Source organism: Pseudoalteromonas pernae (genome assembly GCF_039831865.1).
GTDB lineage: Bacteria > Pseudomonadota > Gammaproteobacteria > Enterobacterales > Alteromonadaceae > Pseudoalteromonas > Pseudoalteromonas pernae.
Map to the genome: position 1 here is coordinate 173,015 of NZ_JBDODM010000006.1, position 57,671 is coordinate 230,685.

The following is a 57,671-nucleotide window of genomic DNA, read 5'->3' on the forward strand; positions in this document are numbered from 1 at the left end:
TGAAGTCTGTGCCATTAATTGTAACCACTTTGTCTTGAGCAACGCGAGGAGGAGTACTGCCACATCCTGATAGTACAGTTACGGCGATGGCACACATGCTGATAGTCAGCTTTTTCATAATAAAATCCTTTTAGTTCAATGTGTAATCCCGCGACTATGGTAGTCACATATCAACCAAAAGCCAAGTGCGTTTAACGATTTGGTTAGCCCTCAGTTTTAAGCTATCATCCCCACTCATTTTTTAACTTAACTAATCTGCATTAATGACCATTGACCAACTCTTTTCCCAAACTGGCCCGCTAGCATTAGCCATCAAAGGGTATCAGCCGCGCCAAGCTCAGATTGATATGGGGAAAGTGTGTGATGCAGCGTTGAAAAATCAGCAACAAATAGTGGTAGAAGCCGAAACCGGCACGGGAAAAACTTTTGCGTACTTAATTCCGGCATTAACCAACAAAGGCAAATACATCATTTCAACGGGGTCTAAAGCGCTGCAAGAGCAGCTCTATCACCGAGATTTACCCACGGTTTATAAAGCATTAGGCAGCGCCAAAAAAAAAGCTCTATTGAAAGGGCGAAGCAACTATGTGTGCCATTACCGCTTGAATCAACATGTGGCACATGTGCCCAGTGATGATGCTGATATTATGCACCAGTTGGCGATGGTCGCTAAGTTTGCAACGCAAACCCGTAGCGGTGACATAGCTGATTGCCATGGTATCGAAGATGATGCCAAAGTGCTGCCCTACGTGACTTCCACGGCAGATAATTGCTTGGGCAAAGAATGCCCTGATTTTGATGCCTGCTTTGTTCGCAAAGCGCGTTTAAAAGCTGCGGAAGCGGATATTGTGGTGATAAACCATCATCTGTTCTTTGTTGATATGGCGGTTAAACAAAGTGGTTTTGCTGAGCTACTGCCAGGTGCTGATGGCTATATCTTTGATGAAGCGCATCAATTAGCCGATATCGCCAGCGACTATTTCGGCGAGACCGTGTCTACCAAGAAGGTATTTTCCTTTATTACCGATGCGCGCATGCTTTATCGCACTGAATTAAGAGACATGCTGCAACTAGGAAAAACGCTCGATAAACTCGAGTCGGCGACCATGGATTTGCGGTTGCAACTGCCACATGATGGCGGGCGTGGCGATTGGCGCCAAGCACTGGGCTCCAAACCATTGTGTGATGCTGTGCATCGCGTTACAAAAGATTTGCAGTTCTTAAATCAAGTACTGAAATTGTGTATTGAGCGCAGTGAATTGGTTGAGCCTATGTTGGAGCGGCTAATGTCTCTCATTGGCCAATTTGACCGCGTCTTTGATATTTCAACCCAAGGCTACAGCTATTGGTATGAAGCAACAAAGCGGCACGTGAGTGTGCACATCACGCCATTGAACATTGCAGCGAAATTCAGAGAAATGTTAGCTGAGCGTGAGGCCGGTTTTATCTTCACCTCGGCAACGCTCTCAGTCAATGATAGCTTAGGGCATTTTAGCGATTCGCTGGGGTTGAACCCAGCGCATACTCTGATGCTTGCCAGCCCGTTTGACTATCATCAACAAGCCTTGTTCTGTCTACCGCGTTATTTGCCGCCAGCAAACTCAGATGAAATGCCAAGGGCGTTGGTGGGAATTTGCCAACAAGTGATTAAGTCTGCGCAAGGCCGATGTTTTTTATTGTTTACTTCCTATCGCGTGATGTACATGGTGGCCGAAATTCTATGCCAACAAATGGAATACCCGGTTTTTGTGCAAGGGCAAATGTCAAAAAGGCTATTGTTGGAGCGCTATACTCGCCACGGCAATGCGGTGTTGATGGGCACGGCTTCGTTTTGGGAAGGAGTAGACGTGCGCGGAAGCGCGCTAAGCTGCGTAGTCATCGATAAGCTTCCGTTTATTGCTCCCGATGATCCTTTATTGCAAGCGCGAATGCGCGAATGTGAGCAAGCAGGTGGTGACCCGTTTGCTCAAATTCAGTTACCTAGGGCCGTTATTGCACTAAAACAAGGGGTCGGACGCTTGATCCGTGATAGCCAAGATCGCGGTGTTTTAGTATTATGTGACAATCGTGTTGTGACTCGTGACTATGGTCAGGTATTTCTTAAAAGCCTACCCAATATGCGCCGTAGCCGCGACATGGACGAAGTAAATGCATTTTTATCAACGATAGAGTAATTATGAGCCAAACTATCCTAGCCTTAGACGCTTCAACCGAAGCGTTATCAATCGCTTTGCTGCACAATGACCAAGAATATCACTTCTTTGACGTATGCCCGCAACAGCATGCACAGCGTATTCTTGATGAAGTGGATGGCGTATTGAAACAGGCTGGTTGCGATATTAGCGATGTTGATGTGATCGGCTATTGTCAGGGGCCAGGAAGTTTCACCGGGGTGCGTATTAGTGTCTCTGTTGCGCAAGGTTTGGCGTTTTCTGCAAATATTCCCGTTGTCGGTGTGTCGTCACTAGCCATGATGGCGCAACAAGCCATTGAGCAAGGCGCTGAGCGCGTGGTTGCGGCAATTGATGCGCGTATGGGAGAGGTTTATCTAGGCGCATATGAGGCGGTAGATGGGCTCGCGCAACTAGGTGGTGAACAGCAAGTGTTAAAACCTGAAGACGTAACAAATCCGTTTGCAGATGCAGTTGCTGTAGGAACTGGTTGGAAGACTTACCCAGAGTTGCTTACATCGGTAAATGGTTTAGAAGACATGACCACAGTTACCTTACCTGATAGTCGGTACATGCTTAAACACGTAGCAAAGAGCGTGGAACTTGGGCAAACGACCTCTGCTGCCAATGCTCAGCCAGTGTACGTGCGTGACACTGTAACGTGGAAAAAACTGCCGGGGCGTGAATAAATTTACGCCCGCAATATTGCGCTTACTTTTTGTTTGTATCAAACTTAGTCAGTCTTAATCCTAAAATCATGCTATGACTATTCGCGCAATCAATAATGCCATTACAGTAAACCCTGCGGTTCAATCCAAAGGTGAAGGTGCGCGTGTAAAGGAGCGTGGTCAACAGGAGCAAGCCACCAGACAATCCGCAACGGTTAACGACTCGAAACAGGGTCGCCGACTTGCTGACGCGCTATATCGCCAAACCATTTATGACCAGCCCCGAGACACACGCACCAGCACCGCAATTGCAACCTACAAAGAATATGCATTTTTAGAACGTCGTGAAGAAGTTAAATCTATGCTTCACGTCAGCGTTTACGCCTAATTCTGTATTTAAAACATGGACAACAAAGCGTGTCCGAGGTACCTTATACGCAAACAAAAATAAGTATAAGTTAGTCTATTTTGCACCACCGCGTTCTTGAAGGTTTCACTCGTGGAGCAGCCAAACTAGCCGTTAATACAGTTGTATTGTCTTTACGTGAAGGGTATGTAGCGCTCATTCCGTTTTTTGTGCTGGCGGCGCTGTTATCTTTGGTTAGCCATTGGCTGGGGTATGGGGAGGCTTCGTCTTTCCTGCACTTTTTTACTTCACTCAATGCCATTGTTTGGGGCTTATTCCCCGTAGTTACCTTATTGTCTTTCACATACTACTTGGCAAAAAATCTGAAACTCAACACCATCGCCGTGCCGATACTGGTGTTGATTTGTTTTTGCACTGCGACACAGTACTTACTGTTTTTTGACGATGGTTCTGTGCGAGTGAATTACGGCGGTGGGTTGATTTTCACTATTGCCATGCCGATTTTCTGCTGTTACCTCATACACCGACTGTTAGATATTCGAAAGTTTAAATTAGGTCCTGCATCAAGCATTAGTTTATTCCTAAACAAACACCTTAATTTGATATTGCCATATATTATTGTACTTGTTGCGTGTTTAGCTGTTTTTCCTTTGATTGAAGCCACATTGAATAGTTTAAGTAACGCGTTCAATAGTTGGGTAGTCAACAAAAGCGATGGCGCGCAATTAGCATTAAATGTAATTGGTACTCATATAATGTGGTTTTTAGGTGTTCATGGCGATACAGCGCAGCACATCACTGGCTTATGGGAACAACGAGATATCTCCGATAGTTCCGTATACCTCAATAGTTTTGTAATGGTCGGTGGTGTCGGTGGAATGTGGGGGCTGGTGCTGGCCTGTTTTATTCATGGACGGGCATCTTACGAATCTTCGATTGCCAAGCTAGGTGCACCACTGGTTGTTTTTAACCTTAGCGAGGTGATGGTTTACGCGTTACCCATTGTGTTTAACCCGTATTTCTTGGTGCCATTTTTAACAGTGCCACTGACCAATGCATTGCTTAGTGAAATGGTTTTTTCTACCGGGGTGTTAAGTATTAACACCAACGCGACCAATGTGCCTTGGTTTATGCCTGTATTGTTTAATGGCTATTTGTCTACCGGAAGTTTTGGTGGCGCGTTATGGCAAGTAGTGCTGATTTGTGTCAATGCGCTAATGTATTTGCCATTTGTTCGTGCAAACAGTCGTCACAATATCTCAGGACGTGAACTTGACGTATTGATAAAACGCGTCAGTGCAGGGCGTCAGTTGGAGCGACAGGTAGAAGCGCAATTCGCACGTCGCGACAATGAAAAGATTGCACAGCAAAAGCAACTTAATAGAGCAATTAAAGAGCTTAAACACGGTATGTTGTGTTTGTACTACCAGCCTAAGGTATGTAACAAAAGCCACAAACTGATTGGGTATGAGGCGCTTTTGCGAGTTAAAAAGCAAGATGGCTCCATCATCGCTCCGTGGTTTATCGATATTCTGGATAAATTTGAAATGATGGATGTTGTTGATAGCTTCGTTATTGATCAATTGGAATTAGACTTGTTGGAGTTTAAACGCCACAGCTTCTACCCAAAGGTTAGTTTCAATATTTCCCCACAGAACCTAATTAACAGACGATACAAACGAGTCATCCGCGCCTTTAGCAAATTTCCAGAACAGGTCGAGGTAGAAATCTTGGAGTCGACCTATATCGACGATTTTATCCGTACCCAAGAGGTAGTCGCAGCGCTTAAAGAAAATGGGATCCGCTGCGCTATTGATGACTTTGGTACTGGGTATTCGTGTCTGAGTATAGTGAGTAAGCTCAATGTAGATACGATTAAGTTTGACCGCAGTTTATTGCCTGAAGATGAGCACGATAAAGCGATACACCTCTATAAAAGCTTATCTCAGATGTGCCACCAACTCGGCTTTGAAGTGATTGCTGAAGGTGTAGAGAGTGAGTTTCATATTGACTATATGCGTGATCTCCCGGTGGACCAGTTGCAAGGCTATTACTTTTCAAAGCCTTTAAACATAGAGCAAGCTATCAGAGAGTGCGCGACGCGACGTCGTATAGATACAAAAGCAGCGCGCCGATAACTCGCCCCAGGATGCAAAACGTAAAAAAGCCGCTCTTAGAGCGGCTTTTGAGTCTTCAGTTTTCAGTAGGGTTGTTAAACTATGTTAACAATCACTATGAACAGTAACTCAATATTGATGGAATATCAATAGTGTTATTTTTTGTTAATGAATGAGATGAGTTTGGTTGCAATTTCTGTGTTGTTTTGCGAACCAATAAATTGCTCATACCCAGCACCATGGGCGAAGACCTGCACATCAATAGCTGTGTGACCTGATGTTGTCCAACCGGTAAAGCTCGCTTCACTGATCAACTTTTTAACCGCCATTACTAAGGCTTCTTCGCCAACTTGTTTTGCTTGTGTTAACAAAACTTCACGTTCTTTGGTGTATTCCAGACCGCTGTCGGTTTCCCACTGTAATTTCATGTCCTCGCTGGCCATGAGTCGTTCAGCGAGTACACCAGCGGTCGCTTTCACGCCCTTAACAACATCAGCTTCCCATTTATATTGGCCCTGGGCACCAATTGTTAAGCCACCGGTTGAATGGTCAGCTGTCACTACCAAAATGGTGTCTGGATTTTTTGCGATAAATTCTTTTGCGACGCTAATTGCACCTGCAAAATCATCCATCTCTGCCATTGCGCAGGCGATATCGTTAGCGTGGCCACACCAATCGATTTGGCTGCCTTCGATCATGATGAAAAAAGGATTGTTGTTTTGCTCTAACAACGACAGTGCCTTTTTAGTCATCTTAGTAAGACGCGCTTTATCGCTATCAAGTGCAAAAGGTAAACCTTTAGCCGCATACAAGCCGATAGCTGGGACTTGCTCGATTTGGTCGAGTTGCGCGAAGTTATCACTGTATTGGTAACCCGCGGCAACGAACTCGTTAACTAAGTTACGGTCTTCACGGATAAAGTACTGCGTACCACCACCTAGCATAAGATCCACCGGTAATTTACCGTTTATCTTATTGTCGATGTAATCGTTGGCGATATCGTCATAGTTACCACGGGCTTCATTGTGCGCTGCGAAACTTGCTGGGGTAGCGTGGTTGATTTGTGACGTAGCAACGAGTGCCGTGGTCATGCCTTGCTCTTTTGCTATTTCTAGCATGGTTTTGAGGTCTTCTTTTTTGGTATCAACCGCGATTGCGCCATTGTAGCTCTTGGTCGCTGTAGAAAGCGCTGTAGCACCTGCCGCACTATCTGTCACAACGGTGTCATCGTCAGGGTAGGTGTGTGCCATACCTGTTAACATAGAATCGAACACGGTAGGGTCGACTACTTTGGTGTTTGGATCATCTTGATAATAGCGATAGGCTGAAGTGTAAGCTGGGCCCATACCATCGCCAATCATATAAATAATATTTTTCGGGGTGCTTTGTCCTGCGCTGACAAAAAAACTTGCTAGTGAAAGCGTTGCTAGTGTAAATGTGCGTTTCATGTCTATATCCTGTTGTGTGATGTCGTCATTCTAACCCGTCAAATGAATAATGAAACCGCAATGCGGTAAAAAACGGAGCTGTTTTGGAAACTTTTTCACTATCGACTAGAACGCTGACCTTAAAGGGAATATCCAATACTCAGTCTGCCTTTGGAGCCCCTCATGATAAGGTAGTCGTTGCGCTTCACGGTTGGCAAGATAATGCTGCAAGCTTCACCCCGCTGATGGAGGCTTTGGGCCCTGATGTGCCGATGTTTGCGTTGGATTGGCCCGGTCACGGATTGTCTGATTGGCGTTCACCAGACGCACATTATTATTTCATTGATTATGTGGACGACTTACAGCAAGTATTAGCTAAGTGCCGAGCAAAAGAGATTCATCTTGTTGGTCACTCGATGGGAGCTATGGTTGCGTCACTATATACCGCATGCTTTGCTGAGCAACTCAACAGCCTTACTTTAATCGAAGGGGTAGGGTTGGTCTGTGCGAGCCCAGAGGAGTCCACGGAGTTATTAAAGAGAGCCTTAGTTCAGCGCATGCGTGCACCTAAATTAAGGGTTTATGATTCGGCACAAGATTTAATAGCGAGACGCCTCGCCGTGAGTGATTTTGATGAAGCGATAGCGACCAAGTTAATGCAAAGGAACATCCAAACGACCGCAGCGGGTGTGACACTGCGCACAGACCCACGAATTAAACATTATTCAGCTTTTCGCTATAGCCCTGACCAAGCACATGCACTATTAGCAGACATCAATTTGCCAACACTATTGATAAAAGGGATCAGCGGTTATCAACTTGTGCGTGATAATGAAACTGATTTTTCTCGTCATTACAATAATTTAAGGGTAGAGTCGGTTGTCGGGGGGCATCACTGTCATATGGAAAACGCACAACTTTGTGCGCGCTTAATTGGTGCGCATCTGCATCAAAATGGCGCAATCTAATTGTAACTTTGACGTAAATGTGGGAATATCCCAAGAATTAGAGCTTTTGCTCAATTGTTATAAATTACAACTTAGATTAAGGTTAGTAGTGCTGTTGGTAGCATTATGGACCATTTAGCTACTTGGGCTGTAGTGTGGCGTCGTGCCTTGATAACGCCGTATCTTACGCCAAGATTCATGACTTCTAAGATAAACCATTATAAGAACAAATTTATAGGAGCCTAGTGTGGAGAAAATCTGGCTAAAGCGTTATCCGAAGGGTTGTCCAGAAACCATCGATCCCGCTCATTACGACTCTCTTCTGACACTTTTTGAAAAATGTTTCAGTGACTACGCACAACTACCTGCATTCCAGAATATGGGTGTTGTACTAACGTATCAGCAAATTGACGAAGCGACCAAAAAGGTTGCTTCTTACCTGAACAATGATTTAGGTCTAAAGCCAGGCTCCAAAGTAGCTGTCATGATGCCTAACTTACTGCAAACGCCAATCAGTATTCTAGGCGTTCTTCGTGCAGGTTGTGTTGTGGTTAACGTGAACCCGCTTTACACCGCTCGCGAGTTAGAACATCAACTTAACGACTCCGAAGCGGATGCGATTTTCATTTTGGCAAACTTCGCCCATACGCTAGAAAAAGCAATCAGCCACACTAAGGTGAAACACGTTATTGTTACTGAAGTCGGTGACATGGTTGGTGGCATCAAAAAGCATCTCGTTAACTTTGTGGTAAAATACATAAAGAAAATGGTTCCTGCATACAACTTAAAAGACACCATTTCTTTTGCTCAAGTAATGAAACAAGGAAACGCGGCAACCTATCAACGTCCTACTGTTACTTTAGACGACTTAGCGTTCTTGCAATACACGGGCGGTACAACCGGTGTGTCAAAAGGCGCCATGCTTACTCATGGCAATATGGTTGGAAACTTAGAGCAAGTATCTGGTTGTTTAGATAACATTCTAGAGCGTGGTAAAGAGGTCGTTGTTACAGCACTGCCGCTTTATCATATCTTTGCACTCACCGCTAACTGCCTTACCTTTATGAAATACGGCGGCCTGAACTTGTTGATCACCAACCCGCGTGACATGAAGGCTTTCGTTAAAGAATTAAAAGACAATAAATTCACAATAGTAACGGGCGTAAACACTTTATTTAATGGTTTATTAAATGCTGACGGCTTTGCAGACATTGATTTCTCTGGCCTGAAAATGTCACTCGGTGGTGGTATGGCTGTCCAACGTCCAGTGGCTGAGCGTTGGCAAAAGGTAACGGGTACACGCTTGGTTGAAGGTTATGGTCTTACTGAGTGTTCACCACTTGTAACAGTGAGCCCGTACGACCTTGACGGTTATAATGGCTCGATTGGTCTGCCCGCACCAAGTACTGACATTAAATTAGTACTCGATAACGGTGAAGAAGCGCCAAAAGGTGAACCAGGCGAGCTATGGGTTAAAGGCCCACAGGTAATGAAAGGCTACTATAATCGCCCAGATGCAACCGCAGAGTGCTTAAAAGATGGTTGGTTTGCGACGGGCGATATCGCCACGTATGACGATGAGGGCTTCTTTTACATTGTCGATCGTAAGAAGGACATGATCCTTGTTTCTGGCTTTAATGTATTCCCGAACGAGATTGAGGAAGTAATTGCCGATCACGAAGGTGTGCTTGAAGTGGCCGCTGTGGGCGTCCCACATGAAGTAAGTGGCGAACAAGTTAAAGTTTTTGTTGTGAAAAAGGACCCGTCTTTAACGGAAAAGGATATAATAAAGCATTGTCGCGACAATCTAACTAACTACAAAGTGCCTAAGTTAGTTGAATTTAGAGATGAATTACCCAAAACCAATGTGGGTAAAATTTTGCGACGAGCGCTTAAAGACGAACAAAAATAATGAATCACAAACCGGCATCAGCCGGTTTGTTTTTGAGGAGTAAAAGTGGAATATCAGTTAATCACTGAGCAGCACACATTGGATCAATTTGTAGAAGCTATCAGTAATGCGCAAGTACTCGCCATCGACACTGAGTTTATGCGCCGTCGTACACTTTACCCCGAAATTGCCTTACTCCAAGTATTCGACGGTAAGCATTTAGCTTTGATTGATCCGCTGACTGAGATGGACTTCTCTTCGCTCTGGCAATTATTAAAAAACCCAAATATTCTCAAAGTGTTGCATTCACCGTCGGAAGACATCGAAGTATTCCAGAACTTTGCCGGTTTTGTTCCACAGCCTTTATTCGATACTCAGTTTGCATTGCAGCTATTAGGCTCCGGCAATTGCGTCGGTTTTGCTGCCATGGTTAACATGCGTTTAGGAATTGAGATTGATAAAAGCGAGTCACGTACAAACTGGTTGCAACGCCCCCTAAGAGATAGCCAACTGGAATATGCAGCGGCTGATGTTGCTCATCTATTGCCATGTTTTATGCAGATTGTCGAAGAGATTAACGCCAAAGGCTGGTTTGATATCGTCATCGCTGAATCGCAATTAATCTCACAAAAAAGGGCGTACCAAACACCGGATGAGTTTCTGTATCGTGATGTTAAAGGTGCGTGGCAGTTAAATCCTCGAGATTTGGCTGCTTTGCGTGAGTTATCGGTTTGGCGCCGACAAAAAGCGCAGCGTAAAAATTTAGCCCTTAATTTTATCGTCAAAGAAGCCAATATGGTGGAAATCGCCAAGCGTCGACCAAGCTCATTGAACAGTATGCGCAACATTCCGGGCATTGACCCCATGGAAGTCAATCGCTCAGGCAAAGAAATGTTAGCGTGCATCGAGCGTGCAAAGGAAATCAGTGAAGAGCAATTACCTGAAAAGGTGCTGCGCTTAATGGATTTTCGTGGTTACAAGCAAGCAGCGAAAGAAATTAAACAGAAGATCACGGCAGTGAGCAAAGAAACCGGTATTCCGGTAGATGTGTTTGCCAGTAAAAAGCAGATAAACCAGCTCATAAGCTGGAATTGGAAGCTTACAGCCGAAGAAAGGCCAGCAATGTTTGCACCGGATATATTGCAACCGTGGCGAGCTGAGTACTTACAAAAGTCGTTAGAAAAATGGGTGCCATCACACGATGCCTAAATGCCCATAAGCAGTACAGTACAAATAAAAAAGGAAGCCATTGGCTTCCTTTTTTGCACCCGATCGTCAAAAAGTGATTACTTTTCTTCGTCTGGCAAGGTCACGTTGAGCTCTAATACTGCCAAATCATCTTCGTTTTGTTCTAGTTGCACTTGAACAGCATCAGCATCAATCGGAACGTATTTGCGGATCACTTCCAAAATATCTTGCTTTAATTGTGGCAAGTAATTGGGAGTTCCACGTTGTGAGCGCTCATGAGCAACGATAATTTGCAGACGCTCTTTTGCCATTGAGGCGCTGGTTTTTTTCTCTGAACGAAAGTAATCAAGTAATGACACATTATCCTCCGAAAATCCGTTTAAACAGGCCGCGTTTCTCTACGTCCAAGAAGCGGAATTCAACTTGTTCACCCAATAAGCGATTAATCGCATCGTGATACGCTTGACCCGCGTCAGACTCGCTATCAAGCACAACAGGTTGACCTTGGTTCGACGCGTTAAGCACCGCTTGCGATTCTGGGATTACACCCAGAAGATCAATGGCAAGAATGTCGTTCACATCTTCAACCGAAAGCATTTCACCGCGTTGAACTCGCTCAGGATTGTAGCGTGTCAGCAATAAGTGCTCTTTGACTGGCTCAAGACCTTCTTCTGCGCGGCGAGATTTGCTTTGCAAAATGCCAAGAATACGGTCTGAATCGCGTACTGATGACACCTCTGGGTTGGTTGTCACAATTGCTTCGTCAGCAAAGTACAATGCCATCATCGCACCTGCTTCAATGCCCGCTGGCGAGTCGCAAACGATGAAATCAAAATCGTTTTTAAGGTCATTGAGAACTTTCTCAACGCCTTCTTTGGTCAATGCATCCTTATCACGCGTTTGCGACGCTGGAAGAATGTAAAGCTTATCAACGCGCTTGTCTTTGATAAGCGCTTGGTTAAGGTTTGCTTCACCGTTGATAACATTCACAAAGTCATAAACTACACGACGCTCACAGCCCATGATCAAGTCAAGGTTACGCAGACCGATATCGAAGTCGATAATCGCTGTTTTAAACCCTTTCAGTGCAAGGCCAGTACCAATTGCAGCGCTAGAGGTTGTTTTACCTACACCGCCTTTACCAGAAGTTACGACAATAATTTTTGCCATGTGTTTTATCCTTTAACCAAAGCTGATATATGAAGTGAATCTTGGCGCTGGCGAATACAGGCTGGTTGGCCCCATAGCTCACCTTGCAGTGAATCACTGATCCAATAACTACCATTAACTGAAACGAGTTCCGCTTCGAGTTTTTGACAGAATATTGTGGCGTCTTTGTTACCTTGCGCACCAGCAATTGCTCGGCCACGCAGAGTACCGTAAATGTGAATATGGCCATCGGCGATGACTTCGGCGCCGTGACTGACTGAACCTAACACAATTAAATCGCGACCTTTGGCATACACTTGTTGCCCAGAGCGAACAGTGGCTTCAATAACCAAAGTAGGCTCTACTTGCTCTTCTTGTGCTGTAGGTTTTTGTGCTTGAGGTTTAGTTTGTTGAGAGTCTTTTGAATAGTTCAGTACTGAAAAGCCAGCTTCCTTGGCGGCCTTGTGTTGTTCTTCATCACCGCTACACACACCCACTGGATTAAAGTCCAATCCCTTTAACAGGGTTTTGAGGTGTGAAAAATCAAGATGAATACCGTCTAGCGCTTCGAGATTAACGACGATAGGAGCACCAGCAAAGAATTTTGGAGCTTGCGCAATTTTGGCGCCGAGCTGATTGCTCAATGCGTCAAAGTCCGACGTTAGTAAACGCAGTACTGAAAGTGTGAAGAGATTCCCTTTTAATTCGAATAATTGTTCCGACATAAGCGCTCATACTTGTGTGGCCGAATTATTAGTATCACCGAGTTGTGCGTGTGAACCTGAGTTTACGCAGATTTCGGTGTTGAGCTTGGCCACTAAACTTACCACATAAATAATGTCTCATGGTATAGTGTCAAAGTATGTTTCGCAACAACTTAAAGGCCTTAAAAACATGCTGTGTGCAGTATATAAGAGCAAGAAAAAACCAGATACCTACCTTTACTTGCCAAAACGTGATTTTTTTGATGATGTACCTAAGCCACTTATGGATATGTTTGGTACCCCGAAATTCGTAATGTTGATTAATCTTGCAACAAAAACACAGCTTGCATTAGCCGATATTAACAAGGTTAAGGAAGAATTAAGCGACAAGGGGTTTTATTTACAACTTCCCCCTCCGACAGAAAACTTGTTGGACGAATTCAAAAAGCAAAATGGAGTAGAGCGTGATTAAAAAAATCAGCAAGTATTTAGCCAGCGCATTCAAGCCTGCAACTAAGTCCACACTAGGTGTGGTAGTAGCAGCAACGTTATCGTTTCCTTCTCTGGCGGACTCGCAGATAAAAAGTGTTGAACAGCAACAAGCAGCTTTCGACGCTTATGTAGCTAAATTGAAAGTGGAAGCGCTGGACAAAGGCTACAGTGAGCAGCTCCTCAATGAGGCATTTGCCACTATTCAATTTAAACCTAAGGTGATTAGCGCAGATAAGAACCAGCCGGAAGTTAAAGAAACGCTGGAAACCTATCTGCCAAAGCGCGTACCTGATTGGAAAGTTCAGCAGGCCCGTGAACTGTATAAAAAGCATCAAGATATACTCGAAAAAGTGGCTGCTGAATATGGCGTGCAAGCACGCTTTATTGTCGCATTGTGGGGCCTGGAGAGTAATTTTGGGCGCATCCAGGGCGGATACCCTGTGATCTCGAGCTTAGTTACGCTGGCCTATGATGGTCGTCGTGAGGCTATGTACAAGAACCAACTTTGGGCGGCGCTGGACATTCTTAAAGACGGCCATATCGACCTAGAAAACTTTAAAGGTTCTTGGGCAGGCGCAATGGGGCAAACGCAGTTCATGCCAACATCGTTCAACTCTTATGCTGTGGATTACAATGGTGACGGGCGCAAAGATATTTGGACAACGCAAGAAGACGCTTTTGCATCGATTGCTAATTACCTCAAAAGTGTGGGCTGGAATGATGACCTGACTTGGGGGCGTCAAGTAAAACTACCGTCTGATTTTGATACCAGTGCTATTTTAAAGCGCGGCACTCGCACTCACAAACAATGGCTTGAAGAGTGGGCGAAATCGGAGCGTTCATTAACGCAGTGGAATGAGCTTGGCCTCAAGCGTATGGATGGTTCAGACTTACCCCAGCGCGACATTACCGCTGCATTGGTGATGCCGGATGACACTAACGGACGTATGTATTTGGCATATGACAATTACAAAGCGCTAATGAACTGGAATCGCTCTTATTATTTTGTCACGAGTGTTGGTTACCTTTCGGATCGCATCGGTTACCCGGCTATCCAATAAGTGTTCAATAGCATGTCGCCCCAATAGTTTGATATACTACGCCCCGAATTAATGGGGCGTATTTATGTTAGAAAACAAGTTCTGGGAAACAAAAACTCTTGCACAAATGAATGAGCAAGAGTGGGAAGCTGTGTGTGATGGCTGCGGTAAATGTTGTTTAAACAAATTTATCGACAGCGATGAAGAAGACGATGAGTCTGACTTCGCAAATGAGTTACGCCCTGGCGAAGAGCTCCTGTTTACCAATATTGCTTGTCACTACCTAGACAATAAAACCTGCAGTTGCAGCGCGTACGACCAGCGTCAAAAGCTGGTCCCTTCATGCGTAAAACTGACAAAAGAGAACATGGAGCAGGTTTACTATCTTCCTCTAAGTTGCAGTTATCGTCGTCTCCATGAAGGGCGCGGCTTAGCTAGCTGGCACCCGCTGCTCAACAAGGGCAAAAAATCAAAAATGCATGCTGCCGGTATAAGCGTGCGCAACAAGATAGTTAAAGACTCAGACGTATACATGGAAGACATCGAGGAACACATCGCTGATTGGCCTAATTTCGATTGCGACTGAGCCAGCTTAGCGTCATGTGTTTAGCGCATTTTACCTGTCTATAAATAGTCATCAACATTGGCTTTACACTTGCCAAAAAGCTGATAGCATCGGCGCAAAGAACAATGGCTAATTCCTTGTTGATGGCGGAGCAGTTGTAGCTAGATGAATAGATTAAGTCAGGGCACCACAGACGTTAAATTAAATGGCCAAGTGATTGAAGCGATATTTAGCGGCAGTTTTAATGAAAATGCCATCAATGAGTACGCTCGAAAAATCAAAGCCATTATCGACACCCTTCACAGCGCAAAGTTTGCGATGCTGGTTGACGACCGTGCCGTTGAAGGTGGTACGCCAGAAGCTTATGCAGCACTTAATAAATACAACGAATGGTTAAATTCCCAAGCGCTCGTAGCCAAAGCGTTTGTCATTGATAGTTCAATGACAAGGAGCATTTTGAAGCAACGGACCCCAGCATTGGGAAAACAAAATGTGGCGTACTTCGAAGACGTCGCGCAGGCGAGGGAATGGCTGCAAAACCAACTTGCGGCTGCTTGAATCAACACCTTAGCGGCCGTTAGACACAGCAACAACTATCATACTTGTGTCAAAACAGCCCAGTTCTGTCGATAGTATCCCCAGTTAGGCATTAAACGCGGTACCGGTGATATAAAGGGCCGTTAACCCTTGCGAATTTGAGGGAAAAACTCATTGAGTGTTGTCAGCAGTTGCTCAAATTCTACCGGTTTGGCTAGGTAGCCATCGAACCCCTCTTGTTGATATTTGTAAATATCTTCTTTCATCACGTTTGCGGTCAAGGCAACAATTGGTGTCGCTATTCTGGCCGCCTTAATTTGTTTGCAAGATTCAATGCCATCCATGTTAGGCATTTGAATATCCATAAATATTAGGTCGAGGCTCAAGTTGGTCGCTTGCTCTAGTGCTTCGATACCATCGCAGGCGAAATGCAATTGGGCACCCGTTTTGGATAACAGGGCTTCGATAACAATACGATTTATATGATTGTCCTCAGCTATTAAGATACTGTATGGCGTCAAATCGGGTAGCTTCTGTTCAGGAGTACTTTGATTAACCTCCACGGCTTTATCTGACTCTTCAAACGGCAAGGACACTGAAAAGTGAGTACCTTCATTTTCAGTACTTGAAACATCGATTTTACCGCCCATCAAATCAACCAAGGAATTGGTAATGGCCATGCCTAATCCAGTGCCACCATATTTGCGTGTTGTTGATGCATCGGCTTGTTCGAATCTATCGAACAAACGTGCCAAGGCACTTTGCGACATACCGATACCCGTATCGCTGACGTCAATTACAAAGCCCTTTGAGCGACCTCTGGCAATGTGTAACGCTACTTTACCTTGCTCTGTAAATTTTATGGCGTTGCTGCAAATATTAAGCAGTATTTGTCTTAGTCTCACGGAATCACCCAGCCATTGGTCGTGTTCTAACGTATTGGTAACTGTAAATACAATATCTTTATCAGCTAACAACATACGTAGATCAGACTCAAGGGAGTTTAAAAGTGCAGACAACGAAAATGGATGTGGATCTATATCTAGCTTACCCGCTTCAATCTTCGAAAAGTCGAGTATATCGTTGATCAGCGTATTGAGAGCGCGGGTCGAATACAATGCTTTGTCTATCAAATCCAACTCACGGTCGCTGGTGATGGATTTACTTAATAGTTGCAATGTGCCGTAGATACCATTCATGGGGGTACGTACTTCGTGGCTCATGTTAGCCAGAAAGGCACTTTTAGCGTCGCTCGCGTGCTCGGCTTCAGCTTTGGCCTTGAGTAGTTGTTGTTCATGTCTTTTGCGTTCAGAAATATCGCGCAAAATACCAATATATAGTTTTTCACCTTCGCCATCATGCACATTAACGGCCAGCTCAATTGGAAATTCTTGTTGCTCACTATCAATCGCCAGTAGCTCTCGATTAACGCCGATAATGGTTGTTTCATCTGTACCATTGTGATTAAGCATGTAATCCTTGTGCAAATGAGCGATATGGTCGGGCATCAGTTTTTCTACGTGCTCGCCAATCAAGTCATCCGCAGAGTATTTAAACAGCTTTTCACCGGCGGGATTAATCGAGCAAATGATGCCGTCAACATCTGTCATGATTACGGTATCACTTAAGTTAAATAAAATGGTCTTATGCTGCTTGTTGGCTTGGTCGTATCGGCGTTTAATCACAGCTAGCATGTTCTTTTTTATTTTTATTTCTTCATCAAGAGTTTTATTTTGCTCTTCGGTTCGAAGCTGCGCCATCAAGTCGCTTGAAAGCGCAAACCACAGGGCAACACCATAAGCGAGCAGTCTTAATATATGCCACCCCCACCATGGCAAGTCCCACAGTTGTGATTGTTGGAACATAATCGCGGCAAAACCGAACATAGAGCAATGTAAGACGAAGAGCAGGTCATCAGAGAGATTATGTGATTTGTAGGCCCAAAACAGCTTAATCGCGCTTAGTAGCAATAAAATGCCACCGCAGGTATTTAGAAATTGCGCGATTGGTGTAAATCCGTTGGAGTCTGTCATCAGTGGAAGAAAATCGTTTAATAGTGCAGACAAAAATGAAAATACAACGGCAAAGATAAGCACCAGCTTTGGCCAACTAAAAGTGAACTTTACGCGCATTCTTTTAGGTAACAACACCACAGCAAACAGCAGGCCGCCAAAGAAAGTGGCACAAGAGTGTAGCCATACAAATAATTGACCGGGAGATACAAGAGCGTGTGCGCCATCAATGATGCCCATGCCTACCATCGCGCCGGCGATAGGCATGTTAAAACTGGTGCCAATTCCTTTTCGCTCTAACGCCAGCAACAAGTAGGCAACGAACAGCGCTATGAAGGACCCTGCAATTTCAACGGCGGTATGAATAGGTATGTTAACCCAACGCCAATCAGACAGCTGGTTCAGACCCAAATACAAAGAAAATATGTGGACAAGGGCACTGATTATGATAATCGCAACAATTGTACGAGGTTTTATGTGATGCTTGACTGTGCTCACCTATTAGCACCCACAAACGAGCGAAAGCTTAATTCTCAAAGCGTAGCATATTAGTGTGGTTATAGCTGTAAATTGCAAAAATTGTCTCTATTTTTCAATCTATTATTACAACAAAAATGGCAAAGATTTGAAAAGCAATAATAACTGCTTTTTGCGCCTGCTATTGATAGCCCGTGATGAGTTGGCCCAATACAGCTGGGCCAGATAAATACAATGGATTGCGTCGTTATTTCATAATGACTTCACGCATCCTGTATTGACCGGTGAGTGACCTCACTTTTGGATATTCTTTGGAAATTTTTCGGGCATTTTCGCGATTTGCTTCACCCCACTTCTCCATGAAGGCGAGGTATTTTTCTTTGTTCGGCTCAAGATCGGATGCTTTTTCAAAAACAACGACTAACACCATGTTGAAATCGCCGCTTTGCGGTAGGTCGCTGGCATATATTTTCCAGTCTTTTATGTAGCCAAGCTCCTTTTGCATTTTCACTGCTTTGACCCAAGAGTCCCTGAGTCCTTCTAAATAGACATCGCCCATGTTGGGATCGATTTTAACTGTGGTGATTTCCAGGATGGTCGTGCCTAAATCATAGTCTTTATAAACTTCTAATTGAGCCGATACGTTGGTGGACAACAAAATCAACAACGCGCTAAGTAACAATGCGAACTTGTTCATCGCGTGTCTCCTTTTTCGTGCTGAGCGGCAACATTGCCACAGGCGAGGTAATTATAGGCGGTTGATGAAAATTCACGGCGCTTAGGCGAGGGGATAGCACACAAATAGAGGGATTAAATCTAGATTTAGGAAAGTGAATAAGCGTTGTTATTGCAACTAAAGAGGAACATTTATCTTGATTTGCTCAGCCTTAGCTGAGCTTTGCATGAACTAAGTTATTTTTCTCGATACACAAAAGTTACTGAGTTTAATGGAACGTTCCGATTTATTCTTTGTGATTTTGTTAATTTGATGTGTAGAATCAAAATCAACAAGTATAAGGAGAACAACACGTGAGTGAGATAAATACCAATCAGGCTTACGTTGCTGCGGCAGATAATCAAAGAAACTATACCTTGCCGCTCGCAGCGATGACGACCCTATTCTTTTTATGGGGCTTCATCACGGTAATGAACGATCTTTTGATCCCGCGATTAAAAGCCGTTTTTGATTTGACCTACACCGAAGCAATGTTAATTCAGTTTTGTTTCTTCGGTGCCTACTTCATTATGTCTTTACCGGCGGGTTATCTAGTTAAACGCTTTGGCTACAAAAAAGGTGTGGTGAGCGGCTTGATCATCGCTTCAACCGGCTGCTTACTGTTTTACCCAGCTGTAGCCGTTCATGAATATTGGCTGTTCTTAGGTGCGTTATTTGTTCTGGCTTCGGGTGTAACGATTTTGCAAGTGTCTGCGAATCCTTATGTAGCGGCACTTGGTCCGGCTAAGACCGCACCAAGTCGACTAAATCTAGCGCAGGCTTTGAATTCTCTGGGTACAACAGTAGGGCCTATCGTTGGTAAGTTTCTACTTTTCGGTGGCAGCGCAGCGCTAGCCGTAGAAGCTGCAACCGCGGATTCCGTCAAAGTGCCGTATCTCTTCTTAGCAGCCGCTCTGCTAACCATTGCCGTGGTTTTTGCGGTGTTAAAGCTACCCGAAATCAAAGAGCACTCAGAGGAACATGATTGCCAAGCCAAAGGCCATTCGTTAACTGAAGCACCACACCTAGTTTTCGGTGTACTTGCTATTTTTTGTTATGTGGGCGGTGAAGTAGCTATTGGTAGTTTCTTCGTTAACTTCTTAGGCGAAGCTGATATCGCTGGATTAGCAGAGCACGAAGCTGCAAATTATCTAGCTTATTATTGGGGCGGCGCGATGGTTGGACGCTTTATTGGCTCGGCAGCACTGCAAAAAGTTGCGGCGCACAAGGCGCTATTATTTAACGCGTGTATGACGATCACCCTACTACTGGTGACCATCAACACATCTGGCTTAGTGGCGATGTATGCCGTCATTGCCATCGGTCTATTTAACTCAATTATGTTCCCAACAATCTTTACGTTGGCAATTCAGTCACTGAGCTCACTAACAAGCCGTGGTTCGGGTTGGTTGTGTTTGGCAATTGTTGGTGGTGCGCTGGTACCTTTATTACAAGGGTACGCCGCAGATACGATTGGCCTACAAACCAGTTTCTACATCCCTATGGTGTGCTACATATTCATTGCGTGGTATGCGATGAGTTTACCTAAGCTACTCGGTAAGTGGCAGGCTAAGTTAGGCAATTAATCAATAACATCACCCCGGATGTTTCAAGCCAGCTCAATTGATAGCTGGCTTTTTTGTTTATTGCTTTGAATACGTATTCATAGGTGTAATTTACGCATGCCAATTGGAACGTTCCATATCAAGGTAGATATTAGGTCCTCCTATCAATTGTTCATTTTATAGCGACCCGTTATGGTCGAGGTTGTGGCTCTCTTTGTAAGTCAAAATTGTTACAGCTGTAACCAAACTGTATTAATAGCGCAACACGCCTGTCACTTTTCATCTCTACACTTTCGAGCATCTTAAATCACGTCGGTATTCCGACTAGGCATCAAGCTAACGAAAAGGTGTATGCGATGAAAGGCGTTAAACCACTCATTTTGGCTTCAATTGTAGCTGCGTGTAGCACACAGTTGATGGCAAATGAACTAGACACAGTGAAAGATAAGAGCGGTGAAATCAATAAACTGGCCACTGCGTCTCAAACAAAAATCGATAACATTGCGGACAACATGCAAACGCGTTTGCAAAAGTTCAAAGCATTAAACAAAGAGATCGATGGCTTAAGCGTTTATAACGCGCAGTTGAATAAACAAATCAGCAACCAAGTTGAAGAAATGGCTAACTTGAATGCGTCAATGGATCAAGTGTCGGTCATCGAGCGTCAAATCACGCCTTTGATGCTGCGCATGATTGAAGGTCTGGAGCAATTTGTCTCTTTAGACGTTCCTTTTCTAGAGCAAGAGCGTGCCCAGCGCGTTGCTCACCTTCGTAAATTGATGGACCGCGCAGATGTGGCATCAAGTGAAAAATTCCGCCGTGTACTGGAAGCTTACCAAGTAGAGGTTGATTATGGTCGCACAATCGAAGCGTACACCAGCCTACTAAGCGTTGATGGCGTTGAGCGAGAAGTTGATTTCTTACGCATCGGTCGCCTTGAGCTTATCTACCTTACTCGCGATGGCAAACAAGCGGGGGCATGGGATAAAGACACCAAGCAGTTTGTGAAGTTGGATGATTCAACTATCAACCAAATCAACAAGGGCCTACGCATTGCCCGTAAGCAGCTAGCCCCAGATATGTTAACCCTGCCAATCCAAGCTGCGGAATAAGAGGTCCCGACCATGAAACTAGTTAAGAAATTTACTCAAGGTGCCGCATTCGTAGCATTGACGGCAATGTCTAGCGCAACACTTGCAAATGATGCAATGGATTTAGACGCGCTATTGAAAACACTTGAGCAAGGTAAAGTTGCCCAGTCGCAAGAAAACCAACAACGTGAAAAAGAGTTCCTTGCCCGCCAAAGCGAGCAAATGCAGATGCTTCGCAGTGCAGAGCAATCTCGTAACTTGAAATTACAAGAATCAGAGCGCCTAGAAACAAACTTTGAAGAAAACGAAGTGAAGCTTGCGCAACTGAGCGACACATTGCAAAACCGCATGGGTACACTTAAAGAATTGTTTGGTGTACTCCAGCAAGTCGCTGGTGACAGCTCAAACAAGTTTGCAACGTCAGTGGTGTCTGCACAGCTTCAAGGCCGTGATGTATTTATGGACGACCTCGCTCAGAAAATGGGTTCGACTTCTAAGCTGGCATCAATCGAAGACATCGAAAAAGTATGGTTCGAACTGCAGCGCGAAATGACGGAGCAGGGTAAAGTGTCTCGATTCAACACCGAAGTGATTGTTGAAGGCGGAGCTAAACAAAGCAAAGAAGTGATGCGCGTTGGTGCTTTCAACTTAATCGCTGATGGTAAGTACCTTGAGTACAACAACGTAACAAATACCCTGTCTGAATTGAATCGTCAGCCTGTTGCGCGTTACACATCAAGTGCCGCTGAGTTACAACAAGCCAAAGATGGTTTTGTACAGTTCGCACTGGACCCAACAGGTGGTTCAATTCTAGGTCTGCTTGTTCAAGCCCCTGACACTGAAGAGCGTGTACATCAAGGTGGCACTGTGGGTTACGTTATCCTAGCGGTAGGTGCATTGGCACTGATTATTGCCCTTGAGCGTTTCATCTCGCTTATGCTAATCGGCGGCAAAATCCGTCGTCAGCTTAAAGACAATGTTGCCCGTGACGACAACCCTCTGGGTCGTGTAATGAAGGTGAAAGACCAATATCCAGACGTTGCGTACGATACGCTAGAGCTCAAACTATCGGAAGCAATCTTACGCGAAATGCCGAAGATCACCCGTAATCTAACGCTTATAAAAATCATCTCTGTCGTCGCGCCACTGTTGGGTCTACTGGGTACAGTAACCGGTATGATCAATACCTTCCAAGCGATTACCTTGTTCGGTACAGGCGACCCTAAACTGATGGCGGGTGGTATTTCACAAGCCTTGGTTACCACGGTACTGGGTCTAGTTGTGGCAATCCCAACTGTATTCCTCTACACGCTATTGAACACGCGTTCTAAAAACTTATTGCTTATCTTGCAAGAGCAAAGCGCTGGTTTAATTGCTGAGCGTAGTGAGAAAGGAGCGTAAATCATGGTGCTATTGATTGATTGGATCAATGCAATTCGTGATTTTCTCGACACAGGTGGCCAGGTTCTCCTGGTCATCGGCATCCTCATCTTCGCGATGTGGTTGCTGATACTAGAGCGCTTTATGTATTTCTTCGGTGGTTACGTGAAATACAAAAAGTCTGTACGCGCGACGTGGTATGACCGCAATGAACGTAACAGTTGGAACGCAGAGCAAATTCGCCAAGCGATGATCTCTCGCGCAGGCATGAAGCTTAATACCAACCTGGCCTTAATCAATGTCATGGTTGCCTTATGTCCACTGTTAGGTCTACTCGGTACGGTAACCGGCATGATTGAAGTATTCGATGTGATGGCGGTGACAGGCACAGGTAGTGCACGCTCTATGGCATCAGGGGTGTCCAAAGCGACCATCCCCACTATGGCAGGTATGGTTGGCGCACTATCAGGTGTATTTGCGTCTACCTTCTTGCAGCGCCGCGCGAAACGAGAAGTCGAATTGTTAGAAGATAAGATGGTCTTGGACCACTAGTTGCGATGATTATCTGCCTGCGTCTTGGCGCAGGCAAGGAGAGACAAAATGAGAGCCCCATTAGGTAAAATTTTTCAAGAAGAAGAAGCTGAAGAAATCAACATGACGCCAATGCTGGACGTGGTATTCATCATGCTTATCTTCTTCATCGTTACCGCATCCTTTGTGAAAGAAGCGGGTATTGATGTGAACCGCCCTGAAGCGGCGACAGCTGTGAAGAAAGAACGTGCCAGCATCCTAGTCGCTATTTCAGACGAAGGTGAAATTTGGATTAACAAACGCCAAGTAGATGTACGTGCGGTCCAAGCAAACATCGAACGCTTAAAAGCGGAGAACCCGCAAGGCAGTGTCGTTATTCAAGCTGACAAAAAAGCCACGACTGACACCCTTATCAAAGTGATGGATGCAGCGCGAGCTGCGGGTGTGTTCGATGTGTCAATCGCTGCGCAAGAAGCTTAAGGAGCGATAAATGCGTTATTTAATCGCTTTAGTTATCGCCGGTATCGTCACCTTTATGCTGTTTTTGGGCATGCAAGCGCTCATTACCGGCGGTGAAGGCGCGATGACTGAGCCTGCTAAAGGTAATGTGCTCGACTTCGTACGTTTGAAACAAGAAGAGACGGTGGAGAAAAAAGAGCGCAAACCGCAAAAGCCACCGACACCCAAAGAGCCGCCACCGCCTTTAGAGTCGCCGCAGACACAGAGCAACGATGCAACTGCTAACGCGAACAACTTTGACTTTAGCGCCGACATCAGTGCGGATGTGGACTTAGGTAAAGGCCTAGCACTGGAAACCAGTGACGGTGAGTATTTGCCTATCGTGAAAGTCTCGCCGGTATATCCGCGCAGAGCCTTGTCTAGAGGTATCGAAGGTTATGTCATCGTTGAATTTACGGTGACTAAGCAAGGTACAGTGCGCGACCCTCAGGTGGTAAAAGCTGAACCACAAGACATCTTTGATAGAGCAGCAATGGATGCAGCACTGAAGTTCAAATATAAGCCGCGCATTGTTAACGGTGAAGCGGTTGAAGTGGGCGGGGTACAAAACCGAATCACTTTCCAAATCAACGGATAAATTTAGGTGCCCTTAGTGCTGGCTAGGGGCCCATGTTGCGATTTATGAGGTTTACAATGAACAAGTTAAATTCATTACTACTGTTTGCTGGTTTGTCATCAGCAACACTCGTTCTGCCTAGCATGGCAAGCATGATCCCAGGTGTCGAACTGGCATCGGTACATGCCGAACAAACAACAAAACGCGTACCGGCGCTGCGCGACAAAGTCTATAGCCAACTGGCACGTGCACAAAAATTAGCCGATGACGGTGACGTGAAAGCAGGCTTAGCGGCGTTGGACTCAGTGAAAGAACGCTCTTCAAGCATGAACGAGTATGAACGAGCCATGATGTATAACTTCTACGGTTTTATCTACTACAACGAAAACCGCTTACCAGAGGCGATTAACGCATTTGAGCAAGTGGTTGCCGAAGACGCCATTCCCGAGTCTCTGCATCTGAGCACGCTATTTTCCTTGGCGCAATTGTCTATGGCCAACGAAGATTATCAAGGTGTGGTCAATTACCTCGCGAAATGGGACAAGATAAATACTAAGCCACAGCCAGATAGCTATTACGTATTAAAATCACAAGCGTTTTATCAAATGAATAAATACGATGAAGCGTTAGCGGCGATTAACACGGCAGTCGCATTGGCAGAAAAAGACGGTAAAACACCAAAAGAAAACTGGCTTGTATTGCAACGTGCTCTTTACTATTCGAAGCAGCAGCCAAAGAAGGTGGTTGAAGTACTAGAGAAAATGATTGCCCTGTATAACAAGCCTGAATACTGGGTGCAATTGAGCGGCATGTACGGTGAAGTAGGCCAAGAAAAAGATCAGCTCGCAACGATTGAAGCGGCTTATCAGCAAGGGTTTATCAAAACGAAGAGCGACCTTCGCAATTTGGCGCAAGTGTATATGTTCAACGGCCTACCGTTCAAAGCAGCCAAGGTTATGAAACAAGCGCAAGAACAAGGCATTATCGAAGATAACGTGAAAAACAATGCGTTTATCGCTGAGGCCTATGTGCAAGCTAAAGAAGATAAAAAGTCGATTGCTTACTTTGAAAAGGCAGCAAGCCAGGAGCGCTCTGGTATTTACGACCAACGCTTGGCGGAAGTGTTGATTAACTTAGAGCTATTTAATGAAGCGGCTGATGCGGCACGTGAAGCATTGGATAAAGGCGGCCTTGATTTTGAATCCAACGCCTATGTTGCATTGGGTATGGCCCAGTTCAATTTGCAAAATTACGACGCATCCATTTTGGCATTTGAACAAGCTGAAAAGCATAAGCGTTCTGAGCGATTGGCGCAGCAATGGATCAAATACGTTAAAAATGAAAAGTTACATGCTGAAACATTAAAGCAAGCATTACTTTAACTTTATAAATCAAATTCAATTTTGTTGTAATAAACCGACATTAATTTGACATATAATCGCAACACCAAAGCCGCCTTAGGGTGGCTTTTTTCTTTTTAACAACAGCTTAAAAATTATTTTATTGTCACGTTTTCTTTAAATAAGTGTCACCCCGCTGTCATAAACCTTCCGTATTGTATTCACCAGCTAAACAACTGCACTAATTATATAAATTAAAGAACTACGGAGTTTATGATGAAACTTTCTGACTTATTCAAGGTTAGTCTTGTAGCCTCAGCAATGGCACTAACAGCTTGTGGTGGCGATATTGAAATCAACCCAACTGTTAATGATAACAGCACGAACACGGACAACAGCGTTAACAATTCAAACAACACATCCGGTGGTTCTGACGAAGAAGAAATCGTGTGTGCAAGCTACGAAACTGATGCTGGTACAGTTGAAGGTGTAGCAAGCGGTAATGACTGTGTATATAACGATTCATTCGCAAGCAAAACAATCTCAATCACTAGTAACATTACTTTTGAAGAGTTACCAGAAGGTGGTGTGCACCTGTTCGCTGATGCACTTCAAATTGGTGAAGATGGCGACACAACATCCGGTTTTACTATTCCAGCAAACGGCCCAACAATGACAGTTAAGCCGGGTGCAACACTGGCTTTCGAATCGGGTGAGGCAATCATTCGTATCGCACGTGGCGCTAAAATCCAAGCAATCGGTACTGAAGATAAACCAATCACATTCACATCTGCAAATGCATTTGACCGTTTCGACAGTGCTGGTAATGGCGCTCGTTACGCTGACTGGGGTGGTATCATCATCAATGGTCAAGGTATCACGGACCAATGTACAGACGCAGAGCGTGATGGCGGTACGTGTAACGTAGCTTCAGAAGGTATCACTAGCTACTTCGGTGGTAACGACAACACTGATTCAAGCGGTAGCATCAAATGGGCTAAGATTTGGTACGCAGGTTCAGGCCCTCGTGTAGGTGGTGAAGGTGATGACCTTAACTCACTAACACTTAATGCTGTTGGTTCTGGTTCAGCATTCGATTACATCCACATTCACCAAGGCTTCGATGATGGTATCGAAATCTTCGGCGGTGCAACAACACTTAAACATGTTGTCGTCACTGACACGCAAGATGACTCGTTTGACTTCGATGCGGGTTGGCAAGGTGCGGCGCAATACCTATTCGTACAACACGGTACTGTGACACTAAACGACGGCTCAGTTGTATACATGGGTAACAATGGTTTTGAATCAGACGGTGTGAAAGGTTCTTCAACTGCGCAAGTTTCACCTTCGAACCCAACTATTGCGAACGTTACTATTGTAACAACTGACGGTAACTCAGTACGTGATGATGACCCTTCACAAGCATATAAGTTTGATGATCAGTTCAACGCAAGCATCTACAACGCACTTATCGTGAAGAAAAACGCAGTTAACACAGCGTGTATCGAGCACTCAAGCGATGGTGAGAAGCAGGTTGATAATATCATGTTCACAAGCTCAGTGATGGCATGTTCTGCAAACTTCGTAGGTTCAGATACATTCGCTGGTGGCCCACTAGCTGGTCAAACTAAAGCATCATGGTTTGAAAACGGTGGCGCAAGCGAAATCCTAACAGATGACGTAGCAGTACTTGCTGACAACGGTTTTGCAACAAACACAGCGTCAACAGACGTAACAGTAACAGCGAACGACTTAAGCTCTCTTGATTCATTCTTTGACTCAGTAGACTACATCGGCGCGGTATCAGACCAAGATACAGATTCAAGCTGGTACAAATGGGTTGAAGCGGCTCTAGCAGCAGCGCAAGCAGACTAATTAGTCTCAAAACACACCCATTGAACACTTGAAAAAGGCGCCTTGGGGCTTGAACAACAAGCATCAGGCGCCTGTTTTGTATAAACTGATTAGGATGTAAACCATGTCTAAACAACATAAGCTAAATCGACTAGCTTGGGCTGTTGGCTTTGGATTGTTTGCCCAATCTAATGCCCTAATGGCGGCAGAGGAAGACGTACAAACTGCAGAAAACCAAGAAATAGAAGAAGTGGTTGCAGTTGGTACACGCTTGCAAGGCAGTGCGGCGGCAGTCATAGAAGAACGTAAAAACCAAGCGTTCGTTGCCGATATCCTGGGTGCAGAGCAACTTTCTCGTACTGGCGACAGTGATGCAGCATCGGCACTACGTCGTGTAACCGGTCTGACACTTGTTGATGGTAAATTTATTTACGTTCGTGGTCTTGGTGAGCGTTATTCAAGCGCCCGTCTCAATGGCGCCTACATTCCAAGCCCAGACCTGACTCGTAACGTTATCCCTCTGGATATCTTCCCAGCAAGTATCATTGAGAGTATGGCTGTACAAAAGGCGTATTCACCCAATATGCCCGCAGCGTTTGGTGGCGGTAACATTGATATCCGTACTAAATCTGTACCGGATGAGTTCGTCGCTGGTATCGAAGTTGGTGTTGGCTACAACACTGCTGCGGATGAAGGTTACACGTATTCGCGCAATGAAGATGGCACGCCACAAGCACTACAAGATGCGATTGTTCGCTATCATGGCGACTTTACCATTGGCAATATTGTTGACCGCGACAATCTCGTAGATGGCGATACGACACGTGCGCAACAAGCGACAGCCATTAACAATGCCTTGTTACAGTCTCTTCCTCGAAACTACGTGCTAAAAGACGAATCTTTAGACCCAGAATACGACATCAAAGCGCATTGGGGTGACAACTTCGAAGAGTCTATCTTTGGTGGTAATATTGGCTTTATGCTCAGTGGTTCATACTCAACAGAGTGGGATTTTGAAGAGCGTTTTAGCTCTGTAATCGCACAAGATGTGGATGACAGCTGTAGCCGTACATTAAATAATGAAGAGGAAATTACCACTTCTTGTTTTAACACGGTAAAAGACTCACGCGTTACGATTGAGAATGAACGTTACAACGGCACATTGAGCCTGGGTTATCGTCTGGGTACGCACAGTATTTCAGCACAGCAACTTTATATCATCGACAATGAAGATGAGTCTGAAATTGCTATCTCACAAAGCCCAGCAGGGAGCTCGACGTTTACTATCGCAGGTGATGGTATTGCCAACCGCAACCATGAGTTTAATTACGAAGAGCGTCAGCTCAACGTCACTCAATTTATCGGTCAGCACACTTTTCTTGATTATTGGGGATTGGGCGCCGATTGGCAATATACGGAATCAAAAGCGACGACGGACATCCCAACCAATGTTGATTTTGAATTCCGCGATAGCTACGACACGTCTGGTAAGTATGCAGGTTCAGCGATTACGGGTGATGATAACCGTGTGATCATGTCATACACCGACATGGAAGAACGCGTAAAATCATACAGCGGTAATGTGACCTTACCACTTACATTTGAGTCGGCGGAAGTCGAATTAAAAGGTGGTTATGATTTCTCTGACCGTGCACGTATCTTTAATACTTCAAGTTTTGCTATTAACAACAGTGCTGGTGCGTCAATTGACATAAATGATGGAAGCCAAAGCCCGTTGAGCAATGGTAGTTACTTAAATGACACATTCATTGGTGAAAATGCCATTTTAGTTGATTTCAACGAGCCAACAGCACCGGATGCGGATGATTACATCGCGGCACAAAAAATTGATGCAGGCTATGCTCAATTTGATGTGCTGTACGATCAATGGCTGCGTATCAGTGGTGGTATTCGTTATGAGCAATTTCGTCAAACTTCAATCGGTACATCCAGCTTAATCTTTGACGCAGACGATTTGAATACGTACTACGATCCTGAAAAAATCGAAGCAGGCTCAATCAATGAAGACGATTGGTATCCGGCTCTATCACTGACGTATTTAGGTGGCGAGACGTATCAAGTACGTGCGGGTTACGGTGAAACTGTGGTTCGTCCTGATTTTCGTGAAATTGTACCAGTGACTTACTTCGATCCATTAACAGATATTCGTACTTTTGGTCGTACAGGTCTGAAGAGTAGCCCAATCAAGAATTTTGACTTGCGCTACGAACATTATGGTGAAGCGGGTAATTCATTCAGTGTTGCTGCGTTCTATAAAGACATCGAAGCGCCTATTGAAACGATTTTGCGAATCGGTGATGAAGATTACTCAGCCACCTTCGTTAATGGTGAAACAGCGGAAGTTTATGGTATCGAAGCGGAATGGTTGCAAGACCTGACGTTTGTGACCGATGGCTTATTTACCAGCGGTAATATCACCTTAAGTGACTCTGAAGCGACCATTGATCCAGCTTTGGCAGGTACCTTGACTAACCCTACAAAACGTATGACGGGTCATTCAGAGTACGTTGTGAACTTGCAGCTTAGCTACGACTCACTAGATGGTATGCACAGTGCATCTATGGTGTATAACGTGTTCGGTGAGCGAATCTTAGCAGCCGGTGTGGCCGGTCGTGACGATGCGTACGAGCAGCCGTTCCACTCGCTTGATTTAGTGTATACCTTCTACCCTGATTTCAATTCAAAAGTGAAATTCAAGGTGCAGAATATCTTGAATGAAGATCAAGAAGTGACTCAGTCTGACATCGTTGTTCGTTCGAAAGACGAAGGTGTTGGCCTAAGCTTGAGTTACTCTTACGAGTTCTAAGCCCTTACGCACTGAAAACCCAGCTTCGGCTGGGTTTTTTTATGACCAAAATTTAAGGCCTCGTGCTAATAGCCACCGACTATGAAATAAATTAATTTTGCTTCCTAGCCCCTAGAGTAATCGATTAAGCGGTGTTATTGTCAGCGATTCCCCCGCAGCGTTACCGCGGGTACTCACGCAATATGTTTAATGTCTTTTCATAAGGAAACCAGAATGAAAAAAGTAGGCCTAGTAGGCTGGCGCGGTATGGTTGGTTCCGTACTGCTTGAGCGAATGCAACAAGAAAACGATTTTGCTCATATTGACGTGACCTTTTTTACCACCTCACAAGCTGGTCAATTAGGGCCAGATATCGCAGGCGAAGCCAAACCATTACTCAATGCGTTCGATATTGAGTCACTTGCGCAAATGGACATAGTAATAACCTGCCAAGGTGGTGATTACACAAATGAAGTATATCAACCGCTTCGCGATAGCGGCTGGCAGGGCTATTGGATTGACGCGGCATCAGCGCTGCGCATGAAAGACGACAGCATTATCGTTTTAGATCCTGTTAACAAAGACGTGATTGAACAAGGGCTAGAGCAGGGCGTAAAAACCTTTGTTGGCGGTAACTGCACTGTGTCACTTATGCTCTTGGCGCTAGGTGGCCTGTTCGAGCAAGACTTGGTGGAGTGGGTCAGCCCCATGACTTATCAAGCGGCATCGGGTGCTGGCGCTCGCAATATGAAAGAGCTACTGGCGCAAATGGGGGAATTGCATCACGTAGTGGCTGACGATGTCACTAACCCAAGCAGTGCCATTCTCGATATCGATAAGAAAGTCGCCACCAAGATGAAAGACGGCAGCCTGAGCTGCGACCAATTCGGTGTGCCGTTAGCTGGAAGCTTAATTCCTTGGATTGATGTGCCTATGCCATCAGGCCAAAGTAAAGAAGAATGGAAAGCTCAAGTTGAAGCTAACAAGATTATGGGTTCGAGCAAACAGCCTATCCCAATTGACGGTTTATGTGTTCGAGTGGGGATGATGCGTTGTCACGCTCAGGCATTGACGATTAAACTCCGTGAGGACATCAGTGTCGAGAAAATTGAACAAATTCTCGCATCCCATAACGAGTGGGTGGATGTTATCGTCAATGAACGCGGCGCTTCAAGCGAAGAGCTAACGCCTGTGAATGTTGCAGGTACCCTACGCATTCCTGTAGGCCGTATTCGCAAACTCAGCATGGGCCCTAAATACATAAGTGCGTTCACCGTAGGTGACCAACTGTTGTGGGGCGCAGCAGAGCCACTTCGCCGTATGCTGCGCATTATCGTCGACTAATCTCGATAAGCAGTTAACGACAATAAAGAGTCCCTGTCATCAGGGATTTTTTATTGCTGATGAAAATCGCGGGAAGTCGACAACAAGCATTTTTACAGAACGTGCCAGTACCCAATATAATTACACTTGATTTACCTGAAAATATAGACATTTATGGCTATCACGCCTAGCATGTAAGCAGATTTCGCTGAATATATTTCAGGCAAAAGTTCAGGTTTTTTGCACTTTTATCTTAGTAGTAGCCAATGTTTATGTAGGATGCATAGCGTGTTTAGGTTTTCTGTATTTTTCATTTTTTTATTCTCTTTGTGTAGTGAAGCTCGCGATATTAAAGGCGGTTACCCGGATCACTTCCCTCCATTTAGTATTGCTGGCGAACAAGTAACAGGAATCATTCCTGATCTATTGAAAGCAACCAACCAATATAGCGAACATGCATACTACGCAGGGCCGTACGCGCGTAAAGCACTGAGAATGCTATCCGAGGGACAGTTAGATTTTTTGTTTGACTCGCAGCGTTGGACGAAAAATGCTGAGCAATACTACTGGAGCACGCCGATTACCTTGATCAATGATGTGCTTATTCTGCCGATAGACGCTACAGCTCAGTTTGCCAGTGTCGATGACTTAATTCATACCTCTAGGTTGAGTGCTAAACCAATGCGACTCGGTACTCGTTATGAATATACTTACCCGACATTGGACGATGCATTTGCCAAAGGGGACCTTGCCAAGCGTAATTTTTATTCGGATTTTGCTATGTTACGGGCGTTGATGAAATCAGAACAAACGGGGATAGACGCTATAGTCATGTCAGAGTTTGTGTATGACTTTTTAATTCTCAATAACCCGCATTTACAACACCGTTTTAAAAAGGCAGGCTTCATTATTGATCAAGCGCCATACCAGTTCGCATTCCCAAAAACCAATGATGGCAAGCTTAATATGTTAATCACCAATCAAGCATTGGCGAGGCTGCATGCCACGGGCAAGATAGAAGAAATCATTAAGCGTTATGCAAATTAACACTATAACTTGTTCTTTGTATTGATGATTAAATTGCAACTTTTCAATATTCATACCCTTAATGGGTACATTATATCGAGGTTTTTAGTCTTAAATATTTGCATTCCAACGCATTAATTTAAAACACTTTTTGAAATATGTATTAAGCTAATTGTAGACAATTATATGGATATGGTTAGCGAATGCCTCTGATAATAAAACCTAAAAAATTACGCTTCACGATTAGACTTACGCTAATCGCCTCATTCGTATTGGCGTGTGCCTTTACGGCATTGGTGGGTATTACGTTGCAATTCTTGTTTAGTAATCATCTCGCTAAAACCACGGCAGAAGAAAAGTTTCAATCAATCGCAGAACAAAGCACCCACCAAGCGGCTCTCCAAGAGCGCAGCGCGATCAGCTTAACTAAGGCACTTAAATATAATTTAATTTTGCAAGAGATGGACGCAACAGACGTCGACCGCAATACCTTGCTAGCACTGAGTTCATTATTGGAAGGTAACAATAAGGTATTTTCGTTATTCATTGGCCTTAGTAATGGAGACTATGTCGAGCTGTCGAATTTAGAGTCAGCCTATGGGTTACGCAGCGCCTGGGGGGCAGCGCCGAGCGATCGGTGGATCTTATTACGTGTTACAGACAACGAAGGGCAACGCACCCAATTTACTTCGTATTTAAACAGCGACTTAAGTACTCGTCTCACGAAAGAGCAAAAAACCAATTACAACGCGCAAACACGACCTTGGTTTAAAAGTGCAAACTCACAAAGTGTCACTAAGGTGCCGCCTTATATGTTCAGCTTTATAAACAAGCCAGGGACGAGCTACACCATTAAAAATGACAATGGCGATGTCTTTGGCGCGGGCATAGTGATGTCTTCGCTGTCAGAGTATATGTCGATTAGCGGTTATGTTGGTGCCACTAAGGCCTATATGTTCGATGAAAATGGCGTAGTTCGGGCTCAGAATATTAGTGATGTTACACACGTTCAAAATACCCAAGCTCGCCTGGAGTTGACTGAAGAGCAGCGAAAAGTGATCGACGATATAGGCGTGATCACCGTTGGCGTAATGGATGACTACCCTCCGTTTGAATACAACCTCTCGGGTGAGCCAAGAGGTTATGGCCTTGATCGCATGCGTATTGCGGCCAAAATGTTGGGGCTCAAACTAAATCTAGTAAATGGCTACACATTCTCTGAGTTAATGGAACAGTTAGAGAATAAGCAAATAGACGCCTTATTAGGCTTAATGAAAACCGAGAAGCGCAAGGAGTTCGGGCGCTTTGCTGGGCCACATTATTTGCCTAAAGTAGTGTTTGCTACTCGTGATCCTTCGCTTGCAAAAGGGACATCCCTACAAGCATTAACGAATAAGCGTATCGCGGCGCAAAAAGGATACGCGATTACGGGCTTTTTACAGCGTAGCCTGCCTAACGCCACTTTTGTTGAATACAATGACACCTTAAGCGCCATGCGCGGCGTTGAAAATGGCGAAGTAGATGTTGCATTCGACCTGCAAGCGGTTGTGCAATATATTGAAACTTATTTCTATATTGAAAACTTATACGTCAGCCCTGAAATACAGGAGTTTAAAGGCGAAAACGACTTTGGCTTACATCACATAGTACACAAAGATCTTGAGCCTTTGATTGAGCTAATCGATCTGGCGCAATCGCAAATTACGCCTGCTACTCAAGCGCAATTAGAAAAACGTTGGCTTACATTTTCAGATGATCAAAGTGAAGCCACAGCGCTGTCACAATTGCCGTCCTCACAAATTCTCGAGCTAGCAAAACAAGAATACTCTCTCAACGACTTAACAAGCATTGATATCAATGGTGAGCCTTTCTTGATTTATATACGCCCGATCACCGGATTAGTGAAGACACAAAACCGCGAATACATGGCATTTCTTGTCAGTGAAGAGGCTGCATTTTCTGAGCTCAATCACTATTTACGTAACGCTGTTATCGTAACGTTAGGCATACTGGGCTTAGTGCTTATTGTGATCACTCAAATCGCCCGCAATATGGCGAACCCGATTCAGCGTCTTATTCAAGAGAATCATAAAATCAGCCACCGCAACTATGAAGAAGTGCATTATGTATCCTCGCATATCGAAGAAATCCACCAGCTGTCGCAATCTTTGGTGAATATGTCTGAGTCCATTTGTGAATTTGAGGTAGGGCAAAAGGAGTTGCTCGATTCATTCATTCAAATCATCGCTCAAGCTATCGATGAAAAGTCGCCCTACACAGGGGGTCACTGCGCGCGGGTACCTGAACTTGCATTAATGTTAGCGCAAGAGGCGAATAATTCTGACGATCCAAATTTTGTCGATTTTAGATTCAAAACCAAGGAGCAATGGCGCGAATTTGAAGTGGCAGCATGGTTGCACGACTGTGGCAAAATCACGACCCCAGAGCACATAGTTGATAAAGGCTCGAAGCTAGAGTGTATCTATAACCGTATCCACGAAGTGCGTATGCGCTTTGAAGTGTTATTGCGCGACACTGAAATCGCCTATCTCAAAGCACTAATTGAACAGCCGGATAACATGGAAGCATTAGCAAAAGACTGCGCGCAGCAGCGCCAAGCGATCATTGATGACTTTGAGTTTATCGCTAAGTGCAACGTTGGCGGCGAGTTTATGGAAGATGCCGATATTGAGCGAGTGGCAAAAATTGCCGAGCGCAAATGGTACCGAAACCTCAACGATCGTCTCGGCTTGTCACCAGAAGAGGCGCGTCATATGCGTAACTTCCCGGATTTTGAACCCGGAGAAGAGGCGATTCTCAATGACAAGGCCGAGCATATCTATAAACGTGTCAACGATGTAGAAGCGCGTGACAAGGGCTACGGTTTTAATATGAAAGTGCCCGAGAATAAGCAAAATCTTGGTGAGTTGTATAACTTAGGTATCAAACGTGGCACGCTCACACCGGAAGACCGATATATTATCAATGAGCATATCACCAGTACCATTCGTATGCTGGAAACCTTGCCTCTGCCAGAAGACCTTTCTCGCGTACCGGAATATGCCGGTGGTCACCATGAAAAGCTAGATGGCGGCGGTTACCCGCGTGGTTTAACTGGCGAGCAAATGTCGATTCCGGCACGTATTATGGCCATAGCCGATATTTTCGAGGCGCTAACAGCTAATGACCGACCTTATAAGCAGGCAAAAACCTTGTCACAGTCTTTGAAAATAATGAAGTTTATGGCCAAAGACCAACATATTGATAAGGAGTTGTTTAAGTTATTCCTAACGTCAGGTGTGTATCACGACTACGCTATGCAGTATTTGCGTGAAGACCAGATTGATGACATCGACATCAACGACTATCTCGTTGACTAGAGAGGGGCCTCCCTCAGGGCGCTGGCGCAAAGCCGACAAGGTTGAGACGCCAGCGCGTTAACGCGCCAATATTGCCAGGAGCTCTATCCGCTACGCTCAGTGTCCACGTGCCGTGGGCACTTTCGCCATTAAAGGTATTTATCTGATAATGTTGATAAATATCATTGAGTGAACCGCCATCGCGGTTATGAAGAATATGCTGATTGCCGCTAGGCGAAATAAGCGTCACTTCTAGGTCGCTTCGCCATGTATGGCGAACCGCTAGCTCCACTTCCAGTGAGTATGTTGTGAGCGGGTTTGGTACATAGATGGTGCTGGTGGTCGCGGTAGCGCTATTATCTTCAATATGGATTATTTCTTCATTGGCGAAAGTGACGCTTTGTGCGCCTGCGGGGATGACATTGAGCATCACTGCGGATTGCTGCACATGGCGTTCGCTTCCTGCCGTGACAGTAAAGGTATATTTGCCATTTTGGGTGTGCTGTTGTGTAGGTACAGTCAACGAAAATTGCCCTTTATCGACAAGTTGCGGTGTTGATAAGCTCGCGCCAGGCAAGGGCGACGCAACACTCAGTTGCCATTGTTGTTGCGCTGTTACGTTTGCACTGTTTTTGTCGGTCTGTTTATTGTGGTTTTGAGTATCTAACGAAAATTCAAATGTTGCACTGGTGCCAGCATTGACCGTTTGCTCTGTCGTTGGACAACTAAGTGTCACTTTCTCGGTTGGTCGTTGTGCGCTAACGGGTTTTACTTTGTTGCTTTCAGAGGATGATTGCCCAATTGTGGGGGCGAGGGAGTGATGAAACGGGTTGAGTATGTCAAACACATTTAGGTGATTATTGTTGTTTCGCTGGTAGCCTAATCCAGTTGCTTCATGTAGCACTGGGTGATGATTTCCTTCATTGCTAATGGTGCTAACGAAGAGCATGCCCGCAGTGATAATAGTTAATGAGAATGGCACAATAATAACCTCGTAAATATGTCCGTGTTTACGGGCCGATTAAAGATTGTTAATCACCGCAAACGAAATAAGAAGGCTCACAAGGAGCCTTCTCAGGGTCTACAGCTTACTTACGTTTACCTTTTGTCTTAGGAGAAGCCACGATGGTCTCTTCCAAAGAACAGTTGGTAGTAGCGCCAGTTTCACATACTTGGTAAGTGAAGCTAGTCGCAGTAGAGTTAAAGCGATCTGTGTAGCTTGTCTTTCTTACACCAGAGTCAATCAGTGCACCGTCACGGTATACATCAAACTCAGTTGCAGTTTGTGCAGTCCAAGATAGGCTTGCTACTACACGGTCACCCGATGTTTCAGCGTCACCTTGTACAAAGATAGTTGGCTCTGGTACAGGCTCAGTCACAGTTACGTCTTTAGTGATTGAGTGCTCGGCACCGTCATCATCGCTTACAGTTAGGGTTACTGTGTAAGTACCCGCAGCTGTGTAGCTGTGTGAAGGGTTAGCTAGAGTTGAGCTAGCGCCGTCACCGAAGTTCCAAGAGTGAGTTGTTACCGCACCGTCAGTGTCACCAGATAGGTCAGTGAACTGAACGTTAAGGTCAGTAGCGGCGAAGCTGAAGTCAGCTACTGGCGCTTCGTTTGCAGGTGCATCTACAACAGTCAGAGTTACTTGCTTCGAGTCGAATGCTTCATCATTATCCCACGCTACCGCAGTTACTGTGTGGTCGCCTGCAACTAGTGAGTTAGTGCTGAATAGACCGCCAGTACCAATCTTGCCGTTGAAGTTTGAGTACCAATCGATACGTGAGCTGATGTCACCTTCTTCTTCGTCGATAGCTGTTGCTGCGAAGGTTACGCTGTCGCCTAGGTTGAAGCTAGTGCCACCAGTAGGTGCAGTGATGGTCACTACAGGTGCGTTGTTTTCAGCCGGTGGTGGTAGTATCGCGTCACCGTTAGATGCTGAGATGCTCCAGCTGTTAAGTACGCCGTTCATGGTGTAGCTTGACGTATCTTCAGCGTATAGGCGCCATTTACCCTTGCTTGACTCACCTGCGAATTCTACTGGAGTAAAGGTATGGATAAGGTCTTTATTCCAGAAGTCACGCCAAGTTACCAGTTTCACAAGAGTACCAGCTGGAGACTGTAACCAAACGTTCAAGTATTGAACTGAATCGTAAGAGATGTTTACAGACACTTCTAGGGCATCGATAGCAACACCGGTAGGTAGGTCGATTTCAGTGAATACACGGCCGCCCCACTCAGGAAGTGCAATGGCTGTGTTGTTAGAACCACTTACCGTAGTGTTAGCAGCTGCTACAGAGAACTCGATGCTCTGGTTGGTCGTTTGACCTGCTGAGTCGGTAACAGACGCCGTTACTACATGGTCGCCAGCAGATAGGTCAGACTTAGTAAAGCTTGCACCGTTGCCGATAACTCCATCCACACTTGACGTCCATTCTACAGTTGAAGTTAGGTCGCCATCTTCAGTGTCGCTTGCATTTGCAGAGAAACTTACCGTTTCGCCAACAAGGAAAGCACTGTTGTTTGCAGGAGTCGCGATAGACACGTTAGGAGCGAAGTCAGTAGCACCTAGAGGCGCGCCGCTTAGCTTCAACGTCCAGTTATTTAGAATACCGGCGTTGTTGTTGTTGTGGTCTTCTACTTGTAGCGTCCAGTTACCTAGGGCGTTATCAAGCTCGTGGTCGTAGTTTACAAAGTCCATCTCAAGACGGTTTGTGCCTTGGCCTTCGAAGCTGCGAAGTACTGACTCTTTACCGTTAGGTGCTACTAGCTTGATCACTAGGTCAGCGATGTTGTCGTGAGTGATATCAACGTGACCTGCAACCTCAGTGATGATCATCTCATGAGGTACATTGATGACACTTTCAGCAGGTGCTTCAGGTGCATCATCAGCAATCAATACCGCTTCGTTATTGCTGAAGCTGGTAGTTGTACTGCCTTCTGGCCATACGCGTAGAGTTAGAGGTAATGTCTTAGTGATATCACCGTCTACCGCTGTAACAGTCATCTGGTAAGTACCCGGAGCCGTCGCGGTTGTGGTGTTGATAGTCATAGTTGTAGCTGAATCAGCAGCAACAGGGTTTTGACTAAATAGCACTTGTGCATCTAAAGCTGGAACAGTCGATAGGCTTAGATCCGCATCGCCTGTGAAACCACCAGCTGCAGTTAAATCGATAACGAAGTTTTGGCTTTCACTTTGGTTAACTGTTGCAGACGAAGGAGTGGCATTCATAAAGAATGAAGGACCCGTACCGCCTGAATCAGCCAAGGCATTAAACACGTTCATGCGCTTGCCGTTGATGGTTTTGCCTTGTAGTGCGGCTACGTCATCACCTGTGCTCATTAGGATGTTTTTAAGCTGTGCTGTAGTTAGATCTGGGTTACCAGATAGCAAAAGTGCAGCAGCACCGGCTACGTGAGGTGTGGCCATTGAAGTTCCGCTAAGCGTGTCATATTGACCGCCAGGAACGGTAGATACAATGAATGAACCCGGAGCGGCAATGTGTACCAGCTCGTCACCGAAATTCGAGAAGCCAGAAAGGTTATCTGCACTGTCGGTAGAGGCAACGGCCATTACGTTTGGTACATCATAACCTGCAGGGTAGAAACCACCGGCATCGATATCAGATGAATCGTTACCTGCGGCAGCTACGAATAGCATATCGGCATTGTTAGCTGCTGTGATCGCGTCTTTTAGAGTTTGTGTGAAACCACCGCCACCCCAGCTGTTATTTAGAACACGAACGTTGTTGCCCGCATTCTTAAGTCCGATCATATAGTCGATACATTGCACACCATCAGCAAGCGTACCGCCGCCTGAGCCTAGGAAGCTACAACCAACCATGCTTGTGCGCCAGTTAACACCAACAACACCGAGGGCATTATCACCTTGTGCGCCGATAGTACCAGCTACGTGAGTACCGTGAAGACCTGTGTCTTGAGGGTTACCATTGTCTAGGATCGCAGAGATACCGTGAATGTCATCGATGTATCCGTTACCGTCGTCATCGATACCGTTTCCAGGGATCTCGTTAGGGTTACGCCAGATGTTATTTACTAGGTCCGGGTGTTGGAAATCGAAACCAGTATCTATAACACCAACAAGTACAGATGCATCACCTATGGTGTAATCCCAAGCTGCTTCAGCAGAGATTTTTTGCATACCATAAAGGTTTGCATAGCTAGGGTCATTTGGAGTCGCTTGGTGCTTAACGATAAAGTTAGGCTCTGCGTACTCCACAAGAGGGTGGTTCTTTAGACTCGCCAACACGTTTTCGACATGGCGGCCGTTTCCGAGCTTTAAAACAGCTAGTCGTCCATTTGCGATGTGACGAAGGCGGTCATCTACACCGTCATCATTTTTATCTTTGAACGATACGCCAAGATTTTGCGTTAACGCTTTACGTTCTTTTTTAGATACTTTCTGTTTGAATTTAACAATAACACTTTGTTGGTCATAAGCAGGCGCTGCTTTTACTGGAGCCTGGCTTACCGCTAACGCGATAGGGCTGATAGTCGCAAGTAGCGTGGTGCCTACAAGTGTTGATACTAGTTTGGAAGATGATTTACTGGGCGTTTTCATCATCAAGTCTCCTGTTGTTTTAGCAATGTAAAGTTATGGTTGATTTGTACGACCCACTTCAATCTCCCTGTAAGGCGCACGACGCATTTGTATGCGGATGTATATAGTTATATACCTCAAAATGTATATAATCAATACAAATGCAGCAAAAAATTCACATTTATTTATAAAATATGTATTAAATATTACTAACTAATTGTTTTTAAAGACTTAGTTTTTCGTTTGAAACCGTGGTCTGAAAGGCGCTTATGGCACTTCCCATGACGTAAACTGGGCAGTTAAGAGTTGAGTCATGCAGGCAAAAAGCAATAAAACGCAATGTGTATACACAAATACACAAATACACAAATGCACAAATACAGAGGTATGGATTTAGAGGGAGTAGTGAGATTTCACAAATAAAAAAGCAGCGGCCCAATGGGGAAGGGCACACTGCTTTGGTTAAGGTCCAACTAGAAAGAGATTGTAATTACTTCTGAGCACAAGCTAGTGTCTATTGAATCACACGCTTGATAGGTGAACGTACCCGAGGCATTGCGGTTAAATTTATCGCCGTACACCGTGTTTGGCGCTACCTTGGCTATGAAAGTACCATTTCGATACAGATTCACATCTCGGCTCGCAGCGGCCACTAACTCAACCACATTTTTACCCTTCATCATGGCATGAGATGCTGTCAGTTCAGGTGGCGTAGGCTCGCCTGTCGGTGGCTCTGTAGGGGGGGGTGTCGTGCCTTGACAGCCATTGGCGGTTAGGTAATTACTGGCATCGTTTGCCTGCACAATACCGTAGCCAAAGTACACATCGTGACCTTGCGCACCTGAGTCCAATGCAGTTGCTTTGAGTGCTGCGCGAATTTCTTCGCCAGTACATTCAGGGAAATTAGACCAAACTAACGCAGCGATACCCGCCACAGCAGGTGTAGCCATTGATGTACCGCTCATGTAGCCGTAATCTGAGGCACCAATAGATATTGAGGCACTGATTGAACCGACAAGCGCATCGCGCTGTGCAAGTGCAGCTCCAGCAGCTGGGATAGATGTCGCGTTTGCATCACCGAGCGTGCCATAAAGCATGCCTTCAACATTGTTGACGATAATCGCGCCCACGCCGCCTGAGTTTTCACAATTGAGCACTTTGTCGTGGAAGCTGATATTGCCCCGGTCGATTACACAGATTTTACCTGCAGCGTTTGAATCTGGGATTTCTGCGGTACCCATGAAATAGGTATTAGCAGTGATGTTGCCTGTGTTTTCCATACCAGAAGTCGGGATTGCTGTACCGTCTACTGTCAGGGCGCTAAGGCTTGCCATACCCGCCGGATAGGTCGACAGCGTTTGGACGCCACCCGCCGTTGCTTCAACACAAATGGTTTCATCGAAAGTGGCGCGCTTGCCACGGCCACTGGAACAACTTGGGAATTGAGAAAATTCAGCAATGTTGTTATCGGCATCATTGGCGCCGATCATCATCACTGATGGGTATCCAGCAGGGTATGAGCGCGCTGAGTTGCCATCATTACCCGCTGCGGCCACGATTAAGCCACCATCAGCCACGAAATTAGCGAATGCGTTAGACTCAGTATTATTAGCGCCGCCACCGCCAAGGCTCATGTTAATAATATTGGCGCCACCTTGCGCACATTGCTGTGTCGCATAGGCCAAATCAGAAGAATAAGCCCAGCCGCTAGCGGTGAATACCTTAACGATGTGCATTGGCACGCCTGGTGCCATGCCCACAACGCCATAGCCGTTATCAGCAGCGCCAATAGTACCTGCAACGTGGGTGCCGTGTGGTCCACCATTGACGTCCCAAGCACCCGTGCCCGGGTCATCACTGCCGGTGATGGCATTCCAATTAAAGTCGCTATTTGAACGGTCAAGGCCTGAATCGATAACACACACTTTAATGTCGCTATTGGCATTGAACATCAACTGGTTAGCTTGTGATTGATACACGGCATAAGGTGTAAGTTGTTGGTTGGTTGGGTTGCCTGCATCGTCATTAAACAACGCCATCGCTGAGCGTCGTTGGTCTAACTCTACGAGTTTAATGTGTGGGTTGTTTAATAAGCCCTTTACCTCGCTTAAGTCTTTACCTTCAAACGTGGCAGCGATAAAGCCGTCGCCATCGACGTTAATATCTGCGCCCATTTGCGCAGCCAGAGCTTTAACAATGCCTTTATTTGCGTTATCTACTTGGATCACGTAACGCGAGTCTTGGGCATAGAGGTTGGTTGCCATACCCAAGGACAAAGCGGCGATAGCGCTAGCTATTTTGGTTACTTTCATAACAATACTCCAATTCGTGTAGGTCATTGCACACAGATGAAACTTTGTCCTTAAACCACACAGTTACATCGACCTACTGCGGAATTTGGTAACGGTTGAGAAGGTAATCCTTGTTCTTAAGTGACCGAAATATAACCAAATTCATTATCAGTGGTGAGCTTCAAAACTAAAGAAGCAAGTTTATGTATCGATTTGTATATAAATCAATATATACATTTATATACATAAAAACACAAAAGATCAAAGAATATTTAACCTAGTGGACACAAGGTTATGGCTAGAGCTGTGCTAGGAGGTAGTTAACTCAATGAGAGAATTGGCTTTTTCGCAGTTGGAACCGCTAATGCGATGCAGGATGTTGTTTTGGACAATGAATCGTCAACTTCGCGCCACCTAGACTCGATGCGCCAATGCTCAGCGTGCCGTTATGGGCCTCACATATTTTCTTGGCCAAGGCTAAACCTAAACCAACACCGCCGGAGTCGCGGCATCGACTGAGGTCGAGGCGCACAAAGGGCTCTACAACGCGTTTTCGCTGAGCAACTGGTATTCCAGGGCCATCGTCTTCAACAACAATGTCGTAGTGACTGGCATGATTGATTAAGGTAATGGTGACTTGGCTTTTTGCAAAGCGCGCGGCGTTTCGCACTATGTTCGAAACCGCCCGATTAAGTTGTAACGCATCGGCTTGAACAATACACGGTTGCTTGCCTTTTTCTGAGAGGTCGAATTCAACTTGCGGGTATAAATCAACATGTGACTCAAGTAATCGTGACAACAAGTTTCCAAGGGATACTTCACTTAAATGTAGGGTACGGGCTTTACTGTCTAGTTGTATAAAATCGAGTGCCTCTTTGATCAATTTCTCAAGTTCACTCAAGCCATCATTGATTTTATGGCTCAGTGTTTGCGTATTTGGCTGGTTGAATGAATCCTCAAGCATATCAAAAGCTAACTGTACCCTCGCCAATGGCGCTCTAAATTCATGAGCTACTGCCTGTATAAGTTCACGTTGCGACTGAATGTTTTCATTAAGAGAGCGGTTAATTCTCGATTGATGAATACGGTTCACGAGTAACAGCACAAAGGCAAAAAGGGCACACAGTGCAGCTATCCACACATTACGTGTGTAACGTTGTTGCGCTATTTCTTTTTGTTTTAAAGACTGATCTGCTTGCAGTAATTTGATTTGTTGTTCACGCTTTTCAGCCTCAAAGTGACTGAGTAGAAAAGCCACACGCTGATCGCTTTCGGCGTTAAACATCTCGTCGTTTACTGTTTTAAACTGTTCGAGATAAGCCAATGCTTGCTGATAATCGCCTTTATCTTTATACAGCATATAAAGAAATTCATACGCCTCCTTGGTCAGACGCTTGTCGTCTACTTCTTGGGCGACACTTAATGAACGGTTGGTTAGGTGCACGGCGCGCTCAAAATCGTTCTCTAGCTTGGCTATTTTGGCATTGACGAGCAGCGCATTTGCCTGCAAAGGCATCACTTGCATTTCGGTGATGTGTTGCAATGCGGGTTGGGCGTGTTCCTTAGCAAGTGCGGGCTCATTAAGCTCAATGTAGGCACTAGCAATATCGATGTTCACGCGCGAAACAAGCACAGGGTCTTCGAGTTGCTGTGCAATTTCTAACGCGCTGCGGTATTGGTGCAAGGCTGCTTCATATTGCTGTTTACGTTGATGCACTCCGCCTAAGCTAGTGAAGGTTTCAGCAATGCCTAACTTATCTTTGAGCGTTTCATAGTGGCCTAGAGAACGTTGTAAATAGGATAGGGCGAGATCATAGTCCTGCAAATAGAAATAGGTTAGGCCAATATTGCCCAATATTTGCGCTAAACCAGGAATGTCGTTGATTTCTTCCCTTATCTTCAAAGACTTTAACTGAAAATCAAGCGCCAAACTGTAGTTGCCACTGGTGCCATGGATATTAGCGATGTTGTTAAGCGACACAGCGATGCTTTTTTGTTCACCTAACTCAAGTTGCAGTTCATGCGCTTGCTGAAAATAGGTCAACGCTTGTTTGGGTTGACCAAGTGTTTGATAAATAATCGCTATATAGTTCGTGGTGTTGGCTATTCCGCGAGTGTCATTTTGTTGTTTGGCTATCTCTTGCGCTAATTCAAATTGTTTTAGTGCTGATTGATAATCTGCGGTTCGCCAATAAACAATCCCTTGCATGGTCATGGCCACATAGATACCGCGTTGGTCGTCATTGCGCTGAGCGAGACTTTTGCTCTGTGTGATCATGCTTTGGGCGCGCTCGTAATCGCCCATAGACACAAGCGTCCATGCCATGTTGTTTAATACCGTGGCATGGCGTTTGGCATCAGGAAATTGAGCAAAAACAATGAGTGCTTGCTCGCCGTATTCGAGGCTTTTCGTGGGGTTGTTGTCGCGGTAGGCTTCAACGAGAGCAGTGAGCAATTCGCCCTTGTTGGCATCGCTCGCTTGTGCAAGTGATTGTTCAAGTTCTTGTGCGCTAGGTGTTGGCTCATCTGCGATTACTGGCCTGCTCAACAGTACACTGCAAAGCATACACACCATGAAAATGCGAATAACACCTAGCTTGTTGTTCATTTGACTACCTATCGCCTACAAACAAGTACCCTTTACCATGAATAGTACGGATCCGTGTAGAAGGAGAGGAATCGTCACCCAACTTTTTACGAATACGTGAAACGCGCAAATCTATGGTTCTGTGCGTGCTTTCATATCCTAATTTCGAAAAGTGCTCGGAGATAAAGTCACGGGTGCAAATCACGCCTGGTTGCTTTGCTAACAATGCTAACAGCTCAAATTCTGCGGTGGTTAAATCCACCACCTCACCTTTATAAGTCGCGGTTTGATATTTAGTATCGATGACTAGGTTATCGAACTTGAGTAGGCTTGATTCGTCTGCAGGTTCAGCCACGTGTTCTTTTTGAACGCCGTTGAGCTGCGCTGATTCAAGTTCCGTGGGATTACGGCGAAGTAGGGCACGTACCCGGGCTAACAACACGCGAGAACGTACGGGTTTTGCTAAATAGTCATCAGCACCGGTTTCTAAACCTGCAACTTCATCAATGTCGTTGTCTAAAGCCGTGAGCATTAAAATTGGGCCATCATAGGTGCCCTGTGCTTCAGGGTGACCATAACGAACCGCGCGGCACACCGATAAACCGTCCATATCAGGTAGCATAACGTCTAACACCACAAGTGCAGGTTGTTCGTTAATAATGGTGCTGACGGCTTTCAATCCATTATGTTCAATTTTGGTCTTATAGCCGTTGGTGTGCAGGAAATCGGCCACCAACTGAGCAAGATCCGCATCGTCATCGACAATAAGTATCCAGTTGTTCCCATTAGTGCTCATTATTGCATCCGAAAAAGTAACATGAATTTAATAATTATATGACTATACATGACATTGTATTGGTTTGTATATTTATGTTTGCAAACCAGATGCCCTAAAATCACGGTGGTGATCGTCGGGTATGTTGCATGCGTAATGGCCACCTACAATTTTAAAATATTCTCTACCTTTATTCGTAGTTGACTGTGTTTTAAGTAGTTCTAATTGCTTAATATTGTCAGTCTAATATGATGGTGGGGCGTCGATACACTAACCTTAAGCGTCATGGTCTCTGTAAAATTCAACCTCCTCGAAAATCAAAAGCAAGTTCTTAAATACGAAAAGCGTACTCGCTACATGCAGATTGTCGCTAAAGCATTAGCTGGCGCGTGCTTCATTCTCACTATGATCTCAATGGCTGGTTACGTATTTAATATTGAGCAGCTATATCGCCCTCTTACGGGCGGCGCCGCGACTAATCCATTGACCGGTATAACGGTAATGCTGGTGAGCTTAGGCGTGTTTCTGGAACACAAGAAAATGTGGACTAAATTGGTCGCACCTTTGGCGTTTGCTGCTTTGAGTATTTCGACTGCAGTACTGGCAGACCATGTGTTTAAGTTGCAATGGATGCAGCATTTGATGCCATTTTCTGAATTGGTGAGTGCCGAACTGCGAGAGGGTAAATCCAACTCTATGGGCTTGAACACATCAATCATGATGTCACTGCTCTCTGGTGCAGTTCTATTAGGTGGTTTAGGAAAAGTAAAAACAGCACAAGTGTGCGCATTTATTGGATTGGCAGCGCCTATGTTGTCGATCATTGGTTATGCCTACGGCATTGCTGGTTTTTTCGGACAAATGTCGCTGCTAACGACATCCTACGGATTATTCTTAGCGATTAGCGTGCTACTTATTCATGCACAAAGTGGGGCGGTGCACGCCCTGTTGTCGCCTTATATCGGTGGCAGAATTGCGCGTTTTCAGGTGTTAGTTGGCTATTTCGTCCCGGTGCTTTTAGGGTATTTATTTGTGCAATCCCTTGTTGCGGCTAAGTCTGAAGACTTATTCGGTTTGTACGTTGTGCTTATATCCTGGTTTATCATCGTACTCATTATATCCAGTGCCATATTGCAAGAAAGTATTGATGAACGAAGGCGTGAAGCCGAAATGGCGCTATTGCAAGCTGCAACCCAAGACAGCCTGACAGGCATTGCTAATAGGCGCTCATTTATGGAACGGGCAGAACAAGAGTTGCACCAAGCTAAACGCAATAAATTGCCCATTCACTTGTTGATGATTGATATCGACCATTTCAAGTCAGTGAACGACCAAGCCGGGCATGCCATTGGTGATAAAGTACTTGTAGCTATGGCGAAGGTGTTAACGGCCTGCGTGCGCAAAACCGACTTTGTGTGTCGCTTAGGCGGTGAAGAATTCGCCGCTTTATTACCCAACACTGATGCAGCAGGGGCGCGGCAAGTTGCCGAAAGTATCCGCCAAGCAGTTGAAGCTGAGTCTGTTGTGGGTTACACCGATATATACGGTGCGGTAACCACATCGGTGGGTGCAACCGCGGCCCAAGATCATGAAGATATCGATGATGTAATTTCACGTGCCGACGCAGCGTTATACGAGTCAAAAGCATCTGGGCGTAATCGTGTAACCCTAAAGTGACAAATTGATTGGCCGATAATTAGAGTAAGTTGTCAATTTTGTGAAAACTAAACTATGGTTATGGACAATTTAAAGTTCAGTAACAGTGAGTTGCTAATCACAAACGTTGTTATTAATTCACTACGTTAAGAGTCATATTCGCAACTTAACCCAGATTTGTGTGTTGTGAGCCAAACTCAACTGAACGGCGTACATTAATTAGTTTTCCAATTTAACAGTGTGCACAAAGGCTGGTGCGTTGGGTTTGTGCCGGCCTTTTTTCTACGCGATAAATTTTTATAAACTAACAACTTAGCCTAATCGACATATCCACAAGAACAACTGCGAACCTTTGTTCGATACGAAATGATTCAAGTTTTCAATTTCGCCATCCCTTAAAAAGCTGCTATTGTTAATATATAGGATGATATAGCTGATAGGTTTAGATACACTCATGTGCTTCGTATTACTAGCTTATTCAGCTATTGGCAATATAGGGGCGTGTATAGTACGCGCCGTGTTTGGCTACACAGTTAAACACACCTAGTTTCATGAAATCGCAATTTAAAAGCGAACTCCAAGGTTTTGGCGCGATGGATTTGTGCCAAACTTTTTTATCTTCCCGTAGACACATTATCTAGCGCCAGAATAGTATCTAATAAATATCTAACACCTTGAATTTGTGTCTCTATAGCTAAAGCCCATAAATTAGATTATGTTAAATGCCGTGAATAATAACATTAACCTCATGGAAATCTGTTGTAATTAGCAGTTTAACTCTGGATCGATCCAGTTTTGTGTGTCAAAAATTCACAATACTATTCAACTGGTTACACATACATTAGATTTAAGGAATTTAGATTTTGATATTTTAACGCTGGATCCCTTTTTTGGAATTGGGTTTGAACAATTCTGCCATTTGATGGCTGAAAACTGACATTATTTGTATATGCTAATAACGCGACGCTACGTGCGTGGTTTCTAGGTTATCCCGCGAAAGATTATCAGAATTCACGTAGCGCACTTTCAAGATGTCACTTATTCCAAACACTTGGTATAAGCTCAGCAGTCTGGTGATAAATTCCAACTTGTTTGATGTAATTTTTAAAGTCCGGGTTTTCATCTACAATTCGATTAGCTGAAACCCAATCAATGTCAGACTTTTCTTTAGCCGGGATTAATATTTGACTGTTGTACAAGTCACCCACATCTAATAGCAAAATTCCAATACCGTGTAATGAGCTCAACATTTGCAGTTCTGGTTCAACACCATCAGCTATTCCAGTCGCGACGAGATAACCGAAATTTGCCCAGCTTGAATTTGATACTGCCTGAAAGAAACACTTTCGGACGTTTGACCGTGTTAGCTCTTTTTTTACTTCAAAAGACCATAACCTTACGGATTTATCATTACCGAAGCGAACACAAGTCTTCACCGTTTGATCCCAACTTTTATCTAGAGGCTCCATTGCAACGATATCAGGATGTAACCAGTGATTGCCGCCAGCACCCTGGCTGTTTTTTGATGTCTTTTCGTCTATGCGATGACAGTATAACCCCATGTCTTTATTTAAAAATTCAATAAGAATTGGGTATAAATCATGTTCACTTAGTCTCAATTCGTCAGCTTCATGTAACTCTTCATCAAGGCTTTCAGTAATAGCTAAAGGCTTATCATCCCAGTAATATAGACGTGGTCTTGGCTTCTCACGCGTTTTTATGTTTTTGCACTTTTCTTTAGCTCTTTTTGTTCGTTGACCACCAACTTCTGCCGCTAATTGTGCTATCAGCTCCTCCTCATTAGCGTAATTAGGGTTCTTCATTTTTTCTGTCATTTCCGCTGGATAGCGTTCAAGGAACAACTTGGCAAGTTCGCGAGCAGTTAATTTTTCACCTTTATGATCTCGTAATGTCTCAATTATCATGTCGACGCGTGTTTTATTACTCATGCAACTGCCCTATTCTTCTTAAAATTTTCAGCTTGTTCGAAGATTTCTTTATACACTTCATCACGATCAACTGGTGGGTAGCCAAACTTAGCTAGCAACATTATCAGGTCTACTTTGAGCTCAGCTTTTATATCATCCCGCTGGCTCCAGTCTGTGTATTTAGCTTTGTCATCAACAACATCTTTTACTGCTTTAGCTAGGTCGAGAAGCTTGTCTTCTGGATATTGGAAATCGTATTTAATCGCGAGTGCCATTAAAATATCGTAAAAAGCTTTCTCTTCTAGGTTAATACCCATGTCAGCGAATGAACCCATTTCAGACTTGAGGTCTTGATACATATTGATAATCTCATCAGAAAAGTCTTCAAGTACTTCACTGACTAATACATCTTCTTCTTTGCGCTCGTTATATCTATCAACTAGTGATTTAAAGCGAGCAGAAAAATCGACAGCTTTAAGCTTATTTACCTGTTTAAACTCGCTAATAGCCTTTGCCAACATCTGCTGAAGTAGTTTGATCTTAGTGTTCGGTAGTTTGATTTTTTCAATTTTTGCCAAATAATCATCATCGAAGATATCAACGCCATCTTCGCCTTGCCCTAGCTTGAAGATCTCTTCTACTCCGTCACTTTTGAGTGCGTCAGAAATCATGTCTCGTACCTTGGCATTCATTTGTGCGGTATCAGGCGCATTACCTTTTGTGAGCTTGTAAACAATAGAACGAACAGCTAAGTAAAAGTGAATGTAATCACGCTCTTTCTGCGATAGTTTTTCACTACCACAGCACACGTCATAAGCGGTTTTCAATCGCTTTACTAATGCCATAAAACGGTGTTCAAGTTTTTGCGTTTGTAGCACAAACTCAGCGGCATTATTGAGGCAATTAAGTTGAGCAACAGGCTGCCCGATGAAGTATGGCGACTCATCGAAGTGATGCATGAGTTTGCCCAATAAATCTAAATGGTCTTTAACAACAATAATTGACTGAGTAATGTCCTCAAAATTGGTTTCATCCGTTTTTGAATACATGGCTAACGCTTTATTCATCTGCGTTTTGATGCCGATATAGTCAACAACCAGACCTTTGTCTTTACCTTCAAACTTTCGGTTAACACGCGATATAGTTTGAATTAGATTATGACGTTGGATTGGTTTGTCGATGTAAATGGTATCGAGGAATGGCACATCAAAGCCTGTTAGCCACATATCGACAACAATGGCGATTTTGAAGTTCGACTTTTCATTTTTAAACTGTCGGTCTAACTCTTTACGATACTCTTTAGTACCTAGCAAATCCCACAATTCTTTAGGGTCATCCTTGCCACGAGTCATTACCATTTTTACTCGTTCCATTGGTTTAATTTTTTTGCGCTCTTGCTCTGTTAGCTCTGCGCCAGCTTCGCATTCAAGTACTTCAAACCAATCTGGGCGAAGGCCTTTTAATTCTTGACAAAATGAATAGGCAACCTCTCGTGCAGAGCTTACAAACATCGCCTTACCTTTTATGGTAGAGCCTTCTTCAACACGAGATTCATAATGAGCAACAAAGTCTTTGGCTAACGCGCTAATACGATCTGGATCGCCCAAAATAGCAGTCATATTAGCTGAAGCTTTTTTACTTTCTTCAATCTGATGCTCATTACTGCCTTCATCAGCACACTGCTGATAATAAGCTTCTATTTCTTCTAATTTGGCGTTATCCAAAATGACCTTGGCCGCTCGACCTTCATAGACAATACGGACAGTGATCTCATCTTTAACAGATTCTGTCATGGTGTAAGCATCTACAACTTGACCGAACACATCAAGCGTGGCATCAACAGGCGTTCCTGTGAAACCTACAAATGTTGCATTGGGTAATGAGTCATGAAGGTATTTGGCAAAACCGTAGGTCTTCTTAACACCTTTTTCCGTCACTCGAACCTTCTGATCTAGGTTAGTTTGACTGCGGTGCGCTTCATCAGAGATACAAATAACATTGCTTCTATCCGTTAGCAATTTGGTATCTTCAGTGAATTTATGAATAGTCGTTAAGAACACACCGCCACTATTTCGGCCTTGAAGTAGTTCGCGTAAGTGGTCGCGGCTTTCAACAGCTACAACAGTTTGATCGCCAATATACGTTTTTGCATTCGAGAATTGCTGCGATAGCTGATCATCCAAGTCAGTTCGGTCAGTAATTAACACAATGGTTGGACTTTCAAAATCTACACTTTTCATTAATAAGCGAGATAGAAACTGCATGGTAAAACTCTTACCGCAGCCAGTTGCACCAAAGTATGTACCACCTTTACCATCGCCCTCTGGTTTACGCGCGAGTTTAATATTGTGGTAAAGCTTTCTAGCCGCATAATACTGGGGGTAACGGCAAACAATTTTAACTTCAGCCTTTGATGAATCGGGGAAATATATAAAGTTGCGAATAACATCTCGCAGGCGAGCCTTATTAAATAACCCCTGCAACATAGTGTGCAGCGAATTAATTCCATCTTTTTCTATCGATTCATTGCCCGTTACCTTGCGCCATGCATAGAAAAACTCATAAGGTGCATAAAGGCCACCCATTTTATTGTTTACGCCATCACTGATAACACAAAAGGCGTTGTAGACAAATAAGGCCGGAATATCCCTGCGATAGCGGGTATTTAACTGAACATAAGCATCATGAATAGAGGCTTCTTCACGAATAGCGCTCTTAAATTCAAACACCACCAACGGCAGACCGTTGATGTACAAAATGCCATCAGGGATACGCTTTTCGCCATCAACACCTTCAATCTCAAGCTGGTTAACTATCTTGTATATATTGGTGTCATTACAACATGTTGCAGGCTTCTTTTCATATTCCGCTGAAGGCTCTGCCACATTAGGTAGTTCGGGTACGCTTTCCTTTGCTAAATCAGGTAACAGGTTTTGAACAACATTGGAGTAATCGACTAATTGGATGTAGAGATCTTTTTGGCTTTTTATCTGCGCTGAAGGCTCTGCTGCTCCTTTTGCAGGCTCTCGTTTTAACAAAAAGCCATCACTTAACCATTTACAGAAGGTTTTATTACTGTCGTACAAGTCACTAGCAGGCAATGATTCTATTTGCTTGATGATTGAATCAATCTCACCCGCTGTAATATTGTCAGCTTCGTATTTAACAGCTAAGAACTGGCGTAAATCATCTTTAATCAAAACGTCAGTATTGCTACGGGTAAGCTCACCACCGGGTACGTAAGGAAAACCTTGTTCGCCAAGTAATTCAATAATGGCAGCTTCTAGCTTTGCTTCTGTAAACTTCATTAAGCAGCCACTCCTTGCTTTTTCGACGAATCATCTGGCTCGCCCTCAACTCCCGTCATCATCTTATAATGAGCGCCATGCTCAGAAGCTTCAAAAATCTTCTTGAAAACTTTTCTGTAGGTATCAATAACCCCAATGTCTTGAGTTACGTACAAATCATCAATGGCATGGTGAGAGCCATCGTTAACCCACGAAAACAGTGACTGACAAATCAGCCTTTCTTCCCCTTCGAAAAGCTCAATCATGTCATCTTTTTTGATATTCCCTAAGAACGTAAAATAGTTCTCTAAAATCTTTCTCATTGTATTTTGAATGGTTAGCGAACAAGGTTCTGGCGCTTTTATCTCCTGCCAGAGTAATTCATACGATGATTTTATTGGGTTTGAGTTATGCCCAACAATTTTAGAAGTACCATCAACTTTCCGCACAATCCAAAATGTTTCATCCCTCATTTTATCTTGCCCTGACCGTTTTTTATTAAATGTAACTTCCTTAAAAAAGTAAGTGTTATGGGTCAAGATGAATAATTGCTTCATTAAGCTAGAATCATTTCTAGCATCGGACATTAGCCCTTTAATCAAGGTACTAACAATAAATAAGATATCGCTATCTAAGCTAGAAACTGGATCATCGATAACCACAACCCTGTCAGTTGTTATGCCAACTTCGGTGAAGCTACCTTTAAGTAAATGGTAAAAGTATAAAAAAGATATAAAGGTTTTCTCTCCTTCACTTAAGGTCTCTTTTGCGCAAGAACCATCCGTCCTAACAATTGAGTAGCAACGGTCTTTCGTAGATTTGCCAATAGTAAAGCTAGTAAACCCAAATGACTTTAATAAGCCGTTTATCGCATCAATTGTTGGCTGAATTGAAGTAGTGTCCTTTTCTAACTCTTTTATTTCAGCATCTTTAGCTATCTTATCTGCCTTTTTAGTATTTATTCCGACAGTTAAACCCTGAATTGCTTTTTGCAAACTTGAGGAGTCTTTTGTGTATTGCTGAATTTCAGCTTTTAGCTCTTCCTCCAATACATATTTCCAAACCTGATTGCTTAACAATTCTTTTTCGTTTTTAAAGTTGGATACAATTAAATTATGCTGATTTATTGAGTTATTGGCGTTTTCCACTATCGTTCTAATCTCATCAATTATTTGATGAGTAGCTTTTAATGTAACACTAGTAGCAGGCTCTGATACTTTATTACCAAGCAACTGCATATTCTCACTGATTATTGCTTTTAATGTCTCAAACTTGGCTTTTAATAATTTGTTGTCAATATCTGCATGATTATTAGCTACAAGATTTTCGAGATGTGAAATTAATTGTTGTGATGAACTAGAATATGACGCCACTATAGCTTGTAGAGATTCAATGTTTTGAGTGAAGGTTTCATCAAAATAATTAGCTAACTGCTCTTCAAAGCCACTCAACAGTGTTTGTTGACAAAATGGGCACTCACCTTCCGATTGAGGTAAGTAGTTCATACCATGTCTAACCCAGTCACTGTTATTTAGCTTATTAATTACTCCAGCTATATCGACATCACTTTTACCAATTATTCTGTCTTTTAAAATTTGATGCTGTTCCAACTCCTTTAATTTTGATGAGTCACCAGCTAGCGAAATCAAAGGTTTTGATTCAGGTGTATCACCAAATAGAGTCTTTGCCTTTTCAATTAGATATTCTTTTGATTTTAAATCAGCAGTATTACTAGCGCTCTCACTAACAACTCGTTCTTTAAACTTAGATTTACTGTTACGTACACCTTGAAAAGCGTCTTTAAATAACTCATCTAATTTATCTTTTACTAACCAACACTTGTCTGTGAAATTATTGTCGATAACTTCAAGCTCTTTTATTTTACCCTTGTTGCTGTCGTCACCATTTAAAATTAACTCTTTGGATTTGATTTCTTCAATTATCTTGTCTAATTCACTTTTTCCTTGTGCGATCCTATCAATAATTGCTTGATCAGCTTCCCCCAAGGTAAATACACCGGGCAGGTCTTTTTGAGGATTGAAATTTTTCTCTACAAAATCGCGATTATAAACAAATGTTTCTATGGGTGAACCAGACCACTTAACGGCACAGTTTGCGTACCTTGTTGAATCCTCAATCAATCTAGAAATTGTTGTTTTACCAGCGCCATTTGCACCAAAGAAGAAGTTAAACTTTTCAAGTGGAGACACCTGTTGAGGCGCTATTCCATATGTTGCTGCGTTAGCAATTTCTAGAGAATTAATCATGCGACATCCTTGTTTGATAATGTAATTTCACCTGAAATTAATTTGGGTAGTAAACTATCTCTTAACTGCTCAAGTTGATTAGTACTTGCTTGATTAGCTTGGATCTTTGAAAAATACAGGTCCATAATCTCGTCAAACTTAGCCAATACGCTTTCACTAGGACAAACTACAGGCAATGCATTTAGTACTTTTGTGGTCATACTTGGTACAGCAGAACCTACGTTCATATTGTCAAAGTTCAACCTTTTAAGAAGGTAAAATGTAAACTTAGCAACATTTGGCAATTTAGGTATGGTAAAAAACATAGTGTCTACTGACCAAAATGTTTCGTTTACGTACATGATATTGGAAAGCGTTCCTTTTCTTGGAATAAGAACCGATTCCCCCTCATATAAAAACTTATCCACTCTTCGCATTAAACCACCAGAGCCATAGACAGGATACTCTCCTTCATCTAGCTTTTTGTGATCTTTTCCATATTTAACATCCAACAAATCACTAAGGTATATGGATGACCAGCCTTTAGGTATCCAACCAGCGACACCAATACTTGGATCATCAGTTTGCTCAAATTCGCTTGGGAATAATGCACGGATATCATCAGGTAGAGGTTTGCTCTTTGTTTCAGGAGAAACTGCTAGCTGTTGCGCCTTCTCTTTGTAAATAGCACGCTGCTCAGCTTTGTGTTGCAGTGCTTCGGGAATATCGTTGCCAGCGGCTAGTGCGTTGTCGATAACAGGATCAAAATCAACAAACCAGCTTTTAAATAACGCTTGCGCCATTTGTTCTAGGGTTTGGTTGGTTTGTCGGTTTAATTCAATTTTATTGAAATAGTCAAAAACTATACTCACTATTTTATCTTGGATATTCCTTTCAGGAAGTTCTACTTCAAATAACCCTAAAATTTTTGCATTTGCTCCAGCTTGTGCAGACCCTCCTTTAGCACCAGATACAAAATTCCACCAAGCATGTGTTCTCATTTGTAACCAAACAAAATATGGATTGGCAAGCTCTGGATTAACTCTAAATCTAATCAGATATGACGCAAAAACTGCATCATCATCCGCTTCAAAAATATAATTTTCACCCGTACTATTTCCAGTTCGAGCAACAACTATATCTCCCTTTTTTAAAAGGTTCTTGGCTAAATTTTTTTCATCAACCTTACAATAAGGAACCTCATCCCAATTTACTACGCCACCCTGTATATCAGTGATTCTTAAAAACTTAGGTCCAACAACTTCGCTATCTGCACTTGCTGTATAGCCATAAGATATTTCAGAGCATAATTCAGATAATTTTACCCTACTTGCCATAACCCAACACCTCCAAGTTTTGACGAATCGCTTTATCCAGCGCTTCGGCCTGTTCCATTTGGCTATAAAGGGTTTGGCTTAGTTCTTTCATTTTCACTTCAAATGGGATGCCATCATCTTCTAATTCGGCAGCACCGACATAACGGCCCGGTGTTAACACAAAGTCATTAGCTTTAATGTCTTCTAATGTGGCTGATTTGCAAAAGCCTGCGATATCTTGGTACTTACCGTCTTTTTTTTCACCTCGCCAAGCGTGATAAGTTCTGGCAATTTCTGCAATATCGTCTGTAGTTAGTTCTTTATGAACACGACTAACCATAGTGCCCATTTCACGGGCATCAATAAATAAAGTTTCACCTTGGCGATTACGGAAAGGTTCACGGGCATCATTAAAGTGCTGCTCAGTTTTATTTTTGGTAATGAACCACAAGCAGACAGGAATTTGCGTGGTGTAGAAAAGCTGTCCCGGTAGCGCAATCATGCAATCCACTAAGTCGTTTTCAATTATCTTTTGACGAATTTTACCTTCACCACCAGTGTTCGAACTCATTGAACCATTGGCAAGAACAAAGCCTGCTGTTCCATACTCACTAAGCTTTGAGATCATGTGCATGATCCACGCATAGTTTGCATTACCGGTTGGTGGTACATCAAAACCGGCCCAACGTGGGTCATCAACTAACTCGTTATCTGCACGCCACTGCTTTTGATTGAATGGCGGATTCGCCATTATGAAATCTGCTTTTAAATCAGGGTGCTGATCTTTAAAAAAGCTATCGCCTGCAACATCACCTAAGTTGCCGTTAATACCGCGCACCGCAAGGTTCATTTTGGCTAGTTTGTGGGTTGTACTGGTGTATTCCTGGCCGTAAATAGAGATATCTTTTTTATTGCCATGGTGACTATCAATAAATTTCAAAGATTGCACAAACATACCGCCGGAGCCACAGCAAGGGTCGTATATTTTACCCTTGTACGGCTCAATCATTTCTGCGATAAGCGAAACAACCGATTTAGGCGTGTAAAATTCACCGCCGCCTTTACCTTCATTTGCTGCAAATTTACTTAGGAAATACTCGTACACACGACCGACTAGGTCTTCCTCTGTCATGTGGCAATCATTGGCTACAGTGTCGATATTGTTGATAGTATCGATAAGTGCTGCGAGCTTACTGCCATCTAGAC

41 protein-coding genes (2 of these 41 running past the window's edge) are annotated in these 57,671 nt (G+C 44.0%); 24 read left to right on the top strand and 17 right to left on the bottom strand.

Annotation, left to right across the window (positions count from 1 at the left end):
• Nucleotides 1-118, bottom strand: partial view of a hypothetical protein gene (locus tag V1358_RS14815; protein ID WP_347389896.1) — the 5' portion only. Its footprint begins 284 nt before the window's first position; 118 of the gene's 402 nt are visible here — the first part of the coding sequence; the start codon lies at nucleotides 116-118; the stop codon falls past the left edge of the window.
• Between the two features lie 145 nt (nucleotides 119-263).
• Between V1358_RS14815 and yoaA the strand changes: the two genes are divergently transcribed.
• The 4 genes from yoaA (at nucleotide 264) to V1358_RS14835 (ending at nucleotide 5,344) form a co-directional block, all read left to right on the top strand.
• Nucleotides 264-2,174, top strand: coding sequence for a DNA repair helicase YoaA (gene yoaA / locus V1358_RS14820; protein WP_347394026.1), 1,911 nt, complete (start codon nucleotides 264-266; stop codon nucleotides 2,172-2,174).
• Nucleotides 2,174-2,860, top strand: coding sequence for a tRNA (adenosine(37)-N6)-threonylcarbamoyltransferase complex dimerization subunit type 1 TsaB (gene tsaB, locus V1358_RS14825; protein WP_347394069.1), 687 nt, complete (start codon nucleotides 2,174-2,176; stop codon nucleotides 2,858-2,860). Before yoaA ends, tsaB begins: the two co-directional genes overlap by 1 nt.
• A 73-nt stretch (nucleotides 2,861-2,933) precedes the next feature.
• The gene (locus tag V1358_RS14830) at nucleotides 2,934-3,227 is read left to right on the top strand and encodes a hypothetical protein (protein WP_347389894.1); all 294 of its coding nucleotides are present in this window, start codon (nucleotides 2,934-2,936) and stop codon (nucleotides 3,225-3,227) included.
• Nucleotides 3,228-3,307: 80 nt separating this feature from the next.
• Nucleotides 3,308-5,344, top strand: coding sequence for an EAL domain-containing protein (locus V1358_RS14835; RefSeq protein WP_347394027.1), 2,037 nt, complete (start codon nucleotides 3,308-3,310; stop codon nucleotides 5,342-5,344).
• Nucleotides 5,345-5,478: 134 nt separating this feature from the next.
• On the opposite strand, the gene V1358_RS14840 is transcribed toward V1358_RS14835, so the two are convergent.
• Nucleotides 5,479-6,771 (bottom strand): alkaline phosphatase, encoded by a 1,293-nt coding sequence (locus V1358_RS14840; protein ID WP_347394028.1) that lies wholly within the window; start codon nucleotides 6,769-6,771, stop codon nucleotides 5,479-5,481.
• Between the two features lie 83 nt (nucleotides 6,772-6,854).
• Here V1358_RS14840 and V1358_RS14845 point away from each other — a divergent pair, with 83 nt between their 5' ends.
• From V1358_RS14845 to rnd, 3 genes are all read left to right on the top strand, one after another.
• Complete coding sequence (locus V1358_RS14845; RefSeq protein ID WP_347394029.1) at nucleotides 6,855-7,718, top strand: alpha/beta fold hydrolase; 864 nt, start codon at nucleotides 6,855-6,857, stop codon at nucleotides 7,716-7,718.
• A 226-nt stretch (nucleotides 7,719-7,944) separates the two neighbouring features.
• Nucleotides 7,945-9,609, top strand: a complete 1,665-nt coding sequence (fadD, locus tag V1358_RS14850; RefSeq protein ID WP_347394030.1) for a long-chain-fatty-acid--CoA ligase FadD — start codon at nucleotides 7,945-7,947, stop codon at nucleotides 9,607-9,609.
• Between the two features lie 45 nt (nucleotides 9,610-9,654).
• Nucleotides 9,655-10,797: a ribonuclease D gene (gene rnd, locus V1358_RS14855; protein WP_347394031.1), complete on the top strand. Its 1,143-nt coding sequence runs from the start codon at nucleotides 9,655-9,657 to the stop codon at nucleotides 10,795-10,797.
• 77 nt (nucleotides 10,798-10,874) lie between these two features.
• On the opposite strand, the gene minE is transcribed toward rnd, so the two are convergent.
• The 3 genes from minE to minC are packed head-to-tail and all read right to left on the bottom strand — an operon-like array spanning nucleotide 10,875 to nucleotide 12,650.
• Nucleotides 10,875-11,135: a cell division topological specificity factor MinE gene (minE, locus tag V1358_RS14860; protein ID WP_347389888.1), complete on the bottom strand. Its 261-nt coding sequence runs from the start codon at nucleotides 11,133-11,135 to the stop codon at nucleotides 10,875-10,877.
• A gap of 1 nt (nucleotide 11,136) precedes the next feature.
• Entirely contained in the window at nucleotides 11,137-11,946 is an 810-nt protein-coding gene (minD, locus tag V1358_RS14865) for a septum site-determining protein MinD (RefSeq protein ID WP_347389887.1), read from the bottom strand.
• Nucleotides 11,947-11,951: 5 nt separating this feature from the next.
• Nucleotides 11,952-12,650 (bottom strand): septum site-determining protein MinC, encoded by a 699-nt coding sequence (gene minC, locus V1358_RS14870; protein ID WP_347394032.1) that lies wholly within the window; start codon nucleotides 12,648-12,650, stop codon nucleotides 11,952-11,954.
• A gap of 169 nt (nucleotides 12,651-12,819) precedes the next feature.
• Here minC and V1358_RS14875 point away from each other — a divergent pair, with 169 nt between their 5' ends.
• From V1358_RS14875 to V1358_RS14890, 4 genes are all read left to right on the top strand, one after another.
• On the top strand, nucleotides 12,820-13,101 hold the full coding sequence (locus V1358_RS14875) for a YcgL domain-containing protein (protein ID WP_347390102.1): 282 nt from the start codon (nucleotides 12,820-12,822) through the stop codon (nucleotides 13,099-13,101).
• Between the two features lie 91 nt (nucleotides 13,102-13,192).
• Complete coding sequence (locus tag V1358_RS14880) at nucleotides 13,193-14,182, top strand: lytic murein transglycosylase (RefSeq protein ID WP_347390101.1); 990 nt, start codon at nucleotides 13,193-13,195, stop codon at nucleotides 14,180-14,182.
• Between the two features lie 64 nt (nucleotides 14,183-14,246).
• Entirely contained in the window at nucleotides 14,247-14,747 is a 501-nt protein-coding gene (locus tag V1358_RS14885; RefSeq protein WP_347394033.1) for a YcgN family cysteine cluster protein, read from the top strand.
• Nucleotides 14,748-14,891: 144 nt separating this feature from the next.
• Nucleotides 14,892-15,284: an STAS/SEC14 domain-containing protein gene (locus V1358_RS14890; RefSeq protein ID WP_347394034.1), complete on the top strand. Its 393-nt coding sequence runs from the start codon at nucleotides 14,892-14,894 to the stop codon at nucleotides 15,282-15,284.
• Between the two features lie 122 nt (nucleotides 15,285-15,406).
• On the opposite strand, the gene V1358_RS14895 is transcribed toward V1358_RS14890, so the two are convergent.
• Nucleotides 15,407-17,773 (bottom strand): ATP-binding protein, encoded by a 2,367-nt coding sequence (locus V1358_RS14895; protein WP_347394035.1) that lies wholly within the window; start codon nucleotides 17,771-17,773, stop codon nucleotides 15,407-15,409.
• Nucleotides 17,774-17,999: 226 nt separating this feature from the next.
• Nucleotides 18,000-18,449 (bottom strand): hypothetical protein, encoded by a 450-nt coding sequence (locus V1358_RS14900; protein ID WP_347389882.1) that lies wholly within the window; start codon nucleotides 18,447-18,449, stop codon nucleotides 18,000-18,002.
• A 332-nt stretch (nucleotides 18,450-18,781) separates the two neighbouring features.
• Here V1358_RS14900 and V1358_RS14905 point away from each other — a divergent pair, with 332 nt between their 5' ends.
• The 12 genes from V1358_RS14905 to V1358_RS14960 all read left to right on the top strand — a co-directional run bounded on the left by V1358_RS14905 (nucleotide 18,782) and on the right by V1358_RS14960 (nucleotide 35,841).
• On the top strand, nucleotides 18,782-20,053 hold the full coding sequence (locus V1358_RS14905; protein WP_347394036.1) for a sugar MFS transporter: 1,272 nt from the start codon (nucleotides 18,782-18,784) through the stop codon (nucleotides 20,051-20,053).
• A gap of 335 nt (nucleotides 20,054-20,388) precedes the next feature.
• Nucleotides 20,389-21,144 carry a DUF3450 domain-containing protein gene (locus V1358_RS14910; protein ID WP_347389880.1) on the top strand — a complete coding sequence of 252 codons (756 nt, stop codon included), beginning with the start codon at nucleotides 20,389-20,391 and terminating at the stop codon, nucleotides 21,142-21,144.
• A gap of 12 nt (nucleotides 21,145-21,156) precedes the next feature.
• On the top strand, nucleotides 21,157-22,524 hold the full coding sequence (locus tag V1358_RS14915) for a MotA/TolQ/ExbB proton channel family protein (RefSeq protein ID WP_347394037.1): 1,368 nt from the start codon (nucleotides 21,157-21,159) through the stop codon (nucleotides 22,522-22,524).
• Between the two features lie 3 nt (nucleotides 22,525-22,527).
• Nucleotides 22,528-23,055, top strand: coding sequence for a MotA/TolQ/ExbB proton channel family protein (locus V1358_RS14920; protein ID WP_347389878.1), 528 nt, complete (start codon nucleotides 22,528-22,530; stop codon nucleotides 23,053-23,055).
• Between the two features lie 48 nt (nucleotides 23,056-23,103).
• The gene (locus tag V1358_RS14925; protein ID WP_105214017.1) at nucleotides 23,104-23,514 is read left to right on the top strand and encodes an ExbD/TolR family protein; all 411 of its coding nucleotides are present in this window, start codon (nucleotides 23,104-23,106) and stop codon (nucleotides 23,512-23,514) included.
• A gap of 10 nt (nucleotides 23,515-23,524) precedes the next feature.
• Nucleotides 23,525-24,130 carry an energy transducer TonB gene (locus V1358_RS14930; RefSeq protein ID WP_347394038.1) on the top strand — a complete coding sequence of 202 codons (606 nt, stop codon included), beginning with the start codon at nucleotides 23,525-23,527 and terminating at the stop codon, nucleotides 24,128-24,130.
• Between the two features lie 56 nt (nucleotides 24,131-24,186).
• Nucleotides 24,187-25,491, top strand: coding sequence for a tetratricopeptide repeat protein (locus V1358_RS14935; RefSeq protein ID WP_347394039.1), 1,305 nt, complete (start codon nucleotides 24,187-24,189; stop codon nucleotides 25,489-25,491).
• Nucleotides 25,492-25,725: 234 nt separating this feature from the next.
• The gene (locus V1358_RS14940; RefSeq protein ID WP_347390100.1) at nucleotides 25,726-27,327 is read left to right on the top strand and encodes a beta-helix domain-containing protein; all 1,602 of its coding nucleotides are present in this window, start codon (nucleotides 25,726-25,728) and stop codon (nucleotides 27,325-27,327) included.
• 103 nt (nucleotides 27,328-27,430) lie between these two features.
• Entirely contained in the window at nucleotides 27,431-30,133 is a 2,703-nt protein-coding gene (locus tag V1358_RS14945) for a TonB-dependent receptor domain-containing protein (protein ID WP_347394040.1), read from the top strand.
• Between the two features lie 213 nt (nucleotides 30,134-30,346).
• The gene (gene asd, locus V1358_RS14950; protein WP_347394041.1) at nucleotides 30,347-31,456 is read left to right on the top strand and encodes an aspartate-semialdehyde dehydrogenase; all 1,110 of its coding nucleotides are present in this window, start codon (nucleotides 30,347-30,349) and stop codon (nucleotides 31,454-31,456) included.
• A gap of 267 nt (nucleotides 31,457-31,723) precedes the next feature.
• The gene (locus tag V1358_RS14955) at nucleotides 31,724-32,482 is read left to right on the top strand and encodes a substrate-binding periplasmic protein (RefSeq protein ID WP_347394042.1); all 759 of its coding nucleotides are present in this window, start codon (nucleotides 31,724-31,726) and stop codon (nucleotides 32,480-32,482) included.
• 182 nt (nucleotides 32,483-32,664) lie between these two features.
• Nucleotides 32,665-35,841, top strand: coding sequence for an HD domain-containing phosphohydrolase (locus V1358_RS14960; protein ID WP_347394043.1), 3,177 nt, complete (start codon nucleotides 32,665-32,667; stop codon nucleotides 35,839-35,841).
• 13 nt (nucleotides 35,842-35,854) lie between these two features.
• On the opposite strand, the gene V1358_RS14965 is transcribed toward V1358_RS14960, so the two are convergent.
• From V1358_RS14965 to V1358_RS14985, 5 genes are all read right to left on the bottom strand, one after another.
• Nucleotides 35,855-36,802 (bottom strand): proprotein convertase P-domain-containing protein, encoded by a 948-nt coding sequence (locus V1358_RS14965; protein ID WP_347394044.1) that lies wholly within the window; start codon nucleotides 36,800-36,802, stop codon nucleotides 35,855-35,857.
• Between the two features lie 106 nt (nucleotides 36,803-36,908).
• A complete protein-coding gene (locus V1358_RS14970) occupies nucleotides 36,909-40,403 on the bottom strand; it encodes a S8 family serine peptidase (protein WP_347394045.1) in 3,495 nt (1,164 codons plus the stop codon).
• A gap of 449 nt (nucleotides 40,404-40,852) precedes the next feature.
• A complete protein-coding gene (locus tag V1358_RS14975) occupies nucleotides 40,853-42,691 on the bottom strand; it encodes a S8 family serine peptidase (protein ID WP_347394046.1) in 1,839 nt (612 codons plus the stop codon).
• Nucleotides 42,692-43,031: 340 nt separating this feature from the next.
• A complete protein-coding gene (locus V1358_RS14980) occupies nucleotides 43,032-45,278 on the bottom strand; it encodes a tetratricopeptide repeat protein (protein ID WP_347394047.1) in 2,247 nt (748 codons plus the stop codon).
• Between the two features lie 4 nt (nucleotides 45,279-45,282).
• On the bottom strand, nucleotides 45,283-46,053 hold the full coding sequence (locus V1358_RS14985) for a response regulator transcription factor (protein WP_347394048.1): 771 nt from the start codon (nucleotides 46,051-46,053) through the stop codon (nucleotides 45,283-45,285).
• A 264-nt stretch (nucleotides 46,054-46,317) separates the two neighbouring features.
• On the opposite strand from V1358_RS14985, the gene V1358_RS14990 reads away from it, so the two are divergent.
• Complete coding sequence (locus tag V1358_RS14990; protein WP_347394049.1) at nucleotides 46,318-47,709, top strand: GGDEF domain-containing protein; 1,392 nt, start codon at nucleotides 46,318-46,320, stop codon at nucleotides 47,707-47,709.
• Between the two features lie 1,013 nt (nucleotides 47,710-48,722).
• Here the strand turns inward: V1358_RS14990 and V1358_RS14995 are convergent.
• The 5 genes in view from V1358_RS14995 to V1358_RS15015 are tightly spaced (each overlapping or abutting the next) and all read right to left on the bottom strand, a layout consistent with a single transcriptional unit that may run on beyond the window.
• Nucleotides 48,723-49,637 carry a COG2958 family protein gene (locus V1358_RS14995; protein ID WP_347394050.1) on the bottom strand — a complete coding sequence of 305 codons (915 nt, stop codon included), beginning with the start codon at nucleotides 49,635-49,637 and terminating at the stop codon, nucleotides 48,723-48,725.
• Entirely contained in the window at nucleotides 49,634-52,924 is a 3,291-nt protein-coding gene (locus tag V1358_RS15000) for a type I restriction endonuclease subunit R (protein WP_347394051.1), read from the bottom strand. Before V1358_RS15000 ends, V1358_RS14995 begins: the two co-directional genes overlap by 4 nt.
• Nucleotides 52,924-55,170: an AAA family ATPase gene (locus V1358_RS15005; RefSeq protein WP_347394052.1), complete on the bottom strand. Its 2,247-nt coding sequence runs from the start codon at nucleotides 55,168-55,170 to the stop codon at nucleotides 52,924-52,926. Before V1358_RS15005 ends, V1358_RS15000 begins: the two co-directional genes overlap by 1 nt.
• On the bottom strand, nucleotides 55,167-56,486 hold the full coding sequence (locus V1358_RS15010) for a restriction endonuclease subunit S (protein ID WP_347394053.1): 1,320 nt from the start codon (nucleotides 56,484-56,486) through the stop codon (nucleotides 55,167-55,169). The genes V1358_RS15005 and V1358_RS15010 overlap by 4 nt, the downstream gene beginning before the upstream one ends.
• Nucleotides 56,476-57,671: the 3' portion of a class I SAM-dependent DNA methyltransferase gene (locus tag V1358_RS15015; RefSeq protein WP_347394054.1), read on the bottom strand. Its footprint extends 394 nt past the window's final position; the window shows 1,196 of its 1,590 coding nt (coding positions 395-1,590); the start codon falls outside the window, past its right edge; the stop codon is at nucleotides 56,476-56,478. Before V1358_RS15015 ends, V1358_RS15010 begins: the two co-directional genes overlap by 11 nt.

Coding starts and splice junctions, on each gene's coding strand:
- V1358_RS14920 (WP_347389878.1), top strand. CDS start 22,528: ATGGTGCTATTGATTGATTGGATCAATGCAATTCGTGATTTTCTCGAC.
- V1358_RS14970 (WP_347394045.1), bottom strand. CDS start 40,403: ATGATGAAAACGCCCAGTAAATCATCTTCCAAACTAGTATCAACACTT.
- asd (WP_347394041.1), top strand. CDS start 30,347: ATGAAAAAAGTAGGCCTAGTAGGCTGGCGCGGTATGGTTGGTTCCGTA.
- V1358_RS14945 (WP_347394040.1), top strand. CDS start 27,431: ATGTCTAAACAACATAAGCTAAATCGACTAGCTTGGGCTGTTGGCTTT.
- V1358_RS14960 (WP_347394043.1), top strand. CDS start 32,665: ATGCCTCTGATAATAAAACCTAAAAAATTACGCTTCACGATTAGACTT.
- V1358_RS14930 (WP_347394038.1), top strand. CDS start 23,525: ATGCGTTATTTAATCGCTTTAGTTATCGCCGGTATCGTCACCTTTATG.
- V1358_RS14915 (WP_347394037.1), top strand. CDS start 21,157: ATGAAACTAGTTAAGAAATTTACTCAAGGTGCCGCATTCGTAGCATTG.
- V1358_RS15000 (WP_347394051.1), bottom strand. CDS start 52,924: ATGAAGTTTACAGAAGCAAAGCTAGAAGCTGCCATTATTGAATTACTT.
- V1358_RS14990 (WP_347394049.1), top strand. CDS start 46,318: ATGGTCTCTGTAAAATTCAACCTCCTCGAAAATCAAAAGCAAGTTCTT.
- minC (WP_347394032.1), bottom strand. CDS start 12,650: ATGTCGGAACAATTATTCGAATTAAAAGGGAATCTCTTCACACTTTCA.
- V1358_RS14910 (WP_347389880.1), top strand. CDS start 20,389: ATGAAAGGCGTTAAACCACTCATTTTGGCTTCAATTGTAGCTGCGTGT.
- V1358_RS14875 (WP_347390102.1), top strand. CDS start 12,820: ATGCTGTGTGCAGTATATAAGAGCAAGAAAAAACCAGATACCTACCTT.
- V1358_RS14830 (WP_347389894.1), top strand. CDS start 2,934: ATGACTATTCGCGCAATCAATAATGCCATTACAGTAAACCCTGCGGTT.
- V1358_RS14890 (WP_347394034.1), top strand. CDS start 14,892: ATGAATAGATTAAGTCAGGGCACCACAGACGTTAAATTAAATGGCCAA.
- V1358_RS15010 (WP_347394053.1), bottom strand. CDS start 56,486: ATGGCAAGTAGGGTAAAATTATCTGAATTATGCTCTGAAATATCTTAT.
- V1358_RS14985 (WP_347394048.1), bottom strand. CDS start 46,053: ATGAGCACTAATGGGAACAACTGGATACTTATTGTCGATGACGATGCG.
- V1358_RS14885 (WP_347394033.1), top strand. CDS start 14,247: ATGTTAGAAAACAAGTTCTGGGAAACAAAAACTCTTGCACAAATGAAT.
- V1358_RS14980 (WP_347394047.1), bottom strand. CDS start 45,278: ATGAACAACAAGCTAGGTGTTATTCGCATTTTCATGGTGTGTATGCTT.
- V1358_RS14940 (WP_347390100.1), top strand. CDS start 25,726: ATGAAACTTTCTGACTTATTCAAGGTTAGTCTTGTAGCCTCAGCAATG.
- yoaA (WP_347394026.1), top strand. CDS start 264: ATGACCATTGACCAACTCTTTTCCCAAACTGGCCCGCTAGCATTAGCC.
- V1358_RS14995 (WP_347394050.1), bottom strand. CDS start 49,637: ATGAGTAATAAAACACGCGTCGACATGATAATTGAGACATTACGAGAT.
- V1358_RS14900 (WP_347389882.1), bottom strand. CDS start 18,449: ATGAACAAGTTCGCATTGTTACTTAGCGCGTTGTTGATTTTGTTGTCC.
- minD (WP_347389887.1), bottom strand. CDS start 11,946: ATGGCAAAAATTATTGTCGTAACTTCTGGTAAAGGCGGTGTAGGTAAA.
- V1358_RS14935 (WP_347394039.1), top strand. CDS start 24,187: ATGAACAAGTTAAATTCATTACTACTGTTTGCTGGTTTGTCATCAGCA.
- V1358_RS14925 (WP_105214017.1), top strand. CDS start 23,104: ATGAGAGCCCCATTAGGTAAAATTTTTCAAGAAGAAGAAGCTGAAGAA.
- V1358_RS14840 (WP_347394028.1), bottom strand. CDS start 6,771: ATGAAACGCACATTTACACTAGCAACGCTTTCACTAGCAAGTTTTTTT.
- V1358_RS15005 (WP_347394052.1), bottom strand. CDS start 55,170: ATGATTAATTCTCTAGAAATTGCTAACGCAGCAACATATGGAATAGCG.
- V1358_RS14975 (WP_347394046.1), bottom strand. CDS start 42,691: ATGAAAGTAACCAAAATAGCTAGCGCTATCGCCGCTTTGTCCTTGGGT.